Origin of the sequence: Micromonospora ureilytica (genome assembly GCF_015751765.1) — a bacterium.
Taxonomy (GTDB): Bacteria; Actinomycetota; Actinomycetes; order Mycobacteriales; family Micromonosporaceae; genus Micromonospora; species Micromonospora ureilytica.
Map to the genome: position 1 here is coordinate 801,543 of NZ_JADOTX010000001.1, position 57,671 is coordinate 859,213.

Annotated in this window: 39 protein-coding genes and 1 pseudogene (2 of these 40 cut by a window edge); 25 read left to right on the plus strand and 15 right to left on the minus strand. The window is 68.0% G+C overall.

The window, feature by feature from the left end:
* From IW248_RS03640 to IW248_RS03685, 10 genes are all read left to right on the plus strand, one after another.
* Positions 1-132 carry the 3' portion of an IS701 family transposase gene (locus tag IW248_RS03640; RefSeq protein ID WP_196925635.1) on the plus strand. 1,005 nt of this gene lie to the left of the window's left edge, so the window shows 132 of its 1,137 coding nt (coding positions 1,006-1,137); its start codon lies off the left edge, out of view; its stop codon occupies positions 130-132.
* Positions 133-1,513: 1,381 nt separating this feature from the next.
* The gene (locus IW248_RS03645) at positions 1,514-2,902 is read left to right on the plus strand and encodes an MFS transporter (RefSeq protein WP_196925636.1); all 1,389 of its coding nucleotides are present in this window, start codon (positions 1,514-1,516) and stop codon (positions 2,900-2,902) included.
* Positions 2,899-3,606, plus strand: a complete 708-nt coding sequence (locus IW248_RS03650) for a hypothetical protein (RefSeq protein WP_196925637.1) — start codon at positions 2,899-2,901, stop codon at positions 3,604-3,606. The genes IW248_RS03645 and IW248_RS03650 overlap by 4 nt, the downstream gene beginning before the upstream one ends.
* Positions 3,603-4,814, plus strand: coding sequence for an HAD hydrolase family protein (locus IW248_RS03655; protein WP_196925638.1), 1,212 nt, complete (start codon positions 3,603-3,605; stop codon positions 4,812-4,814). Before IW248_RS03650 ends, IW248_RS03655 begins: the two co-directional genes overlap by 4 nt.
* The gene (locus IW248_RS03660; protein WP_196925639.1) at positions 4,811-5,725 is read left to right on the plus strand and encodes a DUF6024 family protein; all 915 of its coding nucleotides are present in this window, start codon (positions 4,811-4,813) and stop codon (positions 5,723-5,725) included. Before IW248_RS03655 ends, IW248_RS03660 begins: the two co-directional genes overlap by 4 nt.
* 391 nt (positions 5,726-6,116) lie before the next feature.
* Positions 6,117-8,525, plus strand: coding sequence for a tetratricopeptide repeat protein (locus IW248_RS03665; RefSeq protein ID WP_196925640.1), 2,409 nt, complete (start codon positions 6,117-6,119; stop codon positions 8,523-8,525).
* Entirely contained in the window at positions 8,525-10,342 is a 1,818-nt protein-coding gene (locus tag IW248_RS03670; RefSeq protein WP_196925641.1) for an MFS transporter, read from the plus strand. Before IW248_RS03665 ends, IW248_RS03670 begins: the two co-directional genes overlap by 1 nt.
* 38 nt (positions 10,343-10,380) lie before the next feature.
* A complete protein-coding gene (locus IW248_RS03675; RefSeq protein WP_307787692.1) occupies positions 10,381-12,441 on the plus strand; it encodes a prolyl oligopeptidase family serine peptidase in 2,061 nt (686 codons plus the stop codon).
* Positions 12,438-13,700: an ATP-grasp domain-containing protein gene (locus IW248_RS03680; RefSeq protein ID WP_196925643.1), complete on the plus strand. Its 1,263-nt coding sequence runs from the start codon at positions 12,438-12,440 to the stop codon at positions 13,698-13,700. Before IW248_RS03675 ends, IW248_RS03680 begins: the two co-directional genes overlap by 4 nt.
* Before the next feature lie 216 nt (positions 13,701-13,916).
* Positions 13,917-14,753, plus strand: coding sequence for a class I SAM-dependent DNA methyltransferase (locus tag IW248_RS03685; RefSeq protein WP_196925644.1), 837 nt, complete (start codon positions 13,917-13,919; stop codon positions 14,751-14,753).
* 139 nt (positions 14,754-14,892) lie between these two features.
* Here IW248_RS03685 and IW248_RS03690 read toward each other — a convergent pair whose 3' ends face one another.
* A complete protein-coding gene (locus IW248_RS03690) occupies positions 14,893-15,573 on the minus strand; it encodes a hypothetical protein (protein ID WP_196925645.1) in 681 nt (226 codons plus the stop codon).
* 886 nt (positions 15,574-16,459) lie between these two features.
* Here IW248_RS03690 and asnB point away from each other — a divergent pair.
* The 8 genes from asnB (at position 16,460) to IW248_RS03730 (ending at position 24,251) form a co-directional block, all read left to right on the plus strand.
* A complete protein-coding gene (gene asnB / locus IW248_RS03695; RefSeq protein ID WP_196925646.1) occupies positions 16,460-18,700 on the plus strand; it encodes an asparagine synthase (glutamine-hydrolyzing) in 2,241 nt (746 codons plus the stop codon).
* Positions 18,701-18,702: 2 nt separating this feature from the next.
* Entirely contained in the window at positions 18,703-19,503 is an 801-nt protein-coding gene (locus tag IW248_RS03700; protein ID WP_307787695.1) for a CPBP family glutamic-type intramembrane protease, read from the plus strand.
* A complete protein-coding gene (locus IW248_RS03705; RefSeq protein ID WP_196925647.1) occupies positions 19,500-20,276 on the plus strand; it encodes a hypothetical protein in 777 nt (258 codons plus the stop codon). The genes IW248_RS03700 and IW248_RS03705 overlap by 4 nt, the downstream gene beginning before the upstream one ends.
* A 2-nt stretch (positions 20,277-20,278) precedes the next feature.
* The gene (locus tag IW248_RS03710) at positions 20,279-20,551 is read left to right on the plus strand and encodes a PqqD family protein (RefSeq protein WP_196925648.1); all 273 of its coding nucleotides are present in this window, start codon (positions 20,279-20,281) and stop codon (positions 20,549-20,551) included.
* 2 nt (positions 20,552-20,553) lie between these two features.
* Entirely contained in the window at positions 20,554-21,357 is an 804-nt protein-coding gene (locus IW248_RS03715; RefSeq protein WP_196925649.1) for an ABC transporter permease, read from the plus strand.
* A 2-nt stretch (positions 21,358-21,359) separates the two neighbouring features.
* Positions 21,360-22,361 (plus strand): ABC transporter ATP-binding protein, encoded by a 1,002-nt coding sequence (locus tag IW248_RS03720; protein WP_196925650.1) that lies wholly within the window; start codon positions 21,360-21,362, stop codon positions 22,359-22,361.
* The gene (locus IW248_RS03725) at positions 22,358-23,176 is read left to right on the plus strand and encodes an ABC transporter permease (protein ID WP_196925651.1); all 819 of its coding nucleotides are present in this window, start codon (positions 22,358-22,360) and stop codon (positions 23,174-23,176) included. Before IW248_RS03720 ends, IW248_RS03725 begins: the two co-directional genes overlap by 4 nt.
* Before the next feature lie 97 nt (positions 23,177-23,273).
* On the plus strand, positions 23,274-24,251 hold the full coding sequence (locus tag IW248_RS03730; protein ID WP_231396163.1) for a diiron oxygenase: 978 nt from the start codon (positions 23,274-23,276) through the stop codon (positions 24,249-24,251).
* A 42-nt stretch (positions 24,252-24,293) separates the two neighbouring features.
* On the opposite strand, the gene IW248_RS03735 is transcribed toward IW248_RS03730, so the two are convergent.
* From IW248_RS03735 to IW248_RS32835, 6 genes and pseudogenes are all read right to left on the minus strand, one after another.
* A complete protein-coding gene (locus IW248_RS03735) occupies positions 24,294-25,202 on the minus strand; it encodes a helix-turn-helix domain-containing protein (RefSeq protein ID WP_196925653.1) in 909 nt (302 codons plus the stop codon).
* 372 nt (positions 25,203-25,574) lie between these two features.
* A complete protein-coding gene (locus IW248_RS03740) occupies positions 25,575-26,576 on the minus strand; it encodes a hypothetical protein (RefSeq protein ID WP_196925654.1) in 1,002 nt (333 codons plus the stop codon).
* A 412-nt stretch (positions 26,577-26,988) separates the two neighbouring features.
* A complete protein-coding gene (gene purF / locus IW248_RS03745; protein WP_196925655.1) occupies positions 26,989-28,461 on the minus strand; it encodes an amidophosphoribosyltransferase in 1,473 nt (490 codons plus the stop codon).
* 37 nt (positions 28,462-28,498) lie between these two features.
* Entirely contained in the window at positions 28,499-29,512 is a 1,014-nt protein-coding gene (locus tag IW248_RS03750) for a phosphotransferase (RefSeq protein ID WP_196925656.1), read from the minus strand.
* An 83-nt stretch (positions 29,513-29,595) separates the two neighbouring features.
* Complete coding sequence (locus IW248_RS03755; protein ID WP_196925657.1) at positions 29,596-42,027, minus strand: non-ribosomal peptide synthetase/type I polyketide synthase; 12,432 nt, start codon at positions 42,025-42,027, stop codon at positions 29,596-29,598.
* Between the two features lie 231 nt (positions 42,028-42,258).
* Positions 42,259-42,396: pseudogene (locus IW248_RS32835) on the minus strand (IS5/IS1182 family transposase); the annotation flags it as partial.
* 448 nt (positions 42,397-42,844) lie between these two features.
* Between IW248_RS32835 and IW248_RS03760 the strand changes: the two are divergent.
* Positions 42,845-44,140, plus strand: a complete 1,296-nt coding sequence (locus IW248_RS03760; RefSeq protein ID WP_196925658.1) for an NAD(P)/FAD-dependent oxidoreductase — start codon at positions 42,845-42,847, stop codon at positions 44,138-44,140.
* Between the two features lie 756 nt (positions 44,141-44,896).
* Here IW248_RS03760 and IW248_RS03765 read toward each other — a convergent pair.
* From IW248_RS03765 to IW248_RS03780, 4 genes are all read right to left on the minus strand, one after another.
* On the minus strand, positions 44,897-45,112 hold the full coding sequence (locus IW248_RS03765) for a hypothetical protein (protein ID WP_196925659.1): 216 nt from the start codon (positions 45,110-45,112) through the stop codon (positions 44,897-44,899).
* A gap of 267 nt (positions 45,113-45,379) precedes the next feature.
* Positions 45,380-46,198: an S-methyl-5'-thioadenosine phosphorylase gene (locus IW248_RS03770; protein ID WP_231396165.1), complete on the minus strand. Its 819-nt coding sequence runs from the start codon at positions 46,196-46,198 to the stop codon at positions 45,380-45,382.
* A 41-nt stretch (positions 46,199-46,239) separates the two neighbouring features.
* Positions 46,240-46,782 (minus strand): hypothetical protein, encoded by a 543-nt coding sequence (locus IW248_RS03775; RefSeq protein WP_196925660.1) that lies wholly within the window; start codon positions 46,780-46,782, stop codon positions 46,240-46,242.
* The gene (locus IW248_RS03780; RefSeq protein WP_196925661.1) at positions 46,775-48,142 is read right to left on the minus strand and encodes a molybdopterin-dependent oxidoreductase; all 1,368 of its coding nucleotides are present in this window, start codon (positions 48,140-48,142) and stop codon (positions 46,775-46,777) included. The genes IW248_RS03775 and IW248_RS03780 overlap by 8 nt, the downstream gene beginning before the upstream one ends.
* Positions 48,143-48,258: 116 nt before the next feature.
* Here IW248_RS03780 and IW248_RS03785 point away from each other — a divergent pair, with 116 nt between their 5' ends.
* Positions 48,259-49,320, plus strand: coding sequence for an NAD-dependent epimerase/dehydratase family protein (locus IW248_RS03785; RefSeq protein WP_196925662.1), 1,062 nt, complete (start codon positions 48,259-48,261; stop codon positions 49,318-49,320).
* A gap of 17 nt (positions 49,321-49,337) precedes the next feature.
* Here IW248_RS03785 and IW248_RS03790 read toward each other — a convergent pair whose 3' ends face one another.
* The gene (locus IW248_RS03790; RefSeq protein WP_196925663.1) at positions 49,338-50,738 is read right to left on the minus strand and encodes a hypothetical protein; all 1,401 of its coding nucleotides are present in this window, start codon (positions 50,736-50,738) and stop codon (positions 49,338-49,340) included.
* Positions 50,739-50,883: 145 nt separating this feature from the next.
* On the opposite strand from IW248_RS03790, the gene IW248_RS03795 reads away from it, so the two are divergent.
* The 3 genes from IW248_RS03795 to IW248_RS03805 are packed head-to-tail and all read left to right on the plus strand — an operon-like array spanning position 50,884 to position 53,044.
* Positions 50,884-51,558 (plus strand): glycosyltransferase family 2 protein, encoded by a 675-nt coding sequence (locus IW248_RS03795; RefSeq protein WP_196925664.1) that lies wholly within the window; start codon positions 50,884-50,886, stop codon positions 51,556-51,558.
* On the plus strand, positions 51,555-52,355 hold the full coding sequence (locus IW248_RS03800; protein WP_196925665.1) for a TIGR04282 family arsenosugar biosynthesis glycosyltransferase: 801 nt from the start codon (positions 51,555-51,557) through the stop codon (positions 52,353-52,355). Before IW248_RS03795 ends, IW248_RS03800 begins: the two co-directional genes overlap by 4 nt.
* Positions 52,352-53,044 (plus strand): class I SAM-dependent methyltransferase, encoded by a 693-nt coding sequence (locus IW248_RS03805; RefSeq protein WP_196925666.1) that lies wholly within the window; start codon positions 52,352-52,354, stop codon positions 53,042-53,044. Before IW248_RS03800 ends, IW248_RS03805 begins: the two co-directional genes overlap by 4 nt.
* Before the next feature lie 162 nt (positions 53,045-53,206).
* Here IW248_RS03805 and IW248_RS03810 read toward each other — a convergent pair whose 3' ends face one another.
* From IW248_RS03810 to IW248_RS03820, 3 genes are all read right to left on the minus strand, one after another.
* Complete coding sequence (locus IW248_RS03810) at positions 53,207-54,142, minus strand: DUF4394 domain-containing protein (protein ID WP_196925667.1); 936 nt, start codon at positions 54,140-54,142, stop codon at positions 53,207-53,209.
* A gap of 289 nt (positions 54,143-54,431) precedes the next feature.
* Entirely contained in the window at positions 54,432-54,908 is a 477-nt protein-coding gene (locus IW248_RS03815) for a response regulator (protein WP_307787700.1), read from the minus strand.
* Between the two features lie 197 nt (positions 54,909-55,105).
* The gene (locus tag IW248_RS03820) at positions 55,106-55,918 is read right to left on the minus strand and encodes a SigB/SigF/SigG family RNA polymerase sigma factor (RefSeq protein WP_196925669.1); all 813 of its coding nucleotides are present in this window, start codon (positions 55,916-55,918) and stop codon (positions 55,106-55,108) included.
* Positions 55,919-56,319: 401 nt separating this feature from the next.
* On the opposite strand from IW248_RS03820, the gene IW248_RS03825 reads away from it, so the two are divergent.
* Positions 56,320-56,652, plus strand: coding sequence for a type II toxin-antitoxin system Phd/YefM family antitoxin (locus IW248_RS03825; RefSeq protein ID WP_196925670.1), 333 nt, complete (start codon positions 56,320-56,322; stop codon positions 56,650-56,652).
* A gap of 339 nt (positions 56,653-56,991) precedes the next feature.
* On the plus strand, positions 56,992-57,671 hold the 5' end (the start) of the coding sequence (locus IW248_RS03830) for a phosphatidylinositol-specific phospholipase C domain-containing protein (RefSeq protein ID WP_196925671.1). Its footprint extends 2,920 nt past the window's final position; only the first 680 of its 3,600 coding nucleotides appear in the window; its start codon is at positions 56,992-56,994; its stop codon lies off the right edge, out of view.

Consider the following 57,671-nt stretch of genomic DNA (forward strand, 5'->3'; position numbering starts at 1 on the left):
CTCGACGAGTACCAGGTCCGTGACTGGCGGGCCTGGTACGCCCACATCACCCTGTCCATGGCCGCCCACGCCTGGCTGTCGGTCGCCCGATCCCTTACCGCAAAAGGGGACCCAGCTCAGGCGACGACATGATGATCGGCTACACCGTACCGGAGATCCGAAGACTGCTCACCGCACTCGCAGTCCGATCAACGCACCCACCAGAGCACGTCTGGGCCTGGTCCCGATGGCGCCGACGACGCCAACACCAAGCCCGAACCTGCCACTACCGACGACACGGCTACCCCTGACCAACTGCCGTTGCAGTACTAGCCGACGTCGTCTACCGCACCATGATCAAAGACACGGAAACCTCTCTGCTGCCCGCAGGTTGACAAGAGAGGTGCCTTTAGCGAGACAGCCCCCGGACGTGACCAAGGGACACCGGGCCAGACGTCGCATGGACTGACGCCGTTAGTTAGGTCTTTGGCCAAGATTACGAATCGGATGGCGCGACCAACGACCAGGCTGGCGTTACCGGGAGTAACACACCGACGGGCCGCGCATCTCTTCTGCGGCATGAGATCGGGTTGAGCTTGGGCGGCGGTCCAGGAGCTGACATTTGCAGCTAACCTGCTCGCTGCGACGTCGGCCCGCACCCTCCCGGTCACCTGAGCGGTGGGGATGGATCGCCACCCGGCATTCAGTTCCGCCAGGTCGGAAGCTCATTTTTTGGGTGTCGCACGATTGGCGCAGGTCACGAGCTGACCTTGGGTGGGGGAGCCTCGCCAGCGATGGGGGAAGTCGAGCAGGTGCCGGCCCGGCGGCACCGAGGGTGTACACCGTGGTCCGCTGGTCGATGACGGCACCACGAAGAACTTCTCCGGGTCCGTGTACGGCCGGATCCGGGGAGGCGGTTGACGACGGCATGCGGCTGAGCCGGCATCGAGTCGGCTCATCGGCGCCGCCGCCGCGATCCGACATGGGGCTGACCGTGTCGTCGATCGTCAGCTCGAGCCGAGAGTTCCCAGCTGATAGCACGTGCGACTGGTCCTGGTGCGGTACAAGGATCTAAAGGTGCCTAACACCCGCGATCCCGCCCGGCACCCGAACCACGCGAACCCCACGCCGACGCACCGGTGCGCGGCGCCCAGATACCTCCGGCAACCTGGCCTCCGTCTGCCTCCCCGGTCCACCGGCAGCATCTACGCAGGTCAACCTCCACTGTGTTTGCGGAGACACGAGTGGTCGGACGAAGGGGGCAACAAACCTAACCATGGCGGTGATACCGTCTGTCAGCGACGGTGATACGCACGGCTAGCAGGGAGAGGTGTGATTCCTTCACTGAAGCCGCGAGTTCGGCTTACCGGGGAATAGCTGGGCATTTGTTCACGGCAATGATGCCACGGATCAGAGAATGGCCCGGCGGCTTCCGTCGGTGCCCCATGCTGGCCCGGCATAGAACAGGGGAAATCCTTAAATCATGACCGGAAATAGTCGGTCGCACTCAGATACTCCGACGTTGTCCTTACTGATGACGCTGGCAATCTGCTCGGCGCTCCTGGTGGAGGGCATGAGTGCGTCGAGCATCAACGTGCAGGTCGGCGCCATCCGTGACGATCTGGGGCTCACCGGCACACAGCTCCAACTCGTCGCCGGTTCGTTCCTGGTCGCCTACGCCGCGTTCCTACCGGTGGCCGGGCGCTTGGTCGACATCCATGACAAGCGCCGCGTGTTCCAGGCCGGAATTCTGCTGTTCAGCCTTGGCTGCGTCGTCTGCGCTGCTGCGGCCGGCAGCTGGACACTCGTCCTCGGCCGAGTGATTCAGGGCGCGGGAGCGGCGCTGAGTACTCCCGCAGCTCTCGCGCTGATCACCACCGGCCTGTCGCCCGGGCCGAAGCGGAACCGGGCGATCGGCATCTTCAGCGCCATGGGTTCGATCGGTTTCTCGTTGGGCCTGGTGGTGCCCGGCCTGGTCGTCACGGACCTCGGCTGGCGTCTCAGCTTCCTGCTCTACCTCCCGCTCACCATCGTGGTGCTGCTGGTGACCCTACGGCTGGCGCCGGCCGACGTCGACATAGAGGGCAAGGCCGACATTGCCGGCGCGTTCTCCCTCACCGCCGCGCTGATGCTGCTGATGAGCGCGGTGGGTGGCGTCGGCACCACGGCTCCGATGTGGATCGTGCTCCAACTTGCCGGTGCCACCGCCTGCGCCCTCTTCTACCGGCACCGCACCACTCGCACCGGTCGCCTCATCCCGGTCGACGTACTCCGTTCCCGCCGGGTGATCGCCTACTGCCTGGCGCTGGCCGCAGTCTTCGCTGCCATCGTTACCTCGATGTACCTGATCAGCCTGGCCCTGCAAACCAACCGGGGCTACGACGCGTTCGGTGCCGGGCTGGCGCTGGTGCCACAGAGCATCGCCAACGCGGCTGCAGCGGCCCTCGGCGCCCGCCTGGTAACCCGGGTCGGCGCGGCACGGGTGCTGATGGCCGGCATGGCCTTGATCACCGGTGGCCTCGCGTACCTCGGGTTGGTCGGAATGGACCGTTCCTACGCCACCGGCATCCTCCCGGCGATCGTGATCATCGGCGTTGGCGTCGCCATGTGCTACCCCGCTGCCTCGATCGGCGCGGTGGACGACGTTGCGGTCGTTCATCGCGGCGTGGCCTCCGCCCTTCTCGTCATGTTCCAGAACGTCGGTGGCGCGCTGGGGCTCGCTCTGGCCACCGCCACCGGGGTAGTGCCTGCACCAGGACGGGCGACCGACGTTGCGGTGGGCATGTTCGTCTCCGCAGCCTTCTTGGTGATTGGCGGCTTGGCGGCGTTCGTCGTCGGGCGCCGCCCTGCTCCATCTCGCCCGTCCCCTCGTCCCCGTAGCGGCGACGCGGAGTTAGCACCCCTCACGGAGGACTCAAGATGAATTACGACTCGTCGGCCCCTCAGCTCGTCATGTTCACCGGAGGGCGGGACAGCACTCTCGCGGCGTGCAGCCTAATGCTCCAGGGCATCCCCGTGCACCTGTTCACTGCCAACAGTGGCTGCTCGCTGCGCCGTGAGGCGTTGGCCCTGCGTGTTCAGGAACTGCGGGTCCGCTTCGGCGACCTGGTGGTGACCCACGTGGTGCAGGACGTCAGCGGGGCGTTCCGTTCGATCGCCATCGAGTCGATCGAGGAGGACATCCTCAAGTACGAGAAGAACCTGGTCCTGCTCGGCGAGAAAATCGCCATCCACGCACACGTCATCGATTACTGCCTGCGCAACGGCATCACGCTGGTGAACGACGGCATCGCCACCTACCAGCAGGAGTACCCGGAGCAGCGAGGGGTTGCCCGGGCGTACTTCGACAAGTTCATCGCCGAGTACGGCCTGGAGTACCGCAGCCCGATCTACGAGTTCGCCACCTCGGAACACGACGTCAAGTACCGCTTGCTCCAGCTCGGCCTCTCTACCAAGTCGTTGGAGGGAGTCTCGATCTTCGCGGACAGCTTCACCACCCCGTCGGACGAGACGATCCTGGCGTACCTGATGGCCAAGGAGGAGCTCTCGCGCGACATCATCGGTTTCCTGACCGGCCGCAGCCGCCTTCTGCCCGGCGCGGACGAGCGTAAGCCGGTCGCCGCGTGAGCAACACCATTGTGAAGGTCGCCGCGGTCGTCCTCCGCGGTGGTCTTCTCCTGGTGGTTCGCAAACGCGGTACCCCGATTTTCATCTCGCCGGGCGGCAAACCGGAGCCGGGCGAGACCGACGAGGCGGCCCTCGCTCGCGAACTGCGTGAGGAGGCCGGGCTCACTTTGCGCGCCGCCGAGCCGTGGGGCGAGTACACCGCCGGCTCGGCGCTGGAGACCGCGACGGACGTGCGCATTCGGGCCTATCTTGCTGAGGCTGATGGCACCGCCCAGCCTGCGCAGGAGATCGACGAAGTCGCCTGGATTGACGCCGATTACGCCTCGGACGGCATACGTCTCGGATCGGTATTCGGCGAGCAGGTGGTGCCGCGACTGCTCGCCGAAGGGCTGTTGCGGTCGCGTCACCGGCCGGAACCAGTCGGTGACCTTGTCCTGGTCGCCGATCTGGACGGCACCCTGGCCTTCGAGAACCGGCCGCCGGGCGCAGCCGTGTCCGCGGCACTGAACGAGATCGCGGCGCGCGACGACATCCGGCTCGTGCTCGCCACCTCGCGGGCACCGCGCGGGGTCCGCGCACTGGTCGGTCCACTTGCCGACCGCGCCGAGTTGCTCTGCTGCAACGGTGGCGTTCATGTCGCCGGCGGCACCGTGAAGCGGCGGACCCAGCTACCCTCCGACCGGCTCCGCGCGCTCGTGGCCTACCTCGACCGCAGGGAGATCGGTTACTGGGTGGATTTCGGCGACCGGTTCCAGGTCCGCGGAGGCGGGTTTCCGTGGATGAGCTACCCGGACCGGATCGACCTGGAGGCCGGTGAGGAGCCCGAATGCCACGGAGCGGTCAAGCTGGCCGTCGACACCGTCGGTGACGAGACGCTGCTAAACGGGTTGCGTGATCTGGCCGGTCCCGGGCTGGAGTTGTTCCCGCACGCCGGCGGGGTCCTCGACGTGACATCGACCGGCGCCACCAAGGCACTTGCGCTGTCGGTGATCCTGCCGGCGGTGCACGGGCCGGTGGTTGCCTTCGGTAACGACGCGAACGATCAGATCCTGCTCGCCGAGGCGGATCGGGGCGTCGTAGTGGGTGACGGCCTGCCCGGTCTGGAGTACGCCGGTCACATCGGCCGGGTGGCCGCCGTCGACACGAGCGTCGCCGCCATGTTGCGCGCGGCGGTCGCACGGGCACGGATTCCGGTAGGCCCGTCATGAGCGCGCTGGATGCCGCCGCGCTGCATCCGGCGCTCGAGGAGACGGACGGCGACCGGCACTACTTCGCGGCGGCCGCCCGGCTGCGCCGTACGGCGACGGAGACCCTTGTCCGGGATCTCGGCGCCGACCGGTTCATCGGGTACCTCACCCACAACACAACCGCAGGCCTGCTCGCCGTGTGGTGGGCCGCCACCCGGGCGGGACATCGGATCGGCAGCCGCGGCCTCGGGTCGCAGCACTACGCGCCGTACGCCGCCATCCTGCCCGCCGACGACTCGGAGGCGACGTGGGAGTTCCGCACCCATGTGTCACCAGTGACGGGCGCTGTCGACCCGTTGGGTGGCGGCGCCAGCCGGACCGTCCTCGTCGATGCCGCCCAGTCACTCGGCACTTGCCTGACTGCATCCCTGCTGGGCGCGGCAGATGTCGTCGTGGCGCCGACGCACAAGCACCTCGGCCTGTGCGTCGGCGCCGGCATCGTGCTCGTGCGGCGGGAGGTTCCCCAGCTGGAACCGGTCCATGCCGCCCTCGCCGTCGCAGAGAGCGGCGCCCAGTCGCTCGACCAACTGCGCCGGCTGACAGCCGCGCTCGCCGCCGCGGACGGGCGGGTGTTCAATCGCGTCCGCTTCGAGATGGACGACGGCCTGCGCTCCTGGTGCGCCGGGCACGGCCTGCGTCCGCTCGGCACGGCGGGGGGTGTCCCGTTCGTCTGCCTGACCACGATCGATGGCAGCCCGCTCACGGAACGCATGTCACTGCGCGGCTGGCGGCACATGACCGAGGCGAACGCAGCCCGGTTCTCCCATCACATCCCTGGACGGGCGGGCGACGCTCCGGTGGATCACACCGCCGCGTTCCGTGGAGCAGTCGAGCGGGCTTTGCTCTTACAGAGCGGTGAGAGCCTACCATAAACAATTTAATACAGTCAATGCACGGTCTAGGTGTCCTGGTGTCCGTCGACTCGATCCCGGAAGTTATTTTTAAGCGCACTCATGCCGCATTTCTTAGCCCTTGATACAGGACTTGCTGCCGGTTTGCAACGATGTGTTTCACTCATCACATGGCCAGATTCATGTCAATGCCAGTAATCTCCGAAAACGCGGATAAGTCCTGCTCAACGCCCTGTTGACACTTCCTGTGGTCGACCCCATAATAGGTAACAGCCAATCCTCTCCAAAGTGGATTGCATGATTCGTGACAGGGGGTGAAACAATGAAGGTTAAGGTTGCTGAGAAGCAGGAGACCGTCCGCACCACCACGCCGTACGTCGCCAGCTAAGGCGAATTGAATGGGGGGCCCGCGATGCGTGGCCCCCCATTCTGCCCTGGGAGAAGGTTCCCGAATATCAGGAGATCCGACATGACCTTTACACATTCCCGCGTGCGCCGCAGTTTCTTCACTGCATTGAACGAGGCTCATGACCACCTGGATTCGGAGAATCCCGGTGGCACGATGTTCCTCGCGGTCACCGCTCCGGACGGCAGCGGTAAGCTCGAGACGGTGCGCGCCTGGCGCGACTCGGAGCCGGATCGCCGGCCCGGGCACCTGGTCCTGACCGCAGACGGCAACCGGTTGACACACGGATATCTGTCCGGCCTGCAACCACTGGTCGATCACGCGATCGCCACCGCCGAGACGGACCACCCCGACCTGGTGTCCGCCGCCGAGCAGTCGCTCAAGCGCATCTTCCCGCACCGGCAGTCACCGGCGTTCCGGATGCCCAAGGATCTCACCGGCGTGGCGGGCCGGGACGAGCGGACCCGCTTCTACTACCACGACTACCAGGGCAAGCTGCTTAACGGCGTCTACGAATTCCTCGACAGCTACCTGGCCACCACTGGGCAGACCTGCACGCTGATTATCGACAACGCGGACGAGCTGTCACCGACCGTCACGCAATTCCTCGACATCATGGCCCGGCGCCGTACATTGGGCCGGAACCTGAAAATCGTGCTGCTGGTCAACCGCGATCTCGACGTCGGCGTGGCCGAGCACAGCGTTCAGATCTCGCTTCCGCCGCTGTCACGTTCCGAGGCGCGCGAACTCATCGAGTCCTGGGGATTCGACTCGCCCGCGCCGAAGCAGCTCGACAACCTGTGGCGGCTGTCGCAGGGCCGCCCGGCTCGCCTGTCGGCGCTGCTGCGCTGCGCCGACGTCAACGTGTCGCTGCCCGGCTACCTGACCTTCGAGACCCACATCGACCTGTACCTGAGCCTGCTCGGCGAACGCCGCCGGTACGACCTGCTCCAGGAGTACGTCCAGGGCCACTGCGCCGACGACGACCCGATCGCGCGGCGCAACTACGAGACCTACGACGAAGGTGCCCGCGAACGGATGCACCGGGAGGTCATCGCCGAGCTGGACCAGCAGGAGGAGGTCCTGCACCCGGTCCACCACCTCAGCCTGCGGGACGCCTCCGACCAGGTGGTCGCCCTCGCACCGCTGTCGATCTCGTTGCAGGAGATCGGCCTCTACAACACCTGGTTCGATCTGTTCTCGCGGTTCTGGGCGAACTCGCAGCTGCGCACGTTGCCCGGCGGGGGGCAGACGCACAACCTGGTCTATCTCCGCATGGCGTTCGTGCTGTACTCACTCGGCCTGGCGCATGTGTCGATCTCCTACCTGGACACGTTCTACCAGCACTTCCCGCACAGCCTGTACACCCCGACCGTGCTCTATTCACAGAGCATGGCGCATGGCCGGTATCAGTCGCCCCCGGATCTCGTCACGGCCGAGCGTTTCGCTCTGCTGAACCTCGAGAAGATCAGTACCGATTTCCGCGACCACCCGAAGTACGAGTACATCAAGGTGTTCGCGGAAAACGCACTGGCGTACATCCGGGCGCGGCAGAAGCGCATGGACGAGGCACTCAAGCTGTGCACCGACGGCATGGACCGGATGCATGAGATCTACGGCGACGACCGGTTCGCGCTGCACCAGTCGATCCTGGTCTACAACACCGCCCAGATCCACGAGATGCTCAAGGACTACACCAAGGCGTACGAGGTGTATCAGCAGACCATCGCGCTCGACCCGAACTACGGGGAATACGCGAACGATCTCGCCAACATGCTCCAGCGCATCGACCGATTCGACGAGGCCATCGAGTACTACGAGCGGGCCATCGCCCTGTGCCCGCCGTACTACGAGGCACACCTCAACCGCGCGCAGATGTATGTGCGCATGGCGGACCCGGCCGCTGCGGAGGCCGACTTCCGGCGAGCCGTGGAGTTGAATCCCGACGAGGCGCGCGCCCATCTGGGACTTGGCATCCTCCAGCTCAAGCAGAGCCGGTTCGCCGAAGCCCAGCAGAGCCTGGACGCTGCCGTCTACCACAACCCCCGCAACGCTCTCGCCTGGACCAACCGTGGCCTGACGCTGCTGGAGCTCGGGCGCACCCAGGAGGCGGAAGAGAGCCTGCGTACAGCGCTCGCCCACAACAACAAGCTCGCCGAGGCATGGAACAACCTGGCACACGTGCTGCACACCAGTGGGCGGAAAGCGGAGGCTCTCGAGTGCCTCGACGCCGCCGTGCGGCTCTCCGACGACCCGGACTACGTTTACAACCGGGCGTTGCTGCGCCACGAGCTCGGTGACACGGCCGGCGCTCTGGCCGACGTCGAGCTCGCCGCACAGAGCGGCGCGGACGCCACCGAGGTCGCCGACCTGCGCGAGCAGGTAACCAAGACGCCGGGCATTGCAGCGATCTGATGCACGCCGAGGTCCTGCCCACCGCGCCGGGGAGAGTACGCCCGCCTCGAACGTTGTTGTCGGCGTACGCGGTCAGCCAGTTCGGCAACTGGCTGTTCCGCACCGGGGTCGTCTACTTCGCCTACAACCAGAGCCACGGTTCTGCGGCGCTGCTCACCACTGTGATCGCTCTGGTGTATCTGCCGATCCTTGTGGGTTCGCGGATTCTGGCCCCGCTGGCCGACCGACGGGACACCCGGCGCACGCTGATCGGGCTGGACATCCTGCGCGCCCTGACGCTGTGCATCCTGCTCGCCACCACCGTTGCCGGGGGTGCCGTGACCACCGGGGCGACCATCACCGCGATGGCCGTGCTGAGCCTGCTCACGCCGCTGTTCACCGCATCGCAGACGGCCTACCTGCGGCAGACCCTGCCCACCGACGGGATGCCGGCAGCTCTCGCCGGGGTGACCCGGATCGACTGGATCATGTTTGTCCTGGGCACCGCCTCGGCGCCGTTGATGTTGCAGATCAGCAACCTGCCGACACTGATCATGCTGGACATCGTGACCTTCGTGGTGTCCGCGCTGCTGCTCGTCCGGCTGCCGCCGGCGCCGGTTCACCCGGCCGGCGCCGGCTCGCCGGACGACGCGACCACGGGGACGGGTCGCGTCCGGCTCGCCCTGAGTAGCAGGTGGCTGCTGGCTGCCGTCTTCGCACTCAACGCCGGGGCGGGGGTCATTAACGTCTATCCGAACGTGGTCGCGCGGAACTACCTCGGCGGCGGCGCCGCGTGGCTCAGCGTGATCAACCTGGCGAACGGCGTCGGCGCGGTGATCGGCTCCACGCTCGCCGGACGGGTGAGCCGCGGTCACGGGCTGCGCCCGGGGATCCTCGCCGCGGTGGCCGTGGCGGTTTCGCTGGTGGGCATGACCTTCGTGACGACCGCCTGGATCGCGGTGCTCGCGAGCACCACCATGCTTCTCGCGGGCCAGGTGTTCGCGGTGGTGTTCCAGTCGAGGATCCTGGCCGACGAACCGGTCGATCGGGCGGGCCGGGCGTCCGGCCTGTTCACTCTGGGCACCTTCGCCGGCGTGACGGTAAGCGTGCTGCTGTTCCTGGGCCTCACCGCGTTCGGTCCGCCGCACCGCTCGTTCACCGTGCTCCTGCTGCTGGGCGCCGGCACGGCACTGATCTCGGCACTGATCGGCCAGGTCGCGTCCCGCCGGTTCGGCGCCGGGGTGCCGGTGACCGCGGCCGCCGCCGCACGGCTTGAACCGGCGCCGACCGGCCGCGACGTGGAGGCGGAGGCGCCACGGCGGGTCGGGCTGGTCCGAGGGGCCGGGCGTACCTTCGCCACCGGAGTCACAGTCGTCTCCACCCTCAAGAGCCTGGTCCCGCACGCCGCCACGGTGAATTCGTTCGTTACCGTCTCCCTCGACCCGGCGCTCGTGTCGATCTGCGTCGACCGCACCGCGCGGCTGCATGCGCTCCTCGAGGCCGACTCGCCGCTGGGCATCACCATCCTGTCGGCAGCGCAGCGGGACGCCGCAATGCACTTCGCAGACCGACACCGTGCGTTGGGGCAGGCCCAGTTCGACGGGCATCCCTGGCGGCAGGGCAAGGAGACCGGCGCGCCGCTGCTCGAGGAGGGGCACGCCTGGCTCGAGTGCCGGGTCGAGCGGCTCATCATCGCCGGTGACCACTCCATCGTGCTGGCGCGGGTGCTGTCCTTCGCCACCGCCGATCCGGACGACGGGCACGGTCCGTTGGTCTTCGCCGGAGGCCGCTTCCGAACGCTGCCTGATGACCGATCCGAACCCGGCGTAACGACGTGACCGGGTGTCACCGCTACCGGCGAATTCCCCAGGAGTGAGTGTTGGCCAGGTATTATCCCCCTGCCCACCGGGATGACCGGATCGATCTGCTACATGGGCACAAGGTGGCGGATCCGTACCGCTGGCTGGAGGACGCCCAGTGCGAGCAGAGCCGATCCTGGCTGGTTACCCAGGATCAGCTCTGCGAGGATTTTCTGAGCCGGCTACCGGGACGGGCGGCGGTGCGCCGCCGAATCACCATGCTACTGGGAACCGGGACGGTCAGTGCTCCGCTCTGGCGGGGAGAGCACCGGTTCTTCACCCGCCGGATGCCCGATGCCGAACGCCCCGTGCTGCTGACCGTGGATCCGTCCGGGGCGGAGCGGGTGCTCCTCGATCCGCTGCTCCTCGATCCGACCGGCCTCACCGTCCTCGAATCGTGGTACGTGGCCCCGCTGGGTGACCGGCTCGCGTACAAGACCTCCCGGGGCGGAGACGAGGAATCATTCCTGTACGTCGTGGATATCGCCACCGGCACGCAGCTGGAGGGGCCGATCGGCGGGGTCCGGCACGGCGCCCTCGCCTGGCTTCCGGACGGCACCGCCTACTACTACGTCCGCCGCCGGCCCGGGGACACGTCCCGACGGGTCCACCTGCACCGGGTGGGCACGGAGCCGGACCGGAACGACGTCGTGGTGTTCGGCGACGGAATGCCCGACACCACCGATTACGGAATTCTGGTCAGCGCCGACGGCCACTGGCTGAGCCTCGGCGCGTCACAGGGCACCGAGAGCCGCAGCGACGTGTGGCTGGGTGACCTCACCGTGAGCGGCCCGGAGGCACCGCAGCTGCGACCCGTTCAGGTGGGTGTCGACGCGGACACCGGGGTGTACATGGGCCGCGACGGCCGGGCGTACCTGTTCACCGACCGGGACGCCCCCCGCTCCCGGCTCTGTGTCGCCTCCCCGGCGGACCTGCGCTACGAGGCGTGGCGGGACCTGGTGTCCGAGGAACCCGAGGCGGTGCTCACCGACTTCGCCATCCTGGACGGTCCGGAGCTAGACCGGCCGCTGCTCGTGGTGGGCTGGACACGGCACGCCGTCAACGAGATCACCGTGCACGATCTGGAAACCGGCGAGCAGTTGGGCACCGTCGCGACGCCGGGCATCGGATCGATCGGCGGCCTCTTCGAACGGCCTGAGGGTGGCCACGAGGTGTGGTTCTCGTACACCGACTCCACCTCACCGGGCGCCATCTTGCGGTACGACGCCCACCACGGCAGCACCGGCCTGTGGGCGACCGCCCCCGGTGCGGTGGCCGTGCCGAGGGTACTCAGCTCGCAGGTGAGCTACCGGTCAGCCGACGGCACGACTGTTCGCATGCTGATCGTCGAGCCACTGGACCGTACCGGCCCCCGCCCGACCGTGCTGTTCGGCTACGGCGGCTTCGGCTCGTCGCAGGTTCCGGCGTACGACCCGTCGATCCTGGCCTGGGTGGAGGCTGGCGGCGTCTACGTCGTGACGAACCTCCGGGGCGGTGGGGAGGAGGGCGAGGACTGGCACCGGGCTGGGATGCGCGATAACAAGCAGCGCGTGTTCGATGATTTCCACGCCGCCGCGCAGGCCCTGATCGATGGTGGCTGGACCACACCGGCTCAGCTCGGGGCGTACGGAGGGTCCAACGGCGGGCTGCTCGTCGGGGGTGCGCTGGTGCAGCGGCCGGACCTGTACCGGGCCGTGGTGTGTGAGGCGCCGTTGCTCGACATGGTCCGGTACGAGCGGGTGGGGATGGGCAGCCTCTGGGTGTCCGAGTACGGTTCCGCCCAGCACCCCGAGGAACTGAGCTGGCTGCTCGGCTACTCGCCGTACCACCAGGTCCGTGAGGGCACCGCGTATCCCGCCGTGCTGTTCACCGTCTCCGCCAACGACGTTCGCGTCGACCCGATGCACGCGCGTAAGATGTGCGCCGCATTGCAGTTCGCCACAGCAGGCGATGAGCCGATCCTGTTGCGCAACGAATCAGACGCGGGACACAAGGGCCGTTCGACGACGCGGATGGCCGCGCTCGCCGCGGACACGCTCGCCTTCCTCGCCTGGCACACCGGATTGGAGCTACATTGACCAGCGACATCGTGGTGATAGTCGACGCCTACTCCAGCGCCCGCGACCTCGCCCCGATCTTCCGGGAGCGTGGTTTCCGCTGCGTGCACGTCCGCAGCGTCGCGAATCCGCACCCGGTTTACGGGCGCAGCTTCCAGGCCGGTGACTTCATCGCTGACATCGTGCACGACGGCGACGTTGCCGCCACCGCCGCGGCCGTCGAGCGGCACTCGCCCGCCTGCCTGATCCCGGGCACCGAGAGCGGTGTCGAGCTCGCCGACATCCTCAGTGAACGGCTCGGGCTGCGCAGCAACGGCACCGCGCTGGGCAGCGCCCGCCGCGACAAGTACCGCATGCTCGAGACGGTTCGAGCAGCCGGAGTGCCCACCGCCAGGCAGATGCTGGTTTCCGACCTGGACACGCTCCTGGACTGGTACGACGGATTCGACGGCCGAGTGGTGTTGAAGCCGGTCCGCAGTGCCGGCAACGACGGCATCCATTTCTGTGCCGACGCTGATGACCTCAAGTCCGCCTTCAGCGCGCTAATCGGCACGGACAGTGCGCTGGGAGCCCGCAACAACGCGGTCCTGGCCCAGGAGTACCTGGTCGGAGGCGAGTACATCGTCAACACGGTCAGCCTCGACGGCATCCATCGCGTCACCGACATCTGGAGGATGCACCACATCAGCGCCAACGGTGTGCGCGATCTGGGTGGTAGCGCCCAGTTGATGCCCCGACACGGGCTCGAACAGAACGCGCTGGCCGACTACACGATCCGGGTCCTCGACGCGCTCGGGCTGCGCCACGGGCCGGCGCACACCGAGCTCAAGCTGACCCCCCAGGGACCACGGCTGATTGAGACGGCAGCGCGTGCCTGCGGGGCGGACCTGCACATCCCGGTGAAGGCCGCGATCGGTGCGAGCCAACTGGACTGGACCGTCGACGCGTATACCGGCGCCGTCGACCTCCACCGGGCGGCCACCAGCGAGTACTCGTTGATCCGGCACGCCGGGCTGGTCAACATGGTGGCGCCGGTGTCGGGCAAGCTTCTCGGCTACCCGAAGATGGAGCAGTTGCGCGGGCTGGACAGCTTCCACGCGCTGGCGCTGAACGTCCAGCCCGGCGGGCAGATCCATCGTTCCGTGGACGATTGGACCTACCCGATGCGCGTCTACCTGGTGCACGAGCAGGAGAGCAGGGTCATGAACGACATCCTGACCGCCAGGTATCTCGACGGTGACGGCTTCTACCAGGTGGAGCCGTCGGCGGCGGCAGTTTGACGCGTTCGCGGGCTGTACCGCGAGGCTGCCTGGTGTCTGACCATCCTCAACAGACAGGCGCGTGAGTTACGAGACCTCCCTGCGGCGAAATTGCTGATCGCGCTGGTCAGGTCGGTGGTCCAGGGCCAGATCGCGGTGCTGGCGAGATTGGCTCTTCGGGCGGCGCGGGTGATCCTGGCCGCGGCGTGCAGGAGCCGGTAGTGTCTGATCGAGCTGATGGCGACGCAGAGGCCACCAGTTTGCCGGACGAAGCCGGATGGGCAGGCCCGCGACGGGATGAACCGCTTCTACGACGACATTGCCGCCGACTACGACCGCCTGTGGGGTGACCAGGAATACGCGGCCGATGAGCTGGCCTTCCTGCGCGACCTCGCCGGATCCGGCCCGGCCCTCGAAGTCGGCGTCGGGACTGGTCGGGTCGCGATCCCCCTCAGTGGGACCGGTCTGCGGGTGGTCGGCGTCGACCCCTCCCCGGGGATGCTCGCGGTCCTGGCCGCCAAAGCGGACAACGCGGAACGCGCAAATGTCGAGGTGCTGGTGAACGACCTCCGGCTGACCGGGGTCCGTGGCACCTACACATTGATCTACTGCGTCTTCCACACATTCTTCTACGCGGACTCACGGGCGGACCAGAAACGGTTCCTCGAGCGGGCGCGTGACCTGTTGGCACCGGGTGGGAGGGTGGTGGTCGAGGCCTATCACGCGGGCGCCTCGCGCCTGGCCCGCTGGGCAGACGGCATCCGGCTGACCGAGGTGTCGCCGGAGGGTTGTGAGTACGAGATCTACCGGCACGACGGCGAGGCGCAGACCGTGCACGTCACCTGGGTCAGGTGTGACCGGGAGCGGTTGCGCTGCTCGTCCTGGACGGAGCGGTATGTGACCCCCGGCCAACTCGACGATCTCGCGACGCAGGCGGGTCTGGTGAGCGACCAGCGCTGGTCCACCTTTGGCCGGGCGCCGTTCGACGCGAACGCCCGGAGGTTTGTCGCGGTGTACCGGCTGCCGTCAGCGGGCGGTGCTCAGGCCGGCGGTGGAAGGGAGCAGCGTCGGTGAGCTCGTAGACCTCCTGACCCACGGCGGCCAGGATGGATCCCTGGATCCGGCGCAGGCGGACGTCGAGTCGGGGTGACACCACGCTGGCGGGCGACTCGGGTTCGGATAGTGGTTTCCTCCGGTGGTGGGCGCTACGACTCTAGAAGAGATCCCACTCGCGGAACTTGGCGCTCAGGTCCTGCAACAAGGCGGGGGTCATCCGCTTGCGCTGCACCGCCTCCGGTGACTCGGTGCTGGCGCCGAAGTGCCACAGCCTCGTGCCGGTCTGCGGGTCGATGAGGAAGGACCGGTCCTTGGCGGCCGGACCGCGTAGGACCAGCGACACCGAGCCCGGCTCGGCGATGAGCGCGTGCAGCGCCCGGTGGTGCAGCGCGTACGTGGTTCCGGCACGCTCCTCGCGGACGGTCAGAGCCTGCGGCGCGGCCTGCGGCATGGCGTCGTCGGGGCCCTGGTCGCCGTACAGGTAGTGGCGGAACCCGCCGCGCAGCACCAGGCTGGCGAACGTCCACCGATGGTTGTGCGGCAGGTCGTAGTAGCCGGGCCAGAAGGTGTGCAACCGGACCCGGACGCCGGTTTCCGCATTCGCGTACAGAACGATCTTGTCGAGCTGCTGTCCCTTCCCGTCCGCGTCGTCGATGTCGGGGTGCTCGCACATCGCCAGCAGATCGGGCCGCGACGGTAGGTCGTCGAGCGCGCGCCGGAGGATATCGCGGTCGGCATCGATGGCGCTCAGGACCTTGCGGCTCGCCGAGCCGACCTGGTCGATGTCCTCCCAGTCGACGCCGTCGAGCGGTGCGAGAACGGACTCCAGACTTTCCATGATTCCTCCAGTCGTGCGGATGGTGGCGGGGACAGGGCCGTCAGGCGCCGGATCGGATCGGGCTCGCCGGCTCCGTCGACGACCGTGACCGCGTCTTCGGCTCTACCGAGGTACAGGGCCGTCGCTGAGCCGAACATTCCGGCCCGACCACCACGACCTCGTGCGTCTTCGACATGTTCCTCCGATATCCAAAAGGCCCCGGGCAGCGGCACGGTGACGGTTCGCCGGCCGGGACGGCGCAGTCGGCAGTCCGAGAAGGACCGTCTCCCACGATCGCTTGGCCACGGTCGTTGTCGGTGGCGGCGCCATCGACCGCCGCCGGTGAGGTTACGAGATGGATATTCTTTTGCCCAGTCCGGCCACGCGCCGATCGGGAGCGGCGGAAGTGGGTTGCCGCGGTAGTCGCCGTCGGCAATCACCGGCTGCCAGCCGGTTCCGGTGGACCTCGTCGACCGCCCGGCAGGTCACGGGCGTGCCACCATCTTCACGCGCTTCGACAACCCCCCGGGCCGGGCTGACGGGTCGTGCGGCGGATCGATCGACGAGCATCCAGGATGACCGTATTGCGGTTCTTGGGGGGTTCGTCTTTCCGCCAACAAAATCATGAACCCCTTCCGTGTCTGGAGGAGTCCGCCTTCCGGCGGACACAATCGGTGGCGACCGTCGTCGGTGTCCCCGCATCCGTAGGTATATCGGCACGCCGGCCATACATCAGGGGGAGGTGAATTGCATGAAGAAGTACGTCAAGCCGACCGCGAAAAAGGTTGACTTCGGCACCATCCTCGACGTCACGCCGTAATGCGTGTGCCAGGGCATCGTGGGCCAGGCCTGCGGTGCCCTGGCCAGGCTTCCCGAATGACATTTCTCAGTCGCAAGTGGGGTTGCAATGTGCGGCTTGGCCGGACTCGCAAGAATCGACGGCAGCGCTCTGTCCGCTGAGACAGACACTTTGTTGCACCAGATGGCGCGCGCGGTGGCCCATCGCGGCCCCGACGAGCTGGAGCTGTTGCGCTCTGGGCCGGTGGGTCTCGCTTTCACGCGTTTGTCCCTGGTGGATCCGGTCGCCGGCGGTCAACCGCTGTGGAGCGAGGACGAGCAGGTAGTCCTCATCGCGAACGGCGAGGTCTACAACCATCGCGAGCTGGCAGCTGGGCTTCCCGCTGGCACCCGGTTGCGTAGCCGCTCCGACTGTGAAGTCCTGGTGCACCTCTACCAACGCGATGGTCTGCGATTCCTCGACAATGTCCGCGGGATGTTCGCAATCGTGTTGTGGGACCGCAGCCGCGACCTGCTGGTCTTTGCCCGGGACCGGTTTGGCGTCAAGCCGCTTTTCTACCACCGCAACAGGGACCGCGTGGTCTTCGGCTCGGAGATGAAGGCGCTGTTTCAGGACGCTGACTGCCCCCGCGAGCTGGACTGGTCGGGTGCCCTGGCCGACCAGGCGCTGAACGGTGCTCCGTACTTTGCCGACGGTCGGCCCAACACCTGGTTCCAAGGCATCGAGCTCGTTCCGGCCGGCACCGTGATGACCATCAGTCTGCGCGACGGGCACACCAAGAGCCACCGGTACTGGGCCTTCCCTGAGTTCACCGAGAACACCGACATGTCCGAGAGTGAGTTCGTCAGCGCGTATGGAGAGTTGTTCGCCGCCTCCGTGCGGGAGACCGAGGTCGCGGACGTCGATCTCGGGCTCTTCCTCAGCGGAGGCATCGACTCCGTCGCTGTCGCCGCCCTGAGCACTGTGCGGCCACGTACGTTCACCGCGATCAACGGGAGCACGATCGCCAACGGCGATGCTGAGTACGGCCACCGCGCGGCCCAGATGTTGGGTCTGGACAACCACCAAGTGGTCTTCGACGTCGCCGAGGTTCCCACGCCCGAACAGTGGAAACAGCTCCTGTGGCTGGTCGAGACCCCGCAGTGCAGCCCGGAAATCTACTACAAGCGTGAGCTGTACCGATACGTGAAGGCCACCTTCCCCGGGATCAAGGGCATGCTCCTCGGTGGAGGCAGCGATGAGTTCAACGGTGGCTACACGGTCTCGATGGCGGGCGGTGGCTCCTGGGGTGACTTCCAGTCAAACCTGCGTGACATGAGTCTGCGGGATCATCGCCCCTCGCAGAAGGGCTTCGCCGCCTGGTGGGAGCAGTCAAACCACCCGCTGCTGCAGGACGAAGTCCTCTACCGGGCTTCGGCGGCGTCCGTCGGCGACCCGTACGAGCAGTTCTTCAGGTGGAAGTACCGGGACATGCAGCAGTACAACTGCTGGCACGAGGACCGCACCGCGGCAGGCAGCGGGATCGAGGCGCGGGTGCCGTTCCTGGATCATCGCATGATCGAATTGGTCGCCCAGATTCCCCGGGCACTTCGCCCCAACCTCGTCTGGAACAAGAACATCCTGCGCAAGGCGATGCGCGGCGTGTTGCCTTCGGAGTTCGCCGAGCGGCCCAAGGTGCCGTTCTTCTATGGCGACGGGGTGCGGCATACTCAGCGAGCCTTCGTGCGCATGCTCACCCGCAACGGCGACGCGCTGCTCGAGGAGGCCATCAGCAGTCCGGGCGCGCAGGCGTATATCCACGCGGACAACGCCAGGGCGACGTTGCGCGCGCTCGAGGCCGACCCGGGCTCCGGGCACGTCGAGTTCCTGCTCCGGGTGGTCAACCTCGGGCTGCTGGAGCAGATGGCGATGTGCCCACCCGTTGCTCCCGTCGACGCCCGAGAGGGCGCCGTACCCCTTCGAATGCCCATCTCCGACTGGGACGAGGACCGGGCCCGAATCGACGCACAGGTCCTCTGTCGCGAGAGCGTAAGCTCCACCGCCGTCCTCGCCATCGCCGACAATGTCCTGCTGCTCGTAGCTCCGCAGGATCCGCAGATGTGTTACGTGGCGGTTGACGGCTCGATCGAGTATGTCGTGGACGGCAGTGAGACTCCTGAGTGGCACCGGCTACTCACCTCGGTCGATGGTGCGCGCACCCTTGGCGCGTTGCTCGGTGAGGTCGGCTGCGCCGCGGCGACCGTTCACGAACTGCTCGGCGAGGCCCTCGATCTCGGTGTTCTCACGGTGGCGGGGGAGCTGCCCGACGGCGCCGACCGTCCGGTGCTGGTTCCGGCCGCGGTGGGATAGTCGTGACATCGAGCGCCCAAGCCGACGAGTACCGGTCCCACAACGGGCCACTCGCCGGAACTTTCGACTGGCGAAGCTGGCCGTTGAGCGGGAAACGGGTCGCCGCGGCATCCTGCATGCTCGCGTTCGCCTTCGCCCTGTGGGCCCAAGGCGGTCCGTCGAGAGCGGTAGCCGCGTTGGTCGTCGTGGAGACGGCACTGCTGTGCCTGCCGTGGCGGCTGCCGAGGATTCACCGCTCGGGACGCAGCTTCTGGGTGGAGACACTCTGCGGCCTGGTCGCCCCCGGTGGAGCCCTCATCGTGCTGGTGGTGGCGCAACGGAATCTGCTCACACAACTTGCCGACTGGTGGTGGTTCGTCGCAGCGGCCGGGGTCGGCGGCGTCTTCTGGCTGGTCAGTGGCCTCGATATTCGGGCTGTGCCGTCCGGCATGCTGGCCTTCCTCATGGGCCCGACACCGCGTTCCCAGGGGCGGGCCAGGGCTGTGTGCGCCGCCGCCGGGCCGTTCGGGGAGGAGGCACTGTTCCGCAGTGTGGTGTTGACCACGGCGTCGGCGGCCGCCACACCGATGGGGTTGCTCTCCGCGGTGGCGTTCGTCGCCCGCCATCATGTCTCGCCGGGCAGCAACGGCCGTGGGACGACCCGCGCGACACTCACCGAGATCGCCGCCGCCGTCCTCCTGCTTGTCCTGACCGTGCTGTCGCAGTCGCTCTTCCCGGCGCTGCTGGCGCACCTCATCAACAACCTGCCTGGCGTCATCATCGAACTCCAGCGCGAAGACACAGGAAAGCTTGACGCCTCATGAACGACCACGCTGCACATCTGGACCACCTGAGGGCTCGCGGCCTGCTGCCCGCCGGCTGCCGATCAGCATTCATCGTCGGCTCGGTCGCCCGCGGGTGGGACAACGCCGTCAGCGACCTCGACATGTGCCTGGTCTCCGATGAGCCGTGGCGCAGCGGAACCAACGGCTTCGAGCCCATGCCGCTGGAACCCGCGGAGATCGCCACGGAGGTCATTCACGTCGACGGCCGGCGGTGGGAGCTCAAGTACTGGCTCGACGGGCAGGTCGGGCAAATCATCGACAAGGTCTCGTGGAGTCGCTTCGAGGACGGCACCCCCAGCGGGCAACTGCTCACCACCTGGGAGGAAGAATTTCTCGAGCGCCTGCTCACCTGCCGGCCGCTCGTCGGCGAGGACTGGGTGCTTCAGCAGCGGGTCCGGATCGAGGCGTCGGCGTTCCGGGCATTCGTACTGACCGACTGTCTGTCCAATACAGACGACTGCCTGGAGGACGTGGTCGGGCAGTTGACGTCAGGAGACTTGCACAGCGCCGTCCTGTCGGCACGACTGGCCTTCGGGCACGTCGTGGACACCGTGCTCGCCGCACACGGTGAGTTCGGGCGGTCGCCGAAATGGCGGTCACGCCGCATACGTGAGGTCGAGCCGCCGAGCCTGCCGTTCGATCGGTACTGGGCGATCGAAACCATGCGCACGTTCGACCCGGAGGACCCGCGCCGGTGGGTCGAGGAGGTCGCCGGGCTCTGCAAGGCGCTGTCGATGGAAGTGGAGATCTGACCATGACGCCCAACACGGTTCCCAGTACCCGGCTGGACACCCGCTGGCGCAAGTACCGCGGCAAGGTTTTCATCGCCCGTGGAGACAATGCCTTCGAGCTCTCCGAGGTGGCGGCCTTCATCTACAAGAGCATCGATGGTAGTCGTACCATCCGGCAGCTCGGCGAGGGACTGGCCGCGGAGTATGACATCGCGGTCGAGGATGCGGTGTCCGATATTGAGGAGCTGCTGACTGATCTCGTCACCGCCGACGTGATCGATATCCGGGACCTCTAGGGATGCAGGTCGCGATTGCCACGTTCCACCGGCTGTGGGCCGTTACCAGACGGGCCTACCCGTGGACCTATTTCGCCTCCACCGTGCTGTCGGGTTCGCTGACCATCGCGTTGGCCTACCTGGCGTTTCAGGCGGTCGGCCCGGACGGCGTCAGCCAGGAGTTCACCTCCATCACCGGATCCGCGCACTACGTGGGCTACGTGGCTGTGGGGGCGGTAATGTACACGTTCGCGGTGCGGCTGATCCTCTGGACGGCGAAGGCGTTGATCACGGAGGAACGCGAGGGCACCTTCGTGGCATTGGTCGTCGCACCGGCGTGGCGGATGCCGTACCTGCTGGGGTTTGTTGCCTTCGCGGTGTTGAGCACCCTCGCTGAGGCCGGTGCCATCGCGGCCGTGTCCGTCACGCTCGGAGTGACGATCCCGGCGCCGGATCCGGTCGGGCTCGCCATCGCGATCGTTGTCTTCGTGGTCGCGCTGTTCGCGATGTCGCTTGTGCTGGGTGCCGTGATGCTCATCGCCTCCGAGGCGCACATCTCGCAGAACACCGTCTTCCTCCTGATGGCGCTCATCTGCGGGTTCACGTTCCCTCGCGAATACTTGCCAGTGGCCGCGCAATGGCTTGCCGAGGCGCTCCCGGTCACCGCGGCGCTCGACCTGATTCGTGCTGCGCTGTCCGGCGACTTCGACCTGGCGCGGATGTCTGGTCGACTCGTGGCGGCGCTGTCGGTGAGCGCCGCGTATCTCGTCGGCGGGTTCTGGTTGCTGCCCCGTGCCGAGCGGCGCACAGTGGAGAGGACACCCTAAAAGTGGTTAGAGGAATCATCGCCACCGACCTGCGCAAGGCGTTCAGGATCCCGCGTGGACTCTTCGGCAAGCCCACCGAGAAGGTCGCGGTGGATGGGCTGTCGCTGGTCATTCCGCCAGGACGGGTGACCGGCCTGCTGGGTCTGAACGGTGCGGGCAAGACCTCCACCATCAAGATGATGGCCACGTTACTGCGCCCGACATCGGGGACGATCACGGTCGACGGGCTCGATACGGTCGCTGACGCTCGGGCCGTCCGCCGCCGGATCAACCTCATCGCTGGCGGTGAACGGATGGTCTACGCGCAGCTGACCGGCAGGGAGAATCTGCACTACTTCGGCCGCCTGTACGGTCTACCGGGGGGCGTACGCCGGCAGCGGAGCGAGGAACTGCTGGACCTCGTCGGGCTCTCGGACGCCGCCGACACCGTCGTCGAGCGCTATTCGCGCGGGATGGCCCAGCGCCTGTCCATCGCGCGCGGTCTGATCAACGACCCGGATTATCTCCTGCTCGACGAACCGACCCTGGGTCTTGACGCGCCGATCGCGCGGGACCTGCGGCAGGTGGTCGCCAAGCTGGTACGCAACGGCAAGGGTGTCCTGTTGACGTCGCACTATCTTGCCGAGGTGGAGGAGTTGTGCGAGCACGTCTACGTCATCGCGGCGGGCCGTCACCTCACCGAGGGCAGTCCGGCCATGCTCACGGCGGATGCGGGTTGCCACAAGACCGTGACGGTGGCCGTGCCCGACCCGTCCGCCGAGGTGGCCGCCGCCGTGGCCCAGTTCACCGCTCGGATCAGTGCCTCCATCGTCGAGGAACGTCGTGACGACGGCACGCTCGTGGTGTCCTTGGTGCACCCCGACGACATCGCCGGGCCACTGGTGACCGCGATCGTCGCCGCCGGTGGTGCGATCATCGACCTCACGGTGACGAACCCGTCGCTGGAGGATGCAATCCTTGCGATCGCCGACGGTGCCCACCCCCCTGCGGGCGTCGCACCGTGATCGACCTGCTGCGCGTCTTCAGAGCGGAGGCCCTGAAGCAGCGTCGGAGAATGAGTGGTAGCAAAACCATCTTCTTCTCGATGCTGCTGTGGCCGCTGTTCGAACTCCTGACGCTCTACTACACGGTCCGGCCAGTCGTCGGCGACTCCATTGCGGCGCGGTGGCCCGCCGCGGCGGATCCGGACAGCCTGCTGGCCTACATCGCCACCGGCGCGGTGGGCTTCTCCTTCTACTTCGCCCTCGTGCAGTCCGCCTGGCACTTCTCGTTCGAACGCCAGACCGGAACGCTGGAGCTGCTGTTTCTCTCACCCGCTCGGCGGCTGGTCCTCGTGGTCGCGAACGGGGTGGGAGCGCTGGTGCAGAACGCATGGTTGTTTGCCTGCTTCAGCCTTGCGTTGCTGGCCTCGGCCGACGCGGTGCACGTTGCGCATCCGGCGATGTTCCTGGTCGCCTTCCTCGCCCTCTTCGTGCCGTCGGTCGGGTGGGGTGCCCTGCTGAACGGAATGTTGATCTTCTCCCGAGATTCGTCTTTCCTGTTCACCGTGCTCGGTGGCCCGATGGCCTTCTCCAGTGGCGCCCGTCTGCCGCTGTCCATGCTGCCGGGGTGGATCGCCACGATTGGAACCGTCCTGCCGCTCACCGGCAGCCTCATTGTGGTCCGGGGCGCGTTGCTGGAAGGCCGGTGGCTGAACGAACTGGCCGGGCCGCTGGTCGGCCTCGGTGTGAGCACCCTGGTCATGCTCGTGCTGGCGTCCTTCATCCTGCGAATCGGCGAGCGGCGCGCGCAGCGCACGGGCCAGCTCAACCTCTTCTAATCATGATGTCTGCGACGGGATCGCCGCGATGTGTGGAATAGCTGGCCTGTTCATCGGCTGCTCGGCTCTCACCTACTGTCCGCGGCAGTTGCTGTCGATGCCCGCTGGACCCGAGCCGGCGGAGCCGGGGGAGTCCGGCACCGAGAACTACCGCAGTCCGTTCCGTACGTGGGATGAGCGTGCCGCCGTGCGGCAGTACCCGCGGCGCCTGCTCGGCCCGGAAGACGAGACCGCGGTGTACTTTTCGCCGGATTTGGTCCCGCTCACCAGGCATGCTCTCGTCCGGGAGCTGCGCCCCGAACTGTTCGACCGAATTCTGACTCAGCACCTGTACCGGTACCTGGACTTCACCACGAAGCTCGAGACCCTCGTGGTCAACAGCACCGTGCTCGGAATCGCCTCCGGCTCGGTGGGCATCGCCCTTCCGGAGGAGATGCGCTTCGACGCGTACAAGATTTACTGTGACGAGGCGTACCACGCGCTGTTCTCGATGGATCTGATGCGCCAGGTCGAGTCACGTACTGGAATCAGGCCGTTGCTGACGATCGAGCCCTACTTCCTCCGTCGTCTCAGGCAGATCCAGGAGGCCCTGCCGAGCAACCAGAGACCGCTCGCGGAGTTGCTCTTCGTGACGATCTCCGAGACGCTCATCTCGGCGACCCTCGCGGACATCCCGGCGGATTCCACTGTGGCCCCCGCCGTTCGTGACGCGATCCGGGACCATGCGGCCGACGAGGGACGCCATCACGCGTACTTCGTCGTCTTCCTGCGCCACCTGTGGGGTTCTCTGGACAGAACAGGTCGCCGAGAAGCTGCCCTGCTGGCCCCCCGACTGATCAATGCCTTCCTGAGTCCGGACACGGACGCGATCCGCTCGGAACTGGTCTCCTATGGCCTTGACCGCGACGACGCGGAGCAGGTTCTGGCGGAGGTCTACGACGAGCAGACCGTCCTGGCCCACACCCGGGCCACCGCGGTGCGGACGGTACAGTACTTCGCCGCCCTGGACGCACTGGAGCTTCCGTCGGTGGAGGCGGAGTTCCATCAGTACGGTCTGTTGCCGGGCCGTCGCTAGTCCCCGGTATCCGCGAACCACGCCATCGGCCGAGCTCCATCGTCAGGCCGGTCGGCCGGCACTTTCGGCAGCCTTTCGATGCAGCAGGAAACCGGCGTGCAGCCGGTTGCGGGCCCCGAGATCCTTCATGATCTCGGCGATGTGCCGTTGGCACGACCGCAACGACAGCCCGACCCGCTCAGCGATCCGCTTGTCGTTTTCACCCTCGACCAGGAGCGTGACGATCGCCTGCCGAACCTCGGACGCGGCCGCCATCGTCTGCGCCTTGCTGTACTGGACCGGGAAGTCGGCCGCACCGGTCCAGGTTCGCTCGAAGCAGTCGATGATGAACGCCACGACGCTGGGATCGTGGACCAACGCCACACCGGGCTGAGGTCCGCTGAGCGCGAGGACTGCGGTGGTCGCGTCCACCACCAACATCCGGCCGAATCCGGCCGCCGTGGTGCGCACCCGCGCGCCGAGTTCGCAGACCCGCTCGATGCCGGCAATCGTGCCCTGATTGAACTGAGCGGTGTGCTGCAGCACGGCGCGCAGCCGGACGCCGCGACCCAACACGTCGTCCGCCCTCTCCAGCGAGTCGACTGTCAGTTCCGGGGACAGCCCGCCACCCGGCTCCGCCGCGAGTACTTCGGTCCGGGCACTGGCCAGGAGCTCCAGGATGATCCTGCGGGCGAGCTCGAGGTCGCAGACCTGCTCGACGTCGTGCCGGCCGGGTCCCTGACCCACGCCCTCTTCATACGCGGGAACCAGCGCGTTCAGGTCCTCCTGGATCTCGTTGATGCGCTCTTGGGCGAGCTGCATGTCGCGCAGCAGCGGTCCGAGCACCTGCATCCGCGCCGACTGGGGCGGCACTGCCACCAGTTGTCGATTGTCGTCCGCTCCGGTGCGTAGCAGGCCCAGGCGCTTGAGCAGCCGCAGGGCCTTGTCGGCCTCCTTGCCGTCCAGCCCCAACTCCTGGTGCGCCTTCTCCTGCGAGATCGATCGCTGGGTCACTGCCCAGGCGTATGTCCGACTCGCCGCCTCGGTAAGTCTCGGTATCGATTCCGCTTTCCCCATGTCCACGCTCGTCCTCCCTGTCACCGCCCACGTCCTGCGGCGCGCGGTCGGTGACCTATCACGACACGTACCGAACTTCCGGTCGATGCCGCCCTTCGCGAGGTAGCGAGCGAAAACCACACGGGTCGGACCGCCGGCGCGCGGGCTGTCGCGACCGCAACCAGAAGCACTCCGCCATCCTGCGTCTGCACCACGTCACTCCTTGCGTGCTACCAGACCAGCGACGCGCGGCTAGCCCGCTCCACATGCGATCTTGGCCGGACACCGTCACGGGGCCAGCAGGCGCCCCCGGTCGGCCTCCCACTCGGCGTGGCCGCTGTACGCCAGCGTCTTCGTTCCACCGACCCGGTCGTACTCGACGTATTCGCTGCCCACCAGCAGGGCGTCCCAGCTGTGCGGGTCGATGCCCACAGAGCGCAGATCCTGGGTGAACATGGGCCAGCTCAGAAGGCGCTCGCGCCGCTGCCAAGCGGGCAGATTCGCACGCAGCCGCTCAATCGCATCGCCTTCCCGCGGATCGGCGCCGTGCTGTGGCAGCCGGCTCAGCAGCCGCGCCACGGCATGGTCGACGTCCATGTCGTGGCGTGGTGTGCTGCGGTACACGGCCGCGATCTTCTCGTCGATGTCGGGACGTATTCCCCGGTCGACGACGTCCGCGATTTCGACGAACAGATCGAGCAGCCGATCGGGCAGCAGAATCGCGGTCTCCCGCAGGATGTCGAGCGGCTCGTCGGAGCAGTGCACCGCGCAGACGATCTGGTTCGGTGCACCCAGCACGGTGCGCAGGTTGCGCTCGGTGCGTCGCTCCGGCGCGGACGGACCCTTCAACTCGGCCAACCGCAAGCTGGCAGGGATCGTCCGGTCCCGGCTCCGGTCGGCCAGAATGACGAGTAGCGATTCGGACTTGGCGCAGTACAGGTCGCACAGCTCGAGACTGTCGTCGGTGGCCATGTCGAACTGAAAGCGCCAGGTCGCGGCGGTCATCTGCGGTTCCATGACGAACGGCACGGCGACAATCGGTTCAAAGTCGTGGTCGCGAGCGTACTGCATGCAGAGTTCGACCTTGCGCGCAGCGATGACATCCGCCTGGATGACGAGCACCGCGAGGCCCTGCAGGATCGCGGCATAGTCGGAGCCGAGCGCACGTTGAGCCGCGTCCAGTCCTTGCGCCAGGTACTGCTCCTGCTGGTAGAGCTCCACCTTGACAGTGTCGGTCGTGAATACGCGCCAGAAATCCTGCGTTCCCTCGACACTGGCCGTTTGGGCCACGGAAACTCCTTCAGCTCTCGGGTATGGCGGGATGGGCCGATGTCGAACGGCCAACTGTCGGCTTTGTCCTTGTCCGGTGTCCGTCCGCCTAAGGGAGTCGCACGTCGCGACGCGGACGATGTAATAACCGCGCCGCCAGGGCATTATGCCCTGAAATCTACAAGATTTCGACCCCGTAGGAGGTATGGGAGCAACCGTCCACGTCGGACTCTGATCTTAGGCAGACACCGCCGTGTTGCGGTCAAAGCCCATCACCTCGGCCCGGCCCGGCGCGGCGCGCGGCATGACAGTGCCGACGTCGATCGGCGGCGGGGTGGTCGCTGGGACATGCCCGCCGACGACCGGTTGTGCGCGCGTGGCTACGCGTGCTGATCGCGCCGATGAGACCGGAACCGGTGTCGCCGACGACGGGTCAGACGGTCTCCAGCACGTTCTTGGCCGAGTGGATCGACACCGGTACCGGATAGTCACCGGTCATGCAGGCCGTGCAGAGGCCCCCGCGCTTCGGCGTGATCGCGCCGAGCATCCGATCGATATCGAGGTAGGCGAGTGAGTCGACCTCAAGGTACTCGCGGATCTCCTCGACGCTCAGCTTCGCCGCCAGCAGCTTGTCCCGGTCGGAGGTGTCCATGCCGAAATGGCATGGCCACCGGTACGGCGGGGAGAGGATCCGCAGATGCACCTCCAGCGCGCCGGCTTTGCGAAGCAAATGGACGGTCTCCCGCAGAGTGGTGCCGCGGATAATGGAGTCTTCGACCACGACGAGACGCCGGCCGGCGACGTTCTCCTCGATCGGGTTGAGCTTGATCCGCACGGCGTTACGGCGCAGTTCCTGGGTGGGCGCGATGAACGTGCGTCCGATATATCGGTTTTTGATGAACCCGTCCGCGTACGGGATCCCGGATTGCTGGGCGTAGCCCTGCGCGCCCGGGATCCCCGACTCGGGCACCGGCACGACCAGGTCTGCCTCGACCGGCGCCTGCATCGCCAGCTGCTCGCCCATCCGCCGGCGCGCGGCGTAGATGCTCTGCCCGATCAGCTTGCCGTCGGGACGGGCGAAGTAGACGAACTCGAATGAGCACAGGGTTGGATTGATGGTCTCCTGTGCGAACGGGCGGCGGCTGCGCACGCCGCTACCGTCCACGATTACCATCTCTCCTGGCTCGATCTCGCGCACTGTCTCGGCGCCGACCACATCCAGCGCCGGCATCTCGGAAGCGAGAATCCACCCGTTCGGGTGGCGGCCGAGGAAAAGCGGCCGGAAACCATTCGGATCGCGGACGCCGATCAACGTGTTTGTCTCGCAGACGACGAGTGAGAAGGCGCCACGCAGCTGCGGGAGAACAGCGGCGAACGCATCCTCGAAAACGAGGCTGGCGTCATCTTCAGAATTAGCGGCGCTGATTTCCCGGACGACCAGTTCGGCGATCAGATCGCTGTCGCTGCCGATCTCGCCGGAGACCAGATCAGCCTCTACGGCCAATTCGGCGGTATTGACCAGATTTCCATTGTGCGCCAGTGCGAAGTTGACGTTCGCAACGCACCTGTGCACCGGTTGCGCATTGCACCACTCGCTGGCGCCGGTGGTCGAATAGCGCGTGTGCCCGATGGCGATATTGCCTTGCAGTGCTGCTAGACGGTGGTCGTTGAACACCGAGGAGACTAGGCCCATCCCCTTGTCCACCCAGATTGACTCGCCATTACTGACGGCAATGCCGGCGGATTCCTGGCCGCGATGTTGCAGCGCGTAAAGACCCAGGTACGTCATGTGAGAAACCGGCTGTTCCGGTGCCCACACTCCAAAAACTCCGCAGGCCTCTTTTATCGTTTCGGTAGCGTCTCCCACTGGCCCGACTCTACCAGAAAGACGGCATGCCGAGCGCATCCTGGAAGTGTGGCGACGTTGGTCCGGAACTCACCTGTCATCGCGCTGCCCGGCCGGTCATTGCGGATGCGCAGTCAATCGCGTCCAGCATCCGCGGCCGAAACCTCGCGTGTTCGGCCGGGCCCATTCCCGCGACGTAGGCCTCGACGCTCGCCAGTGCCACCAGTGCGGCCGCCGGTTGCGCCCTTTGAAGATCATCGAGGCACGCTTGGAGTGGATAGTCCAGGCCGGTGAGAATGACCAGTTCCGAGTGGTAGCGGCGGAGCAGTTCGTCCTGCCAGGCGCGACGGCACCAGGGATCCAGCGAAGACCACAGCAGCAGGGCGACGTCCGACAGGGGATTGCCCCACATGGCGTACTGCCAGTCGATCAGGTGGGCGGTGACTCCATCCGGGGCTTCAGCATGCTGCTGAAAGATCACGTTGGCCGCCCAGGCGTCACCATGGCACAGGGCGGCCAGGCGACTGCCCCGATGCGAATCCCGCAGCAGGCCCGCGACGTCCAGGTAGAGATCCGGTCGTACGTCCATCCCCGGCCAACATCGCGTCAGAGTGCCGGGCAGATCCGCCAGGCCCAGCTGGACGGCCGCGACGAGATCCGGCGACTCGGCCGTGTACAGCCACGGGTACGGCACCTCGAGCCGGCCCGGTCCGGTGCGCATCGAGCCAGCGTGTAGCCTCGCGAGGCAGCGCACCGCGGCGAGGGCCTGCGCGTGGTCTAGGCCCGCCGCCATGACCGCTGCCGGGTCACCGGGGGTGCCGAGATCCTCCAGTGCCACAGTTCCGCCGCCGGCCGCGTCGATGACCGACCAGTAGCAGTCCGGCGCGACCTTCGGCGCCCCGAAGCCCCGCTGATCCAGATATCGGTAGAGCTCGGCCTCTCGCTCGATCGACTGGGCTGTGGCGGCGAGGCTGCCCCAGGCGGTCGCGGTGTCCGGCGGTCCCTTGAGGATGAAGGAGCGGTCGCCGCAGCGAATTCGGTCCACGCTGCCCATGACCCCGCCGGTCAGGGAGATCGACTGAATGGTGATCGGCTCGTCACCGTTGAGCACCCAACCGAGGTTGCCACGGATCCAACCATGGTCGATGACAGCGTTACCGGCGGTCGCTGTCTCTGCCTGGTCGGCTGGAGTCATCAGCCGCTCCACCCGGTCCGGTTCGGCTGCGTCAGCAAACCGGCCTCGCGGAACCGCTCCACATACATCGGGATGAGCTTGCGCAGGTCCGGCGGCGCGTGCTCGGGTGCGCCCGCCGTTGTGTTGCGCACGTCCAGCCGGCTGCGGCGTAGCACCGGGTCGGACGACTCGATGAACAACGGCAGCAACGGGTACAGGGGGTTGTCATCCTCGTAGCTGATCCGGGCCAGTTCGGCGTCCCAGACGTGCAGCGGAACCATCTCAAGTTGGTAGCCGGCCTCTCGGACGGCATCGATGAACTCCTCGTACGGGATCGGCTGCGGATGAGTCAGGTGATAGGTCTGCCCGCCGGCCTCCTTCGAGATCCCGACGATCGTGCGGGACACCAGGTCCACCGGGGCGATGTCCACTATGGCGTCCAGTTCTGGGCAGATACCCAGCTGGATGATGCCGCGTAGGAAGCGGACGAAGAAGTCACCGGTCTGGCCGCAGCCGCCGGACAGTGCGCCGGTGAGCATCCCGGGCCGATAGATGCTGGCTGTGAGCCCGGCCTGGCGGGCGTTCACAACCAACTTGTCCGCCACCCACTTCGACTCGGCATAGCCGCCGCCGTAGAGGCTGTCGCAATGCCGGAGGGGTTCGTCCTCGTAGATTCGGGCCTGGCGGTGGTACCCGTAGGCGTCGAACACCGCGTCGGACGAGATGTAATGGAAGGCCTTGGCCCGTCCCTGGACAGCGAGTCGGAGCAACTCCCGGGTGCCCTCCACGTTGGCGGCGCGCAGCTTCTCGTACGGCAGCAGGGAGTTCACCTGCGCGCCGTTGTGGTAGATCGCGTCGATCGAATCGGCAAGCCGCTGCCAGACCTGGTCGCTGAGGCCGAGCCGCTGGCGGGCGATGTCGCCGACGACGCCGACGATACGGTCGGTCTGAAGGTTATCGAGGCAGTCGTATGTCCGCAGGTTCGCCAGCACCCGGTCACGGGCGTGCTGCTCGTCGTCCGCTCGGACCAGGCAGTGCAGCGTGGCCTCGGTGTGCCGGAGCAGTTCCGCGGTCAGGTAGGCACCGAGGAAACCGGTGGCTCCGGTGAGCAGCACGTGCCGGGCCTCGGTCGCCGGCGCGGAACTCGGGGGGACCAGCACGGGATCTGGGAGCGCGTCGTTGATGAGCCGGGACAACCCGGAGCGCGGAGCGGGCACGGGGTCGGCCGGCGGGGCGAAGAAGCCCGCGCCGCGCAACGTGCTAAGGCAAGCCTTCGCCGTATCGAGGACGAACCGCACGTCGTCAGGCGTGTGCGCGGTCGACAGGAAACAGACCCGAGTCTCCAAGACGTAGATCCCACGCAGCCCCATCAGGTGGAAGAACAGGTCGATGGCGAGCGGGAAACGCTGGAGGCTGTACTCGCCTTCGCCAATGAATCGGAACAGCGACGAGAAGTGGACCATCCGCAGCGGGAAGCCCTCGGCCTGGCAGAAGTCGTTGAACTCCTGCGCCATGCGGGTCACCCGGTCTGCCAGCTCACGCTGCGGCTGCGCTCCAGTGTCGCGCAGGTGGGTGAGCACGGCCTCGGCCGCCGCCATGGTCAGCGGGTTCTTGTTGAAGGTGCCGCCGAAGAACGTTGTCGGCACGGCCGGACTGGAGTTGTCACCGTACTTCCAGGCGCCGCCGTCGACGGTGTCCATGAACTCCGCGCGCCCGGCCACCGCGCCGATCGGCATGCCGCCGCCCAGAATTTTCCCGTACGTCACCAGGTCGGCGCGTACCCCGCACCACGCCTGCGCGCCGCCCGGGCCGACACGGAAACCCGTGATCACCTCGTCGAAGATCAGCGCGGTTCCCGTCGCTTGGGTGATCTCCCGCAGCTCACGCAGGAAGCCGGTCGGCTGGAGGTCAGGCCGGCGGCTCTGCACCGGCTCGACGAGCACGGCGGCGAGCTGCGGGCCGAGCGCGCGAATCGCGTCAAGGCTCTCCGGGGCGCCGTACTCGAGCACCACCACGTCGTTCATGGCGCCGGCGCCGATGCCTCGAGTCATCGGGATCGCGCCGTCGGCACCGGCCGGCAATGCCAGCGTGCTGTCCGACCACCCGTGGTAGGACCCCTCGAACATGACGAACCGGGTACGCCCCGTGGCGGCCCGGGCGAAGCGCAGCGCGGCCATCACGGCCTCGGTGCCGGAGTTGCAGAACACCGCGCGGTCGGTGCCGGTCAGCTCGCAGAGCAGACGCGCGACGTGACCTGACTGACCGGTCTGCGGCCCGATGTGAAGCCCGCGGTCCAGTTGGTCGCGCAGGGCGTTGACGACGAAATCCGGCTGATGGCCGAACAGGTGCACCCCGTAGCCCATCGAGATGTCAACGTACTCTCGGCCGTCGACGTCCCAGAAGCGCGCCCCGGCCGACCGGTCGACAACGACGGGGTATGCCATCTCTTTGCAGAGCGCCTGCCACGGCGGCATCCGGCAGTTGGCCAGTACGTCCCGGTCGCCTTCGGCCGCGGCCTTCGAGCGCCCGGTCCGTGCCGAGTAGGCGGCCACCAGGTCGGTCAGAAAGCGTGACTGCCGTTCGGTAAGCGTGTCGGTCGGCTGCGAGGCGTGCTGCGGGCCGCTCGGGCCGCTGCTGGACCGAGGGCTCTGCGGCGCCTCCGCCACCGTTGCCACGGGTGCCGGGGGGACTTCCGGCTCGACGGGATACGTAGCCGGGGCCCGGGCAGGCGACGAGGACTCGACCCGTGCCGGCGAAGCCGTGACAGCCCCGGACGCCGGCAGCCGCTGCGCCACCATCCGGGCCAATTCCACCAGGGAGTCGGCTTCCTCGGTGAGCTCCTGGAAGGAGATCACCACCTGGTGGCGGTCCCGGATGAACTGGCTGAGCCGCATGAACGTCAACGAGTCCGCGCCCAGATCGCCGATGTTGTCGGTCGCCGACAGATCCCCACCGGGCATGCCGAGCAGGCCGGCGACGTGCTCGCGCAGGGCCTCCAGCAGGTCGGGCCGGTCGTCGGGCGCGGTCCGCGGCGCCGGGACGGTGGGAACCGGCTCGCGGACGCTGACCGGCTCGGATCGCAGGGGTGGCGCCGTCCTTTCGGGACCGAGCCAGAGTCGCATTCGCTTGAACGGGTATGTCGGAAGTGCCGTCCGAGCCGGTGGTTCGCCGTCGTACAGCGCCGCCCAGTCCACAACCTGGCCCTCGCACCAGGCGCGGGCCAGCCCGGCCAGATCGCGCCGCCGGAGCATGTCATCGATCTCGGCGGGGCCACTGCCGGACGTTCTCGCCAGCCCTCGGACCACCCCGGGCCCGTCCAGGTGCGTCAGGCACTCGCGCAGCGCCGTGAAGTCGGCGGCGACCACGGCGAGCCGGTGCCGTTGCGGCTGGCGCCCACTCTGCAAAGTCCAGGCCACCCCGGCGGGGTCGTGGAGCGTCGGCAGCGCATCGGCGAACCGGGACAGCAGGGCGGCCAGGTCGGCATCGTCGCGGGCGGAGAAGGGAAACACGAACGGTGCGGAGTACGCAGCCGCCGGCGCCGGCGGCTGCTGGTACGACTCCAGCAAGACGTGAGCGTTCGTGCCGCTCATCCCGAACGAACTCACCCCGGCGGTCCGCGGCCTTCCGGCCGGCCACGCGGTCGTGTTGCGAGGCACCGCGACCGGCAGGCTCGACCAGTCGACGTTGTGATTGAGCTCGGCGCAATGAATCTGCGGGGGAATGACGCCGTGCTGCAGCGCCAGCACAGCCTTGACCACGCCCGCGAGGCCGGACGCCTCCTCCAGGTGGCCGATGTTGGCCTTGACCGACCCCAGCAGCAGCGGGGAGTCACGCTGCCGGAAGACGTCCCCGAGGGCGTTCACCTCGATCGGATCCCCGAGCTGGGTGCCGGTGCCATGGGTCTCCAGATAGGTCACGTCGGCCGGGGACATCCCGGCGTCCGCGAGCGCCTTGACGATCAACCGCGCCTGAGCGCCGCCGTTCGGCACCGTCAGGCCCGCGCTCGGGCCGTCGTGGTTGACCGCACTGCCACGGATTACCGCGTACACCGGGTCACCGTCGGCGACCGCCCGGTCCAACCGCTTGATGAGCAGCGTCACCACGCCCTCGCCACGGCCGAAGCCGTCGGCCTCGGCGGAGAAGGCCTTGGAAACCCCGTCGGGCGAGAGCGCCGACAGCCGGCAGAGCTGTACGGTCTCCTCCGGCGCGAGCATCAGCTTGGCTCCGCCGACGATGGCCACGCCGCACTCGTCCTGGCGAATGGCCCGCACTGCGGAGTGCAGGGCCACCAGCGACGAGGAGCAGGCGGTGGCGGTCACGATGCTCGGGCCGTGTAGGCCGAGCTTGTACGATATTCGACCCGCGGTGAAGCTCAGCGTCGTCCCGGTCGCCAGGTACGGCTCGTTGCCCAGGTGTCCGTCGGCCTGCCGTAGATAGTCGTTGAGGAACTCGTCGCAGCCCAGATAGACGCCGGTGTCGGTGCCGCGCAGGGTGGACGGGTCGATGCCGGCGCTCTCCACGACGCTCCAGGCACTTTCCAGCAGCAGGCGATGGCGTGGGTCCATGCTCGCCGCCTCACGCGGCGAGATACCGAAGAAGGCGGGATCGAAGCAGTCCGCCTCGTCGATCAGCCCCGCCCGGCGCACGTACATCTTGCCGGGGGTCTCAGCCGACTCGTCGTACCAGTGGTCGAGCGCCCAGCGTTGGTCCGGAATCTCGCGCACCGCGTCGCGACCCTCGATCAGCAGCTCCCACAAGTCGCCCGGCGAGTCAGCGCCGGGCAGGCGGCAGGACATGCCGATGATCGCGACGGGGGGATTGGCCGGTACGGGGGCGATCTCCGGCCGCAGTGTCCCGGGGGCAGCGGTGGAGCCCGCCGCCGGCACCGCCTCGATGTCGGCGGCAAAGTGCCGTTCGCCGAGGTACCGCACGAGCTCGTCCGGCGACGGGCGTTCGAAGATCACCGTAGCGGGCAGCCGGCAGCCGAGCTTCTCCTGCAGCCGAGCGCGCAGATCCAGCGCTCCGAGGGAGTCGACGCCGAGCTCGACGAAGCCCTGCGTGGCATCGAGTTCGGCTTCCCCGCCTCCGAGCAGCCGCTGAATCGTGGCCATGACGGTGTGGCGCAGCAGGGCGCGGGCTCGGTCCGGCGGCAATGCCCGTAGCGTCCCGGCGATGGACGAGGCGCCGGCTTCCGGTGGCGCAGGGAAGTTGTCCGGCGCGAACTCCGCGATCATGGGAGTGGTCCGCTGGGTGGCGGCGTAGCGGGCCCAGTCCATGCTGGCCACCGCCGCGTGCGGGACTTCGGCGGCGATCAGCGTCGCCAGCGCCCGTACGGCGGCCTCGGCCGTGATCGGCCGTTCTCCTTCGTCAATCAGCCGGGCGCGGTGCCGTTCCGATAGCCGTGCGGTCATCCCGGCCTCCGCCCAGCTTCCCCAGCTGACACTCAGCGCCGGCAGGCCGAGGCGCCGTCGGTGTCGCGCGAGCTCGTCGAGGAACTCGTTGGCCACCGCGTAGCCGGCCTGCCCTCGGTAGCCCAGCAGCGAAGCCAGCGAGGAGGAGAGGACGAAGAAGTCGAGCGTGCGGTCGCGGGTCAACTCGTGCAGCAGCCACGCCCCATCGACCTTGGGTCGGAGGACGGTGGCGAGCACCTCGTCGCCCTGCCGCAACAGCGGGCCGTCGCGCAGAGATCCGGCGCAGTGCACAACACCCCGCAGGCCAGCGCCGCAGTCGTCGAGGACGGAGTGCATCCGCGCCGCGTCGGTGACGTCGGCCCGGACGACATCGACGGCGACGCCGGTGGCTCGCAGAGCGATCCAGACATGACGGTCCCGCTGATCCGGCTCGCCGCGCCGGCTGACCAGAACCAGCCTGGCCGGCCCCGACTGTGCCATGGCGAGAGCCAGCCGCAGTCCCAGGCCACCGGTGCCTCCGGTGATCAGGTAGGTCCCGTCGGAGCGAACCGGCAGTGCCCGACCGGCTGGTAGGGGGCTGTCGTGCAGGGTCCGCAGGCGTCCGTCCAGTACCAGCCCAGCCTCGATGACCAGCTCATCCGCTTCACCAGGCGCGCCGGCCTCGACCAACGCGGCCGCCTGCGCCAGGTTGCCCGGATCGTCCGCGCCGAGGATCGTCAAAGCGGTGGACCGCAGTTCCGCGTGCTCGGCGTTCAGAGTGCGCGCCAGGGCACCGATGCCGGCATGGCCCAGCGGTGCTTCGGTCCCGGGCTCCGGTGCGACCAGCCACAGCCGCGTGCCCTCGGCCCGGCCGAGGATCGGCTCAAGCACGTCCCGTACCGCGGTGAGTAGCGCCGCCGGCCCGTCCGGCTCAAGCACGAGGACCACCGTGTCGCACCCCGCCAGCGCGTCCGTCTCCACCACGACCTTGGCCCGGGCGCGGAGCACGCCGGTGAGCCTGCTGGCCGAGCCGAGCACCGCGACGCGACGCGACGCGGGGGCCGACGCGCTGCCGAGCACGACCGGACTCCAAGACTTGACCAGCATCTGGACGGTATCCGCCGGACCGGGGTCGTCTCGGGTCTGCGAGGTGGCCACCATCGGCGGGTGCGCCGCAGAACCGGCCGGGCGGGGATCCAGCCAGTGCCGTCCGCGCTGGAAAGCATAGGTAGGCACCGGCACCCGGCGCCGGGCGAAGGGCGCGTCGAAACCCGTCCAGTCGACGGGGACGCCAGTTAGGTACAGTCGGCGGTAGGCGGCGATCGCGGCGTCCGCATCCCGCGGGGTCATGCTCGGTAGCCATTGCGAACCTCGGGCCCCGGGCCGCCGCCGGCCCAAAGCGCTGAGAACAGCCTTGGGGCCGAGCTCCACGAAGATTCGGGTCCCGCCCTGTTCCACCAGGCTCACCGCGTCACTGAAGCGCACCGGGTCGACGATGTGTCGGACCCAATACCCGGCGTGGCTCATCTCAACCGCTTCCAGCACGGACCCTGTGACTGTCGAGACGATGTCGATGCTGGGTGCGGCATACCGGACCGTCTCAGCGACCGCGCGGAACTCGTCGAGGATCGGAGTCATCAGCGGAGAGTGGAAGGCGCGGTCCACGTTGAGCGCTACGACCTCGATCCCGTCCGCCCGCAGCGTGCGGCACACCTGCTCGAGCGCCTCCCGGGGCCCAGACAAAACGGTGAGGTCGGCAGCGTTGACGGCGGCGATCGCCACACTGCCGCCGGCCTCGGTCAGATGTCGCCTGACCGTCTCCACACCGGCGCCGATCTGTGCCATCCCGCCGCCCTCGGGCAATGCCTGCATGAGCCTGCCCCGAGCCGCCACGAGCCGCGCAGCGTCCTCGAGACTGAACACCCCACCGACACAGGCGGCCACGTACTCACCGATGCTGTGGCCGATCAGGACGTCGGGGGAGACGCCCCACGACTGCCAGAGCTGGCTGAGCGCGTACCCGATGGTGAACAATGCCGGCTGGGTCGTCGCAGTCCGGTCGAAGGCGGGATCGTGCTGCTCGCCGTACAGCAGGCCGGTGAGTGAACGACCCAGCTCTGGGCGGAGCAGCTCGTCGCAGCGGTCGACAGCGGCGCGGAAGACCGGTTGGGTGTCGTAGAGCGATCGGCCCATGCCGAGGTAGTGCGAGCCTTGCCCGGCGCAGGCGAACGCGATCCGGGGCCGCTCATCCGAGGGGCAGGACGCGGGTCGGCCGATGTCCGGAGCTTGCAGCAGCGCGGCGATCTGGGCCCGAGCGTCGGCGATGTCCGCAGCCTGGATGGCGATTCGGTGGTCGAAATGCCGTCGCCCTGTGGCGGCGGAGTAGCAGAAATCGGCGAAGTCCGAGGTGTCCCGTCCATCGAGGTGCCGCAGATGGCGTTGCAGGTTGGCGCGCAGCGCCGGCTCGGTCTTCGCCGACACGGGCAGCAGGTGGCTGCGCCGGTCAATGCCGGTGGTGGGGCGTCCCGGCCTGGGCGGCGCCTCCTCGATCACCACATGACAGTTGGTGCCGCCCATGCCGAACGAGCTGATGCCGGCCCGGCGGGGATGTCCCTGGGCAGCTGGCCACGCCCTCAGCTCGGTGTTGACGAAGAACGGGCTCTCGGCCAGTCCTGCCAGCGGATTGGGCGAACGGAAGTGCAGGCTGGGCGGCAGTTGACCGTGATGCAGGCTGAGCGCCGTCTTGATCAGGCCGAGCACGCCGGCCGCCTCGTCGAGATGCCCGATGTTGGTCTTGACCGAGCCGATCGCGCAGAACTGCCCATCGCGGGCCCGGCCACGACGGAACGCCTCGGTGAGCCCGGCGATCTCGATCGGATCGCCCAACCGGGTCCCGGTGCCGTGCGTCTCGACGTACGAAATGGTGTCGGCCGGTACCCCGGCGCGTTCCTGCGCTCGGACGATGACCTCGGTCTGGGCCGCCACGCTCGGCCCGGAATAGTCCATCTTGCCGGCGCCGTCATTGTTGACCGCGGAGCCCTTGACGACCGCGTAGACACGGTCGCCGTCGGCGAGCGCGGTAGACAGCCGTTTGAGTACGACCACCCCGAGACCGTTGCCGAAGACGGTACCGTCGGCATCGGCGTCGAAGGCCCGGCAATGGCCGTCGGAGGAAACCATCATGCCCTCGCGCCACAGGTAGCCGGTGTTCTGCGGCGTGATGATCGAGACGCCCCCCGCGAGAGCCACGTCACAGTCGCCGGCGAGCAGAGCCTGTACTGCCGCATGGACCGCGACCAACGACGTGGAGCAGGTGGTCTGCACGTTCACACTCGGACCCCGCAGGTCGAGCTTGAACGCGACCCGGGTTGGCAGGTGGTCACTCGCGTTGCCCTGTTCGATGCGCAGCTCCGTCGCCTCGGCGAAGTGCCGGTGGCTGAGGAACGTTCGATCGCCTAGCTTGGCCGGAAGCACATTGTTGATCAGATAGGTGTTGAGACTCGCCCCCGCCCACACGCCGACCCGATGGCGGCTGGTGTCCAGGCCGGAGTCCTCGACCGCCTCCCAGGCGCACTCCAGGAACAATCGCTGCTGCGGGTCGATCACAGCCGCCTCGGCCGCGCTGTAGCCAAAAAACGCCGCGTCGAACAGGTCCGTGTCAGCGAGCAGGGCGGCTGCCGGCACAAAACGCGGATCCTCGGTCTGGTCCGGCTCCAGCCGGTGGATCTGCGCGTCCCGCAACCGGGTGACGGATTCGACCCCGTCGCACAAATGGCGCCAGAACTGATCGACGTCCGCAGCACCGGGTACCCGGCATGCCATGCCGACGATCGCCACATCCCGGTCGGAGCCAGCGGGCTCCGGGAGGGGCGCTTCTGCGGCCGGCTCGCCGTCGGTGACGTCCGGCGCCTCACCCAGGAAGCGGGTGAGTTCGGCCACCGTCGGGTATCGAAACAGCGCGTCGATCGGGATGCTGCGCCGCAGGACAGCGCTGATCTGCTGGTGCGCGAGCACCAGCGAGATGGAGTCGCCGCCTAGCTCGAAAAAGGTCTTGTTGGACGGCACCTCGGACACGTCGAGCAGTTCGGCCCAGATGCGCGCGACGATGCCCGTGCTGTCCGCAGCGGCGACCGCCGTGGCGTCCGGCTCTGCGGTGACCGGTTCGGGAAGCCCTCGGACGTCGAGCTTGCCGCTCGGCGTGAGAGGCAGCGAGTCGAGCAGCACATAGCTGGTGGGCCGCATGTAGTCGGGCAGCCGCCCCGCCAGGTGACTGCGCAATGCATCGATCAGGCCGACGCGCTCCACAGCATCCTCTGGCGTCACATAGGCCACCAGCCGCGTCTGCCGTCGGTCGTTGACCTTCGTGGTGACGACGCATTCGGAGACCGCATGATGCTCCGCCAGGACCGCTTCCACCTCAGTGGGTTCCACCCGGAAACCGCGAATCTTGGTCTGGTTGTCGGCGCGGCCCAAGCACTCGATCGTGCCGTCCGGCAAGTAGCGGCCGACGTCGCCGAGCCGGTAGAGGCGCGCGCCCTGTACGCCAAACGGGCTGGCGACGAACCGCTCGGCGGTGAGTTCCGGGCGGCGGTGGTAACGCGCGGCGAGGCAGTCGCCCTCCGCGTACAGCTCACCGACGATGCCGATCGGCACCAACTGCCGAGCCTCGTCCAGAATGAACAGGTTCATGTTGTTGACGTTGGCGGTGCCGATCGGTGCGATCGCCGGCCAGCGGCTCGGGTCGCCCGACAGCGTGTGCGTCGCTACGTCAATGCACTCGGTGGAGCCGTAGTGGTTGTGGATCACGCAGCCGGTCCGCGCGGCGAAATCGCGGATCTCGGGGGTGATGCGCAACACCTCCCCTCCGACGATGAGCTCTCGCAGGTGCTCCGGGACGGCACCAGTCTGCGCGGCCTGCGCAGCCTGTTGCAGCGCCACGAATGGCATGTACCACTTAGCCACCCGTTCCTGGTGCGCGAAGGCGAGCAGCGCCATCGGATTGCACCGGGTGTCCTCGTCGACCTGGATCAGGGTGGCGCCCATGCACAGGCCCGCGAGAATCTCGTGGAAGGAGACATCGAAGCTGATGGGCGAGTACAGCAGCGTGCGCGTGCCGACCTCCGACAGCCAGGCGGCGCGATGCCATGAGACGAGGTTGGCCAGGGCGGAGTGCGCGACCAGAACACCCTTCGGCAGCCCGGTTGATCCAGAGGTATAGATGCAGTAGGCGATGGTGTCATGGTTAACCTCGGGCAGCGGCCGTCCGGGGCCAGCGTCGGAGTTCGCGTCGGCCGACACCTTGGTCAGCGGGGCGAAAAGGGCCGCCACCGCCGGCCTGCGTTCCAGCAGTGCGGCATGGTCCGTGACGACCACGCGCACTCCGGCGTCACGCAGCATGAAGTCCAGCCGGTCCGCCGGGTATGCCGCGTCCAGCGGGACCACGGCGCAGCCCGCTTTCATGATCGCTACGACCGCGACCACCAGCTCGATCGACCGGTCCAGGCAGAGGCCCACCCTGTCGTCCCGCCGCGCTCCGGCGTCCAGCAGACGCCAGGCGAGCAGATCCGCCCGCCGGTCCAGCTCGGCATAGCTGAGGCGCTCACCACGGAACTCAACGGCGGTCGTGTCCGGCGTACGGGCGGCCTGTTCGACGATGAGCTGGTGTACGGCGCACCGGCGGTACGGGGTGCGCCGGGTATTCCAGCGCTGTCGGACCCGGTCCAGCTCATCCGGGCCGAGATAGGGCACGGTGGCGACCGGCATCTCGGGATGCCGCAGCACTGCCCAAAGCATCTGCACAAAGTGGCCCGCGACCTGCGTAATCTGATCCTCCGGGAACAGCGCAGCGCGGTAGCTCCAATCCATCACGGTACCCGAGGTGAGCCGCCGGGCGGTGACGTGTACGTCATGGCCGACGCTGACCGGCGCCAAGTCGTAGTCGGTGACCGCCAGCATGCCTGCCTCGCCGGCCGACAGCGCCGGGACAAGGTCCAGTTCACAGTCGAAGAGCAAGGGAAACAGGGCGTACGGCCCGGCGTCGGAAGTCGCCGGAGCATGGCGGAGCAATTGCTGGTACGGATAGTCGCCGTGCTGATCGGCCCGGTCCAGCTGGCCTTGGGTTTCCGCCAGCACCTGTTCGAAGGTGGTGCCGGCGGTGATCGCTAACCGAAGCGGCACCACATTTCGGTACGGGCCCAGGGCCGGCCCCTCACCACCCGGGCGGCCCTGCGAAACGGCTCTGCAGAACGTCGTTTCGTCGCGGGCACCGTATCGGTAGAGCAGAGCGGCGAAGGCCGCGGTCAGGACCGTCGAGGCGGGGCTGTCGCTGGACCGCGCGGCCTGCTCAAGTAGCTCGACCAGGTCTGGCGGCAGCGGGATCCGCAACGCCCGGTGCCGAAGGTCGGAATCTGCCGCTCGGGGAACAAACGCGGGCAGTTCGGCCGGCTGTGGTTCACCGGACAGCAACGTCGACCAGTACTCCTCCTGGCGCTGGAGGGTCCCGGCATCGATCGATCGCTGCCGCATCGCGTGCTCGCGATACTGCCGCGTCGCCACTGCGGTGGCCCCGTCCTGGCCGTCGGATGCGTCCACCCCGTGGCCGAGTAGCTCCCGGCAGACCAGCGCGAGCGTCTCAGCGTCCGCGGCGGCCGTGTGCATGGCCACAACCAGCACGTGGCGATCCTCGCTAGTGGCCACCAGCAGCGTGCGCCACAATGGAGCGACCCCTAATTCGAACGGACGGCTCAGGAACGACTCAACGAGCTGCCGCGCACGCGCGTCGGGCGCCGGATCGCCGGAGACGTCAATCGTTGAGACTTCCGGCTCGATCTCGTCACGGACCCGCTGGACGAGGCCGTCCCTCGTAACGCAGAGTTCGGTTCTGAGAATGTCGTGCCGGTTGCTCAGCGCCCGGCACTTGCGGCGCACCACGTCATCCCGTAAGTGGCCGGACACGACAAACGCCCTGTGTGAGCACAGCGTCATCGACCCCCCTACCAGCTGCTCGAGGACGTAAGACCGGTCCTGTTCGTAGGAGGCGGGATAGTGCTGCGCTTGGTTCATCAGGAGAACTGACTGCTTTCCTCGGGCGCTCAGGACTATGCCAATATATACCTGGCGACCTAAATGGACTGTCCCGTTTGCCGTGCCGTCCTCAGCCTGGCTCCGCCTCGCCAGGCATTAGCCGGCCCTGTTCAGACACTCCCAACGGATGTCTGCTAAGGGACTTCTCTCTAGGTGGGTGAGGGCGTTGCCAGGGGTGGAGTCGCCGCGGTAGCCGCCGTCGGCAATGACCGGCCGGCCGTCGGCGACACCGTCCCCGCCGCGCTCGGCGACCAGCCGAACCAGCTGGCGGAATTGGGTGGGCTGCAACCCGGTGAACGAAAAGAATCCACTCCGAGCGGCTGCCGTGAGCACCTGCACCGCAGGCATCCTGCCCCAGCGTCCCCAATGGACAGAAGCCCCAGGGTTAGGAGACATCCTTTAGCAGTTCGCCCCGATGCGCGTCGAGATAAATGTGATCACCGCCATAGCCTCGGTGTCTGAATTCCCGATCGAAGTGCGGTTATCAGTGCGCCATCTCGGCGGTGGGCGTCAGCGGATCGGTCCGCCGTGGAGTCTTTGACCACTGAGTGGCTCGCCTGTCCAGCACCGACCACGATTGTCGGCCGGAGAAGGAAATCGGGCGGGGTCATGATGTACCGGGCTCCGGGCCGATGCAGCGCGCCGAGGGTGGATCTCGTAGCCTCCTCAACGGCCGCCGATGAAGCCGGCTGTCCAAGTGGCCCCGGAGATGACCCCAGCGGCTCGGCCGCCGCGCCCCGCGACGGTTTGAACGACGGCCGAGTCCGGTGGAACCGGACGAGCGAGTCGGAGGAATATGTCCGAGATTCTGGAAGTGGTGGTCATTGGCGCCGGCATGTTCGGTGCGGCAGCAGCCAAACACCTCAGTCGCTCCGGTGCCCGAGCGCTGGTGATTGGGCCGGCCGAGCCAGAGGCCGGTGCCCCGGCGAGCCGGCATGCCTTCGGCGCATACTTCGACGAGGCACGCATCACCCGCCGGTTGGGTTGGGATCCAGTGTGGGGCACTACCGACTCGCGCTCGCTGGAGCGGTTCCGCGACATCGAGGCCGAGTCTGGCATCGGTTTCTTCCACGAATGCGGATCGCTGGTTCTCCTGGCCCGGTCCATTGCGCACCGCACCGATGCGATCGTCGCGCAGTGCGCGGTCGAGGGCATCGAGCTGGACCGCCTGTCGGAGCCCGCCCTGCGCGCCGCGTTGCCCGCGCTCGGCATCCTACCCATCTCCGGCGGCGTCGAAGGGCTGCTCGAACGCAAACAGGCCGGCTACCTGAACCCGAGGCGTTTGGTGCAGGCCCAACTGTCGCTCGCCCAGGCCGCTGGCGCACGCTTGCTACGCGCCGCCGTCACGATGGTCGGCAAGGACGCGGATGGAACCTGGCAGATCAGTATCCAGGACGGTGACACAACCTCGACGGTACACGCGCACCGGATCCTCATCGCCGCAGGCGCCTTCACCAACCACAACAACGTGCTTCCCGCCGGAACGCGTCTCGCCCTGCACGCCTTCAGCGAGCCGAACCTGCTGTTCGAGGTGAGTGACAGCCAGTTGGAGCAGCTGCGCCACGTTCCGCCGGTGGTGACGGTCGACCCGGACGACCTCGGTGACGCCAATCTGTCGCTCTACCTGGTGCCGCCGGTCCAGTATCCGGACGGCAAGTGGTACATGCGTATCGGCCCGGGCATGCAGCCCTACGTCGAAGAACTCCGCACCGTCAACGATATGGTGGACTGGTACGCCCGGCAGGAGCCTACGGCCCGCCAGACGGCGTCACTGACCAGAATGATGAACCTCTTGGTGCCGGCCCTCGAACCCGTGTCGGTGCGCTTCTCCGGGTGCATCATCGAGAAGACGCCCTCGCGCTACCCGTACATCGGCCATCTGAACGGTGACCCGACCATCACGGTGGCGGTGGGCGGCAACGGGCACGGCGCCCGCGGATCGGACGAAATCGGTAGACTGGCCGCGCGGGTGCTCTGCGGTGAAACGTGGGACAGTTCGATCCCGCAGGAGACATTCACCCCGCTGTTGCAGAAGGACGAGCACGTCGGAGAGCGACCCGGATTCCTGAAGCCACCGTTCGGTCTCTGCTGATGTCGCCTCTGGACAGCTCAAGGGGGGTTGCTCGACACGAGGTGAGCTCGCATCGCTTCGAGTGCCTGCTCAGTGCCAACGCACTTGAGGACGGCATCCGCTCCCAAACCATCCGTCAGGTCACGGACGGCCTCCACTACCGGGGCCCCGGGGTCGACAAGGGATGCCTCCGGTGACCCGGGAGCCCGCAATCGTCCTGCGGTGTCCAGCAATCGGTGCAGGTAATTGGCTGGACTCCGCGCGAAGCGGTGCATGGCGTCGCCATGACTGTCTACCCCAGCTCCGACACTGCAGCGGTCGGGCGACTCATCCGGAACCAAACCTCGCCGTGGCGGTGCGAGCGCAGATCCGCGCGTTGCAGGAGCACCGCGTTGCATCGCGCTGATCGGCGCTGGATGCTCTGGCGCTGCGCGCGGTTGTGGTGAACTTCAGAATTCGACGAGGGCGGTGAACCTCGTGCGCTCACTACCGAAGAACGCGAGCGGTACGGGTTGCCGTCAACGCCGGCCGACTGAAACTCACCAGGACCCCTGCGGTGGCGCTCAAGCTTGATGCCTGCACGTTCATTTCGGTCGGTCGATAACCGAGCCAGCTGGCTGGCAAGATTGGACCATACGCGGCCCGACTTCGATTCATGCTCACGCCCGGTAGTGGGCGCGCGAGGTTGAGCCAACCCTGAACGTGCCGTAATCTATGAGCATGTGCACCCGTAATGGAGCACAGATGATACGTACAAGAGTTCGAATCTCGGACACATTATTTCCCCACGAAGCGTGATTTCTCTTCGCGTTTCGAGCGATCCCCGTCCCGTTGGACGGGGATTTTTGCTGTGCGGGTCAGGACGCTCGTCGGGGCGGTGAGCGGGAAGACCGCCGTGTCGGTCTCGATGGTCCAGGCGTCGTGGTCGCACACGATGATCATGTTGTTGAGCCGCAGGTAGCCCGCGACGCTGTCGGGATCCTGGTCGCGCATTGCGGGGTGGTGCCGACAGAGGTAGCTGTCGTGTCGAATCCTGTCCAGGAGATGGTCCTCCCGGATGTAGAGGGTTTTCTGTCGTCTCGACGAGGTGGGTCGGGTGCAGGTGTTGCCGTGCGGGCATCGGTTCGGAATTCCGACGGATCCGGCTTGTTGACGATCCGCCCCGCATCACAGTGTTGTTGGCGTGCCACGACCGCATCCGCACCGGCCGCGCGGCAGGTCTATTCGAACGGAGGTGATCCCGACCATCTCCACAGGGTGTCAGGGCAGTGTGATCGGGAGCGGCACGTCCTGGTGACCCCGCGCACAGGCGCAGTTGGACGGCTCGGGCAGCGCCGGAACCGCCTGGTAGAGCACCTCGCGTAGTCGCTCGACGTTCACGGCGAAGATGCGGAGTACCTCTGCGTGGCTGACTGCGTCGGCCGCGTCGACTCCGGCGTCGAGGTCGGTGACCAGGGCGATGGGGGTGTAGCACAGCTCCAGTTCACGGGCGAGGGTCGCTTCTGGGTGCCCGGTCATGTTGATCAGCTGCCAGCCCTGGCGGGCGTACCACTGGGACTCCGCCCGCGTGGAGAAGCGCGGTCCTTCCACGACCACCATCGTGGCGCCCACGACGGGTTCGACCCCGATCTCGCGGGCGGCGGCGACGACGGTCGCGCGCCCGTTCGGGCAGTACGGGTCGGCGAACGACGTGTGGACCGCACCGTCGTCGAAGTAGGTGCAGGCTCGTCCGCTGGTCCGGTCGACCATCTGGTCGGGGAGGACGAGCGTACCGGGGGCCAGTGCCGTGGTGAGTGATCCGACGGCGCAGGGTGCGAGTATCTGGCGTACCCCGAGCGCGCGCAGTGCCCAGAGGTTGGCCCGATAGTTGATGCGGTGCGGGGGGAACCGGTGGTCGGCGCCGTGCCGCGGCAGGAACGCCACCGTCCGGCCATCGACCTGGCCGACGGTGACCGGGTCGGAGGGGCGGCCGTACGGGGTGGAGACTTCGACCGCGGTGCCACCGGCCACCAGTTGATAGAGGCCACTGCCACCGATCACTCCCACGTCGGCCCGGGGCGGTTCCGCGTACCTGGTCAATGCTCGTGCCTTCCTGGAGACAGCGCCGGGACATCACCCGTTCAACGTGTCGATCCGGCGATCCGTCGCCAGCGGATCTGCCGTATCAAGTACCAAACGCCGCTGACCAGGAACAGCGTGGCGGTGATGGCCAGCCATCGGGCCAGGTACGGATGCTGGTTCTGACCGGTGGCGGCGAGATAGGTTTCCCGGCCCTGCCGAAGGATGCCGGGGAGATACACCAGGAACAGCAGCCCGGTGGCGAGTGCCGGCACCCGGATGTGGTTCAGCGTCGAGGGCCCCGACGCCGCCCGCCCGGCGCGGCCCGGCATCGGGTGGTGTGCGGCGGGCCCATCCGTCCCCCGCTTGCCGGAGCGCCCGAGCGCGCCGCGGAGCAACCGGTCGGCCGACGCGTAGATCGGAAAGAGGACGAGGTCGTGGGCGATGGCCGCCCCGACGAACCAGAGCAGCATCCGGCCAGCCGTGGCCTCGTCGGCGATGCGGAGCGCGACCCAACCGGCGAGGGTGAAACAGGCGATCATGGCGACCAGGTGCTGTGGGGACGATCCGTAGGCCGCTCGGAGTCGGGGGAGAGGCCTACCCATCGGCGCCGGTCCGGAAGGTGATCTCGGTGACCCATTTCGTGCAGTGCACGCCGGGCAGGGCGGGGACGATCACCCGGGCGGGGAAGCCGTGGTCGGCCGAGAGGTCGACACCGTTGACCCGCAGCGCGAGCAGCGAGTCGGCGTCGAGGACCTGGTTGGCCTGGAGGATCGCGTGGTTGAACAACCCGGCCTTCTCCAGTGATCGCACCTGCGCCGACGCCGGATCGTCCACACCGGCCAGGGCGGCGAGGTCACGCAGTCGTACGCCTGACCAGGTTTGTCGCGTCGACCACCCCTCCACGCAGGCGATCGGCAGGCGGGCGGTGTGCTGGCCCATGGCGAGCAGGCGGGGGCGGTCGAGGGTGACGAGGCGATCGCCGCTCCGCACGGTCAACCGCCATCGTTGCCCGGTCTCGTCCGGTTGGATGCCTGCCGCGACGGCGGTGCGGTTGATGGGGAAGCCGTTCGGTCCGGTGCCGGGCTGACGTCCGCGGGGCAGCAGCAGCGCGGTGCGGCGCCAGCGCCCGTCCAGGCTCTGCCCGATCGTGAGGGCGCCGAGCAGCAGGGACAGGCTACCGACCAGGGCGATCGCGCCGCGTCGGCTCATCGTCGGCGCGCCGGGTGCGGTTGCCACCAGGTCGTCCGGATCGGGTGGCTCGGGTCCGGTAACGGCCAGCGGGGTACGCAGCTCGGCCCGCAGCGGCTCGCTCTGCCCGGGTGGGTTGCGGTCCCGCAGGGCCGGCCGGGATCGGAGTACGCTGACCATCCGGGGCAGCTTCAGCGTCACGTGTGCCACGAACGCCGCGATGAAGACCCAGGCTCCGAAGTAGTGCGCGGTGTAGAAGTCGAAGCCGAACAGGTACGCGTACTGGATGTTGAGCAGGCCGGTCGCGATCTCGAACAGGATGCCGCCGACCAGCAGCAGCAGGGACAGCCGCTCGAGCACCTGGGCCAGGGAGCGGGCCGGTGGCCAGCTGAAGAGCTTCGGAATCACCGACCACAGCTTCGCCAGCACCACGGGGATCAGGATGATGCCGAGCGTCACGTGCAGCCCCTGGGTGACCCGGAACAGCCAGGACGGCCGAGTCGGCCAGTCGAACGGCGGCAGCCGTAACCAGCCCACCTCGCTGGGCAGGGCCTGATCGAACTGCGGACCGTAGGCGGCGTAGTCGAGCAGCCCGGTGATGATCACCAGCGGCAGCCCGACGAGGAGCACAACACCGTAAACGGCAGTGAGCCACGGACCGCGCAGCGGGCTGCGCCAGCGATCCCCGGCCAGGCCGGGGACTGGTGGAGGGTGCCGTTCAAGGGCACGCCACCACCGCTGCGGGAAACCCGTCGGTCGGTCCGTCACACCCATACCCCGGGACGCTAGACGCCACAGGTGCCCGATCTGGTGCATTCGGCGATACCGATCGCCTGGCAAGGCGGGTGAAGTGACCTCGCCGCGGCCGAGTGCGGTCTACGGTCACCGGGATGCGGGTACTGCTCACCGGCGCGGCCGGTTTCATCGGATCGCAGATCGCCGACCTGCTCGTCGCCGAGGGCCACGATCTGGTGGCGCTCGACGCGCTGCTGCCTCAGGCACATGGCGGGGAACTCCCCGAGTGGTCCCGCCGGCACGACCCGGTGGTCGGTGACGTGCGGGACGCCGCTCTGCTGGACCAGCTTCTGGCCGGCGTGGACGCGGTGTGTCACCAGGCGGCGATGGTGGGGCACGGGCTGAATCCGTCCGACGCACCCGACTACGTCCGCCACAACGACTACGCCACGGCGGTGCTGCTCGCCGCGATGCACCGGGCCGGTGTGACCCGGCTGGTGCTGGCCAGCTCGATGGTTGTCTACGGCGAAGGTCGGTACGTCTGCGCGACGCACGGCACCGTGCGGCCCGCCGCTCGCAGCGCCGCCGACCTGGCCGCCGGCCGGTACGAGCCAACCTGCCCAGACTGCACGGGCACCCTCTCGCCCGCTCTGGTGCCCGAGGACGCGCTACTCGAGCCGAGAAGCACGTACGCGGCCACCAAGCTCGCCCAGGAACACCTCGCCGCCGCGTGGGCGCGGCAGACCGGCGGGAGCGTCTGGGCACTGCGCTACCACAACGTCTACGGTCCCCGGATGCCCCGGGACACCCCGTACGCGGGTGTGGCCTCGCTTTTTCGGTCCGCGCTGGCGGCGGGTCAGCCGCCAACTGTGCTGGAGGACGGCCGGCAGCGCCGCGACTTCGTCCACGTCACCGACGTCGCCCGGGCCAACCTGCTGGCGTTGACCGCTTTGCCACCGCGGGGCCTCGTGCCGGTCAACATCTGCTCCGGTGAGCCGCACACCGTGGGTGAGCTGGCCGTGGCTCTCGCCGAGGCGATGGCCGGGCCGGCGCCGCTGATCGCCGGTGGCGGCCGGGCGGCCGACGTCCGACACGTGGTCGCCGACCCCCGGCGGGCGGCGGAGCTGCTCGGCTACACCGCCCGGGTCGGGTTCTCCGAGGGCGTAGCCGCCTTCGCCACCGATCCGCTCCGGGAACCGGCCGCCCTCACCGTCTGAGACCGTCGCCTTGCGGATCAGGAGACCGTCCACAGCAGGTGGCTGACCGCGAGGGCGGTAACCACCTGCCCGGCCAGCCAGAACCGTTGGGCGGGCGGTGGCAGGTGGGCGGCGGCCACCAGCAGCCAGACCACGAACGGTAGCCAGATCCGTTCCACCTCCGCCTTGCTCAGCCCGGACAGGTCAGCCGCGCCGACCGCCAACACGGCGGCCAGTGGCAGCAGCACCGTGGGCCCGGCTTCCCGCAGGGCGATCATCCCGGCTCGGTCCGGCCCGCGCCATCGCATCGCAACGGTCCACGCAGGAGCGGCCGACGCGAGCGCGGTCCGGCGCAGCGCGGTCCCGAGCACCGGGCCCACACAGAGCAGAAGCGCCGCGATGTTCGCCCACACCCAGTAGCCGTACGGGCGATCCGCCGCCCAGCCCTGGTGGTACCGCTGCACCACCAGGTGGTAGCCGTCCAGCCACCAGAAGCCGGCCAGCGTGAACGTGGCCACCACCGTGCCGGCCCCGGCCAGTGCCGCGAGCAGTACCGGCCACCGGTCCCGAGGCCGCAGCGCCACCACTGCCAGGGCCAGGACGCCGACAAGTACGAAGCCGTACGACAGGTAGAGGGCGAAGCCGAGCAGCAGGCCCCCGACCGCGGCGGCGACCAGAGCACGCACCGCCAGCAGGGCCAGCCCCGCCGCCACCACCCCGGTGAAGATGCCATCGGCCGAGACTCCCACCCAGATCGCGCCGGGCAGCAGCACCAGGAACGGCAGCACGTCACGGGCTGCCTGCCCCGCACCGAGTGCCCGCAGCGTCACCGGCACCGACACGGTCACCGTCGCTCCCACCAGCACGCATGCCAGGGCGGCGGCGGTGGGACCGCCGAGGCCGATCCGGTCCAACCCGACGAAGACCAGCAGAGCCCCCGGTGGATGGCCGGCGGTGTGGGTGGACCACGAGTCCGGCTGGAAGTCGAGAATCCGTGCGCTGAAGCCGGCCAGCATGGCCGTGACGTCGGTGACCCGGGGCACCTCGTGCAGGTATTCAGCCTGCGGGGTGAGTCGTCGGGTGAAACCGGCCGACCAGCCGTCCACCAGCGCCAACGACATCGTCCACGCGACCGCCGCAAGGTAGCCCGCGACCAGCAGCCGACCCCATCCGGCGGTCCGCGCCCACCGGACGCCCCGGCCGAGCACCCCGGCGGCGACCAGTAGCGCGGCCGGAGTGCCCCAGCCCAGGTGCGGACGCCAGCTGGCGTACAGCGGCGCGGCGTCGGCGTGCAGACCGACACCGCGCGCGTTGAGCAGCAGCCCCACCGCCACCGCGGCGGCGACCAACGCCACCTCGACGCCGAGCACCACCAGGTCGGCGTCGACGCGCCGGGCGGGCAGTTCCGGTCCCCGCCGCAGCGGCGCGAGCACTTTCATGACGACCGGACGGTACGGCCATCGCCGGCCCGGTGCCGCGGGAACGGGCAGGACATCACCGTTCGGTGAGGGAGTGACGCTGGCGAGGATGCTGATGGTCCGATTTCGCCTATCTCGGACGGCTTGGCGTCCTAGCGTTTCCGGTATGCCATCACCGATCGACGTGGTACTGCCGTGCCTCGACGAAGCCGCGGCACTACCCGGCGTCCTGACCGCCCTGCCACCCGGCTACCGGGCGATCGTGGTGGACAACGGCTCCCGGGACGGATCAGCGGAGGTCGCGGCCCGGCACGGCGCCCGGGTCGTCCACGAAGCGCGCCGGGGCTACGGCGCGGCCGTACACAGCGGGCTGGAGGCGGCCGAGACCGCACTTGTTTGTGTGCTCGACGCCGACGGCTCCTTCGATCCCACCGAACTCCCGGCTCTTGTCGCGCCGGTGGCCAGCGGGTCGGCCGATCTGGTGGTCGGTCGTCGTCGGCCCGTCGCCGCCGGCGTCTGGCCGTGGCATGCCCGAGCCGGCACCGCGCTTGTCGCGGCGCTGCTGCGGCACCGGGGCATACCGCTGCGCGACCTCAGCCCGATTCGGGTGGCCCGCCGCGACGCGCTGCTCGGCCTCGGAGTCACCGACCGCGCCTTCGGATACCCGTTGGAACTACTCATCCGCGCCGCCGCCGCGGGCTGGCGGATCCGGGAACTCGACGTGCGGTACTCGCACCGCGCCGCCGGCACCCGGTCGAAGGTCTCCGGCTCGGTACGCGGCACGCTCCGCGCGACCCGCGATTTCGCCGGGGTCCTGCGTACGGTGGAGCGATCGCGGTGACCGTCCTGCTGGTAATGGCGAAGGCACCCGTGCCCGGGGCGGTGAAGACCCGTCTCTGCCCACCGGCCAGCCACCGCCAGGCGGCCCGGATCGCCGCCGCAGCACTGCTGGACAGCCTGGACACCGTACGCGCCACACCCGGCGTCACACCCGTCCTCGCCCTTCACGGTCAACTGGCCGATGGCGAGGAAGCCACCGAGCTGACCGCAGCCATCGCCGGCTGGCAGATCCTGCCGCAGCGAGGCACCGACCTCGGCAACCGTCTCGCCAACGCCCACGCCGACGTGGCTGACGCCTACCCCGGTCGACCGGTGCTCCAGATCGGCATGGACACGCCACAGCTGACGCCGGCGCACCTCGACGAGGCCGTCCACCGTCTCACCCTGGGCGACGCGGTGCTCGGCCCCGCCATCGACGGCGGGTGGTGGGCCCTGGGTCTGCACAACCCCCGGCACGCCGCCGTACTGACGGCCGTGCCGATGTCCACCGCACTGACCGGACACCACACCATCGCGGCCCTGCGCGAGCGGGGCTTGCGCGTCGATTCCCTACCCCTCCTTCGCGACGTCGACGAGTGGCCCGACGCGCTGGCGGTGGCCGCGTCGACTTCCCGTGATGCATCAGCATGGTCGATCGACGTGATTGCCAACGGTCGTCCTGGGCGGGCCGCGGCAGTCATGCCCGGGCAGTCCGGGGGCGAGGACGCGGCCCATCCGGCGCGGCACGCTACCTGCAGCCGCTTCGCGCGCCAGGTCGCGGCGGTCCAGCGCAGCCTGACACCCGGGTTCCCAGGATGAGCCGTCGCCTACGGGCCAGACCGACCGAGGCATTCGGCAGCGCATTACGGCACCGCACCGACGACCACTGGCTGGTACACGGCGACAACGGCTGGCGCAGCCGCCTACCGGTACGCCGGTGGCACGGTCCAGCCGAACCGGCGGTGGCCGCACTCGTCGCCCGGTGCACCGGCCCGACCCTCGACCTGGGCTGCGGTCCAGGCCGGCTCACACTGGCACTCACCCGGGCCGGACTGACAGCGGTCGGAGTCGACATCTCCGCGCACGCGGTCCGCCTGACCCGAGCCCGAGGCGCGATTGCCCTCCAGAGAGACGTCTTCGCCCCACTGCCCGCAGAAGGGCGCTGGGCGCATGTGCTCCTGATAGACGGAAACATCGGCATCGGCGGTGACCCCGTCACCCTCCTCGGCCGGTGCCATGACCTGCTGCGCCCCGGCGGCACCGTGCTCGTCGAACTCGAACCACCGGGTCCCGGATTGTGGCGGGGTCAGGCCCAATTGGCCATCCAGGCCGCCTGCGGTGGTTCGCGCCTCGGGCCACCGTTTCGGTGGGCCCGGCTCGACACCATGGCGGTCACCGGGGTGGCTGCTGCCGCCGGGTTCACTGTCCGCGAGGTGTTCCGCCGCGATCGTCGCTGGTTCGGCGAGTTGGACACGGACAGCTCCGGCGTGGTCAACCCGACGAAGTAGGGTCGGTGCCAGCGAACATCTGCTCGGGGGTCCGTTGGTCGGGTGTGAAAGGCAGGCCCAGTCGTGGCGGGCAGGCCTGCAGACCGGGCGGGAAGGGTGTGACCTAGCAGCCTCGGCCAGCGATCACTGTGGCCCGCGGAGCACCATGCCCACCCGGCCTGGCTACTGCCGTAGGAGCAGGGCGAGATCGAGGACCACGTGCCCGTTGAACACGCCTGTCGTCTGAGCCGCGCCGGTGAGCAGGTCGACCCGATAGAGCCGGGAGCTGGCGATGCCGTTGAGTACGGCGTAGGCGTTGTTGGCCACGGCGCGGTCTCCACTCAGCTGGCTGTGGATGTCGAAGCCTGCGTGGAGGGTCGCGTTGACCCCCAGTGCGCCGGTGGCGGCCAGTTGCCCGGAGTTGGCGGGGGATTGCAGGGCAACCTGGTCGAGGGTGGTGTCGATGTCGAACAGGGTGGTAGCGGTGGCGGGGTTGAGGTCGTTGTTGGTGTACGCCGCACCGGTGACACCGGCGGCGGCGGTGCTGGGCGGGTAGGTGAGAGAGCCGTCGACAAGTGTCGTGCCGCCGGGGTTGATGTTGTGGCGCAGGTTCTGGCCGGTGTCGCTGATGATCCGGAGTCGGTCGGCGGCGGGGTTGAAGTCGACGCCGAACGACGTGCCGTTCAGTGCGACGGTCAGTTGGCTGACCTGTGTGGCCGCCGCGGTGCGCGTGTTCAGCGCGTAGACGCCGCCGGTGTTGCCGACGCCGTAGAGCTGGCCGTCCTGGACGCGAAAGTCGATGCCGATGAGCGCTTCGCTGCCGGGCAGGTCGACCGGGCCGATGGTGCAGGCCAGGGCGGGGCGGTTGGCGGCGAACTTGATCAGCTGCTGGCCGTCGGTGAGACCGATGGCGACGAGCCCGTTGCGGCCTCCGGCGTTGAGCAGGTCCCACAGCAGGGTGCAGGTCCCAGTGCCCAACGAGGGCAGGCCGTGCGCCGGGAGGCTCGTGGCTGTGCTGTGGCTTGGTCGGGCGGCGGTGACTGGCGTCGCGGTGATCCCGATGCTGGCGACCATCATCGTGGCGGCTACGAGCAGTCCTCGGCGAAGCGTACGGTGCATGAGAGGCACTTCCTTGATCAGATGCACCGACGGACTCCTCGGCGGAATCCGACGCCGTTGCCGGCGACAGTGCAGGGAAGAATTCCCTGCTCAGAGCCTATGTAGAGGCGATCCGCAGCATCTGTCGGGATTCGGCCTTTCCTTCAACTTTCGCACCTTCTGCACGATGCAATCCACCTGAGGCAGTCACCGTGCTGGAACATCTGAGCGCGCCCATCGACCATCAGAGCCGGCGGGTGCTGACTGCGGGAAGGCTGGAGTCGCCTGCGGCAGTGCCAGCCCCGCGGACCTAGCCGAGGTCCGGCGGTGCGGGAGGGAGCGAGGCGATGTTGCTGTAGAAGCGGTGGATGTCGCTGACGACGCGCTCGAAGGTAGGAAGGTCGAGGGGCTTGGTGACGTACGCGTTGGCGTGTGCGGAGTAGCTGGCCAGAACATCCGCGTCGATGCCGGAGGTCGTGAACACCACGATGGGAATCGCCTTCAGATGGTCGTCGGACTTCACCGCCGACAGGACCTCGCGACCGTTCATCCGGGGCATGTTCAAGTCGAGGATGACCAGATCGGGGCGTGGCGCGTTTGTGTGGGCGCCGGTGCGGTTCAGGAATGCCATGGCTTCCTCGCCGTCGTCGACCTGGTGCAGCTCGGTGGGCAGACCGCCCGCCGCGACAGCGTTTTCGATCAGTGCGACGTCGGCCAGGTCGTCCTCGACCAGCAGGATGCGCAGTGCGGAGAACCGGGTGCCGGTGGCGTCGGCGGCAGTGTTCACGTGCACGAGCCTACGACCGTAGGCGGCCAGCCACGATGATTGATCAATCGTTCTCGTGACTGGCCGTGTCGACCATGGGCCCTGTGGAGTCCGGGTGCTGTCGGTAGCAGCGAAGCCGGCCCAGGCGACTGGCCTCATGACGGGCTGCGTGTCTCCTGCCGCGAGCGTGCGGCTGAGTTTCGCAGTAGGTCGGGCGATCAGTAGGCGACGTCGGCCAGGTGCGCGCGTAGCTTGACGAGTGCGCGGGCCAGCAGGCGCGAGACGTGCATCTGCGAGACGCCGATCTGGTCGGCGATCTCGCTCTGGGTCTGGTTGCCGTAGAAGCGCAGGGTAAGGATCTTCTGCTCGCGCTCGTCGAGTGTGGCCAGCGCGGGGCCGAGGGCCACTCGCAGCTCGGCGTGGGCGAACTCGGCGTCTTCGCCGCCCAGCATCTCGCCCAGTTCGGTGCCGCGTTCGCCGTCGCCCACAGGGGTGGACAGCGACACGGCGTTGTACGCGCGTGCGCCTTCGAGGCCTTCGAGGACTTCTTCCTCGGTGAGCTTGAGGTGCGCGGCGATGTCGGCGACGGTCGGCGAACGGCCCAGCGTTTGCAGCAGGGCGCTGTTGGCGTCGGAGATCGCCAGGCGCATCTCTTGCAGGCGGCGTGGCACGCGGATGTCCCAGGTGCGGTCCCGGAAGTGGCGCTTGAGTTCCCCGACGATGGTGGGGATCGCGTAGCCGGCGAAGTCCACCCCACGTGACGGGTCGAACTTGTCGACTGCCTTGATCAGGCCCATCGCCGCGGTCTGCGTCAGGTCTCCGGTGGGTTCGCCGCGCCCGGTGTAGCGACGGGCGAGGTGATTGGCCAGCGGCAGCCACGCCTCGATCGCGCGGTCCCGCAGCGCGGCCCGTGACGGGTGACCGGCGGGCATCGCCGCCATCGCGAGGAGCAACGTCGTGGCGGTCGAGTCGGTCGAGGCCTCGTCGGTGCGGGTGCTCGTCGGCGCGGGCCGGTCAGTGGTGATGGTCATGCTGGTTCCTCCGCATCGCACCGGCCGCGCTCCGCCTGTCCGGCGCCAACCGTCTGAGCAGAGGCTAGACGAAAGGGCACCAGAAACCTAGCCGAAAGGTTGAGGTGGCACAGCTCAGTCGCTCGGTCTACTCCCGAGTCGGGTCACGTAAGCCGCCGCCGATATCGAGCTGTCCCCTCCGCTGCCGACATCAGCGGCGGCGGTCAGCAAGCGCAGACGAAAGCCAGGCAGAGGACTGCTGCCTTCGAGCTTGTCCGCCGCCGCTCATCCCGACGGCGGTTCCGCTGCGTGAGCCGCTGGTGCGGGTCGGGCAACTCCCGACGACACCGGTGACGGACCGCTCACCGGCAGAGCCGATCGGCCGCTTCCACCAGCGGCGGCGGTGTGGTCACAATGACCCAATGCCGGAAGCTGATCATGCCGACGTGGCTTGGGTGCCGCACGTGCCGCTGCGTGAGGCGAAGGCCAGCTTTTCGGAACTCGTTGCCCGAGCAGACCTTCTGGGTGAAGTCACGGTGCTGACCAAGCACGGCCGGCCGGCGGCAGTGATCGCTCCCACTCACGTCGGCGGCCATCAGGCGTTGTTGGCCGAGCTGTGGGCCCTGCTGGATCGGCTCAGCCCGCCAGGGGAGGACCCGCACGTCGATGATGCCCGCTCACGACAGCGGCGCGAGCGTCCGTTGTCCGCACCGTTGGTCAGTCCCGTCGCCGCGGTGAATCAGGCAGGCCGGTGACCCAGTCGACGCAGGACCGTCCCCGTGTCCTCGATCCGGCCCGTCATACCGCGCTCGGAGGTGGATGGTTGTTCCGGCGACGAGGGTGACGAGACCGTTGCCCACTGGAGAGGGCGACGGGACTTATCAGATCTTGGTCGGCTGCACGCGGCGCGGAGAGATCACCTGCTTCGTGACCGACTTCCTCTTACACGACGCATAGGCCCCGCGGGACCCCCGTCGTCATCAGCGTAGATCGTCGTCATCTGACAGATGTCTCGACGCGGCGCGGCACCAAGACTGCAGGTAGTTCCATCGATGCGTGCTCGCACGTGCGATTACGCCTGCCGGAGGTCTGCCATGCCGACGACACACTCAGCATCCGCCGCACCGGGTCCGGCGAAGAAGCCGGTTCTCCGGTGGCCACGGCGCTCCCGACAGCCGAGGCCAGCGATCGCCCTGCTCGTCCTGACCCTGGTCGCGACGACCGCGACAGCTGTCGCCGGTCCGGCCACGCCCGCCTTCGCCAACGACCACTACAGCACCATCGAATCCGCCGCCGAGGCCAACCGGGACTGGATGTCACGGGTGTCGGACGACGCCAGCCTGGCCGACCTGTCCATTCCCGGCACCCACGACACCCTCGCGCTCTGCGGCCAGTCGGCGGGCAACGGCGACTGCGAATTCATCTCGACGAGCCTCACCCAGACACAGGAACGCCATGGGTACAGCGCGGAGACCCTGGCCACCCAACTGGACGCCGGCATCCGGTCGATCGACATCAGGGTCCGGGTGGACAGAGGCGACGCCGGACTGACGTTCACCGTCCACCACGGTGTCTACTACCAGTGGGCCAACTTCACCGACGTGCTCACGAAGATCGAGACGTTCCTGCGGGCGAACCCGACCGAGACGGTGCTGCTGAACCTCAAGGCCGAGTGCCTGGGCAGCGATGGAAGTTGCGCCGACGCGGAGGGCTACGACAGCACCGAGTGGCGCCGGAAGGTCTTCGACTCGTACCTCACCGGCCGCTACCACAC

What these genes read in the sequence shown, in the direction of transcription:
- IW248_RS03760 (WP_196925658.1), top strand. Translation starts at nt 42,845, where the DNA reads ATGTCCGAGATTCTGGAAGTGGTGGTCATTGGCGCCGGCATGTTCGGT.
- IW248_RS03730 (WP_231396163.1), top strand. Translation starts at nt 23,274, where the DNA reads ATGCCCGCTGGACCCGAGCCGGCGGAGCCGGGGGAGTCCGGCACCGAG.
- IW248_RS03650 (WP_196925637.1), top strand. Translation starts at nt 2,899, where the DNA reads ATGAATTACGACTCGTCGGCCCCTCAGCTCGTCATGTTCACCGGAGGG.
- IW248_RS03670 (WP_196925641.1), top strand. Translation starts at nt 8,525, where the DNA reads ATGCACGCCGAGGTCCTGCCCACCGCGCCGGGGAGAGTACGCCCGCCT.
- IW248_RS03715 (WP_196925649.1), top strand. Translation starts at nt 20,554, where the DNA reads ATGCAGGTCGCGATTGCCACGTTCCACCGGCTGTGGGCCGTTACCAGA.
- IW248_RS03790 (WP_196925663.1), bottom strand. Translation starts at nt 50,738, where the DNA reads ATGAAAGTGCTCGCGCCGCTGCGGCGGGGACCGGAACTGCCCGCCCGG.
- IW248_RS03665 (WP_196925640.1), top strand. Translation starts at nt 6,117, where the DNA reads ATGCGTGGCCCCCCATTCTGCCCTGGGAGAAGGTTCCCGAATATCAGG.
- IW248_RS03785 (WP_196925662.1), top strand. Translation starts at nt 48,259, where the DNA reads ATGCGGGTACTGCTCACCGGCGCGGCCGGTTTCATCGGATCGCAGATC.
- IW248_RS03685 (WP_196925644.1), top strand. Translation starts at nt 13,917, where the DNA reads ATGGCGACGCAGAGGCCACCAGTTTGCCGGACGAAGCCGGATGGGCAG.
- IW248_RS03820 (WP_196925669.1), bottom strand. Translation starts at nt 55,918, where the DNA reads ATGACCATCACCACTGACCGGCCCGCGCCGACGAGCACCCGCACCGAC.
- IW248_RS03690 (WP_196925645.1), bottom strand. Translation starts at nt 15,573, where the DNA reads ATGGAAAGTCTGGAGTCCGTTCTCGCACCGCTCGACGGCGTCGACTGG.
- IW248_RS03805 (WP_196925666.1), top strand. Translation starts at nt 52,352, where the DNA reads ATGAGCCGTCGCCTACGGGCCAGACCGACCGAGGCATTCGGCAGCGCA.
- IW248_RS03755 (WP_196925657.1), bottom strand. Translation starts at nt 42,027, where the DNA reads ATGAACCAAGCGCAGCACTATCCCGCCTCCTACGAACAGGACCGGTCT.
- IW248_RS03710 (WP_196925648.1), top strand. Translation starts at nt 20,279, where the DNA reads ATGACGCCCAACACGGTTCCCAGTACCCGGCTGGACACCCGCTGGCGC.
- IW248_RS03795 (WP_196925664.1), top strand. Translation starts at nt 50,884, where the DNA reads ATGCCATCACCGATCGACGTGGTACTGCCGTGCCTCGACGAAGCCGCG.
- asnB (WP_196925646.1), top strand. Translation starts at nt 16,460, where the DNA reads ATGTGCGGCTTGGCCGGACTCGCAAGAATCGACGGCAGCGCTCTGTCC.
- IW248_RS03810 (WP_196925667.1), bottom strand. Translation starts at nt 54,142, where the DNA reads ATGCACCGTACGCTTCGCCGAGGACTGCTCGTAGCCGCCACGATGATG.
- IW248_RS03660 (WP_196925639.1), top strand. Translation starts at nt 4,811, where the DNA reads ATGAGCGCGCTGGATGCCGCCGCGCTGCATCCGGCGCTCGAGGAGACG.
- IW248_RS03705 (WP_196925647.1), top strand. Translation starts at nt 19,500, where the DNA reads ATGAACGACCACGCTGCACATCTGGACCACCTGAGGGCTCGCGGCCTG.
- IW248_RS03775 (WP_196925660.1), bottom strand. Translation starts at nt 46,782, where the DNA reads ATGGGTAGGCCTCTCCCCCGACTCCGAGCGGCCTACGGATCGTCCCCA.
- IW248_RS03765 (WP_196925659.1), bottom strand. Translation starts at nt 45,112, where the DNA reads ATGCGCGACCAGGATCCCGACAGCGTCGCGGGCTACCTGCGGCTCAAC.
- IW248_RS03825 (WP_196925670.1), top strand. Translation starts at nt 56,320, where the DNA reads ATGCCGGAAGCTGATCATGCCGACGTGGCTTGGGTGCCGCACGTGCCG.
- IW248_RS03780 (WP_196925661.1), bottom strand. Translation starts at nt 48,142, where the DNA reads ATGGGTGTGACGGACCGACCGACGGGTTTCCCGCAGCGGTGGTGGCGT.
- purF (WP_196925655.1), bottom strand. Translation starts at nt 28,461, where the DNA reads ATGCGCTCGGCATGCCGTCTTTCTGGTAGAGTCGGGCCAGTGGGAGAC.
- IW248_RS03645 (WP_196925636.1), top strand. Translation starts at nt 1,514, where the DNA reads ATGACGCTGGCAATCTGCTCGGCGCTCCTGGTGGAGGGCATGAGTGCG.